At 71.3% G+C, this 57,169-nt stretch carries 51 protein-coding genes (2 of these 51 cut by a window edge); 16 read left to right on the forward strand and 35 right to left on the reverse strand.

The window, feature by feature from the left end; translation table 11 throughout:
* The 11 genes from dapD to I3F54_RS05565 all read right to left on the reverse strand — a co-directional run.
* Positions 1-284 carry the beginning of a 2,3,4,5-tetrahydropyridine-2,6-dicarboxylate N-succinyltransferase gene (dapD, locus tag I3F54_RS05515; protein WP_240117465.1) on the reverse strand. It extends 706 nt beyond the left edge of the window, so 284 of the gene's 990 nt are visible here — the first part of the coding sequence; its start codon is at positions 282-284; its stop codon lies beyond the left edge, outside the window.
* Between the two features lie 97 nt (positions 285-381).
* Complete coding sequence (locus I3F54_RS05520) at positions 382-945, reverse strand: TetR/AcrR family transcriptional regulator (RefSeq protein WP_240117466.1); 564 nt, start codon at positions 943-945, stop codon at positions 382-384.
* Positions 945-1,265: a multidrug efflux SMR transporter gene (locus I3F54_RS05525; protein ID WP_240117467.1), complete on the reverse strand. Its 321-nt coding sequence runs from the start codon at positions 1,263-1,265 to the stop codon at positions 945-947. Before I3F54_RS05525 ends, I3F54_RS05520 begins: the two co-directional genes overlap by 1 nt.
* A gap of 372 nt (positions 1,266-1,637) precedes the next feature.
* Positions 1,638-1,970 (reverse strand): metal-sulfur cluster assembly factor, encoded by a 333-nt coding sequence (locus I3F54_RS05530; RefSeq protein WP_069781552.1) that lies wholly within the window; start codon positions 1,968-1,970, stop codon positions 1,638-1,640.
* Positions 1,967-2,431, reverse strand: coding sequence for a Fe-S cluster assembly sulfur transfer protein SufU (sufU, locus tag I3F54_RS05535; protein WP_240117468.1), 465 nt, complete (start codon positions 2,429-2,431; stop codon positions 1,967-1,969). The genes I3F54_RS05530 and sufU overlap by 4 nt, the downstream gene beginning before the upstream one ends.
* A 16-nt stretch (positions 2,432-2,447) precedes the next feature.
* Positions 2,448-3,704, reverse strand: a complete 1,257-nt coding sequence (locus tag I3F54_RS05540; RefSeq protein ID WP_240117469.1) for a cysteine desulfurase — start codon at positions 3,702-3,704, stop codon at positions 2,448-2,450.
* Complete coding sequence (sufC, locus tag I3F54_RS05545; RefSeq protein ID WP_240117470.1) at positions 3,701-4,465, reverse strand: Fe-S cluster assembly ATPase SufC; 765 nt, start codon at positions 4,463-4,465, stop codon at positions 3,701-3,703. Before sufC ends, I3F54_RS05540 begins: the two co-directional genes overlap by 4 nt.
* 7 nt (positions 4,466-4,472) lie before the next feature.
* Positions 4,473-4,790 (reverse strand): non-heme iron oxygenase ferredoxin subunit, encoded by a 318-nt coding sequence (locus I3F54_RS05550; RefSeq protein WP_240117471.1) that lies wholly within the window; start codon positions 4,788-4,790, stop codon positions 4,473-4,475.
* Entirely contained in the window at positions 4,787-6,007 is a 1,221-nt protein-coding gene (sufD, locus tag I3F54_RS05555) for a Fe-S cluster assembly protein SufD (protein ID WP_240117472.1), read from the reverse strand. Before sufD ends, I3F54_RS05550 begins: the two co-directional genes overlap by 4 nt.
* A 57-nt stretch (positions 6,008-6,064) precedes the next feature.
* A complete protein-coding gene (sufB, locus tag I3F54_RS05560; RefSeq protein WP_240117473.1) occupies positions 6,065-7,486 on the reverse strand; it encodes a Fe-S cluster assembly protein SufB in 1,422 nt (473 codons plus the stop codon).
* Complete coding sequence (locus I3F54_RS05565; protein ID WP_240117474.1) at positions 7,483-8,244, reverse strand: metalloregulator ArsR/SmtB family transcription factor; 762 nt, start codon at positions 8,242-8,244, stop codon at positions 7,483-7,485. The genes sufB and I3F54_RS05565 overlap by 4 nt, the downstream gene beginning before the upstream one ends.
* 336 nt (positions 8,245-8,580) lie before the next feature.
* Here I3F54_RS05565 and I3F54_RS05570 point away from each other — a divergent pair, with 336 nt between their 5' ends.
* The 3 genes from I3F54_RS05570 to I3F54_RS05580 all read left to right on the forward strand — a co-directional run bounded on the left by I3F54_RS05570 (position 8,581) and on the right by I3F54_RS05580 (position 11,423).
* A complete protein-coding gene (locus I3F54_RS05570) occupies positions 8,581-9,504 on the forward strand; it encodes an ABC transporter ATP-binding protein (RefSeq protein WP_240117475.1) in 924 nt (307 codons plus the stop codon).
* Positions 9,505-9,646: 142 nt separating this feature from the next.
* Positions 9,647-10,363, forward strand: a complete 717-nt coding sequence (locus I3F54_RS05575) for an ABC transporter permease (protein ID WP_240117621.1) — start codon at positions 9,647-9,649, stop codon at positions 10,361-10,363.
* A 46-nt stretch (positions 10,364-10,409) separates the two neighbouring features.
* Positions 10,410-11,423, forward strand: coding sequence for a heme A synthase (locus I3F54_RS05580; protein WP_240117476.1), 1,014 nt, complete (start codon positions 10,410-10,412; stop codon positions 11,421-11,423).
* A gap of 31 nt (positions 11,424-11,454) precedes the next feature.
* On the opposite strand, the gene I3F54_RS05585 is transcribed toward I3F54_RS05580, so the two are convergent.
* The 3 genes from I3F54_RS05585 to I3F54_RS05595 all read right to left on the reverse strand — a co-directional run bounded on the left by I3F54_RS05585 (position 11,455) and on the right by I3F54_RS05595 (position 14,102).
* Positions 11,455-12,561 (reverse strand): amidohydrolase family protein, encoded by a 1,107-nt coding sequence (locus I3F54_RS05585; RefSeq protein ID WP_240117477.1) that lies wholly within the window; start codon positions 12,559-12,561, stop codon positions 11,455-11,457.
* Positions 12,562-12,641: 80 nt separating this feature from the next.
* Positions 12,642-12,962, reverse strand: a complete 321-nt coding sequence (locus I3F54_RS05590) for a hypothetical protein (RefSeq protein ID WP_240117478.1) — start codon at positions 12,960-12,962, stop codon at positions 12,642-12,644.
* A gap of 153 nt (positions 12,963-13,115) precedes the next feature.
* Positions 13,116-14,102, reverse strand: coding sequence for a heme o synthase (locus tag I3F54_RS05595; protein ID WP_240117479.1), 987 nt, complete (start codon positions 14,100-14,102; stop codon positions 13,116-13,118).
* A 376-nt stretch (positions 14,103-14,478) separates the two neighbouring features.
* Between I3F54_RS05595 and tkt the strand changes: the two genes are divergently transcribed.
* Genes tkt through pgl form a run of 5 tightly spaced genes read left to right on the forward strand, consistent with a single transcriptional unit; the run spans position 14,479 to position 21,152 of the window.
* A complete protein-coding gene (tkt, locus tag I3F54_RS05600) occupies positions 14,479-16,581 on the forward strand; it encodes a transketolase (RefSeq protein WP_240117480.1) in 2,103 nt (700 codons plus the stop codon).
* 33 nt (positions 16,582-16,614) lie between these two features.
* The gene (gene tal, locus I3F54_RS05605) at positions 16,615-17,733 is read left to right on the forward strand and encodes a transaldolase (RefSeq protein WP_240117481.1); all 1,119 of its coding nucleotides are present in this window, start codon (positions 16,615-16,617) and stop codon (positions 17,731-17,733) included.
* Position 17,734: 1 nt separating this feature from the next.
* Positions 17,735-19,258 (forward strand): glucose-6-phosphate dehydrogenase, encoded by a 1,524-nt coding sequence (gene zwf / locus I3F54_RS05610; protein WP_240117482.1) that lies wholly within the window; start codon positions 17,735-17,737, stop codon positions 19,256-19,258.
* Positions 19,255-20,373, forward strand: a complete 1,119-nt coding sequence (gene opcA / locus I3F54_RS05615) for a glucose-6-phosphate dehydrogenase assembly protein OpcA (protein WP_240117483.1) — start codon at positions 19,255-19,257, stop codon at positions 20,371-20,373. Before zwf ends, opcA begins: the two co-directional genes overlap by 4 nt.
* Positions 20,370-21,152, forward strand: coding sequence for a 6-phosphogluconolactonase (gene pgl, locus I3F54_RS05620; protein ID WP_240117484.1), 783 nt, complete (start codon positions 20,370-20,372; stop codon positions 21,150-21,152). Before opcA ends, pgl begins: the two co-directional genes overlap by 4 nt.
* Positions 21,153-21,207: 55 nt before the next feature.
* Here the strand turns inward: pgl and I3F54_RS05625 are convergent, their stop codons facing one another.
* The 5 genes from I3F54_RS05625 to I3F54_RS05645 all read right to left on the reverse strand — a co-directional run bounded on the left by I3F54_RS05625 (position 21,208) and on the right by I3F54_RS05645 (position 27,857).
* Positions 21,208-22,047, reverse strand: a complete 840-nt coding sequence (locus I3F54_RS05625; RefSeq protein ID WP_240117485.1) for a carbohydrate ABC transporter permease — start codon at positions 22,045-22,047, stop codon at positions 21,208-21,210.
* A complete protein-coding gene (locus I3F54_RS05630) occupies positions 22,044-23,405 on the reverse strand; it encodes an ABC transporter permease subunit (RefSeq protein WP_240117486.1) in 1,362 nt (453 codons plus the stop codon). The genes I3F54_RS05625 and I3F54_RS05630 overlap by 4 nt, the downstream gene beginning before the upstream one ends.
* A gap of 6 nt (positions 23,406-23,411) precedes the next feature.
* On the reverse strand, positions 23,412-24,737 hold the full coding sequence (locus I3F54_RS05635; RefSeq protein WP_240117487.1) for an ABC transporter substrate-binding protein: 1,326 nt from the start codon (positions 24,735-24,737) through the stop codon (positions 23,412-23,414).
* A 57-nt stretch (positions 24,738-24,794) separates the two neighbouring features.
* On the reverse strand, positions 24,795-26,417 hold the full coding sequence (locus I3F54_RS05640; RefSeq protein WP_240117488.1) for a glycoside hydrolase family 13 protein: 1,623 nt from the start codon (positions 26,415-26,417) through the stop codon (positions 24,795-24,797).
* A gap of 171 nt (positions 26,418-26,588) precedes the next feature.
* A complete protein-coding gene (locus tag I3F54_RS05645; RefSeq protein WP_240117489.1) occupies positions 26,589-27,857 on the reverse strand; it encodes an ABC transporter substrate-binding protein in 1,269 nt (422 codons plus the stop codon).
* 122 nt (positions 27,858-27,979) lie between these two features.
* Between I3F54_RS05645 and I3F54_RS05650 the strand changes: the two genes are divergently transcribed.
* From I3F54_RS05650 to I3F54_RS05660, 3 genes are all read left to right on the forward strand, one after another.
* Positions 27,980-28,495 carry a PadR family transcriptional regulator gene (locus I3F54_RS05650; protein WP_240117490.1) on the forward strand — a complete coding sequence of 172 codons (516 nt, stop codon included), beginning with the start codon at positions 27,980-27,982 and terminating at the stop codon, positions 28,493-28,495.
* Complete coding sequence (locus I3F54_RS05655) at positions 28,492-29,259, forward strand: ABC transporter ATP-binding protein (protein WP_240117491.1); 768 nt, start codon at positions 28,492-28,494, stop codon at positions 29,257-29,259. Before I3F54_RS05650 ends, I3F54_RS05655 begins: the two co-directional genes overlap by 4 nt.
* Before the next feature lie 144 nt (positions 29,260-29,403).
* Positions 29,404-31,686 carry an FtsX-like permease family protein gene (locus tag I3F54_RS05660; RefSeq protein WP_240117492.1) on the forward strand — a complete coding sequence of 761 codons (2,283 nt, stop codon included), beginning with the start codon at positions 29,404-29,406 and terminating at the stop codon, positions 31,684-31,686.
* 93 nt (positions 31,687-31,779) lie between these two features.
* On the opposite strand, the gene pgi is transcribed toward I3F54_RS05660, so the two are convergent.
* The 10 genes from pgi to uvrC all read right to left on the reverse strand — a co-directional run bounded on the left by pgi (position 31,780) and on the right by uvrC (position 43,927).
* Positions 31,780-33,435 carry a glucose-6-phosphate isomerase gene (gene pgi, locus I3F54_RS05665; protein WP_240117493.1) on the reverse strand — a complete coding sequence of 552 codons (1,656 nt, stop codon included), beginning with the start codon at positions 33,433-33,435 and terminating at the stop codon, positions 31,780-31,782.
* Positions 33,436-33,723: 288 nt separating this feature from the next.
* Positions 33,724-34,059: an RNA polymerase-binding protein RbpA gene (locus I3F54_RS05670; protein WP_078066843.1), complete on the reverse strand. Its 336-nt coding sequence runs from the start codon at positions 34,057-34,059 to the stop codon at positions 33,724-33,726.
* Between the two features lie 228 nt (positions 34,060-34,287).
* On the reverse strand, positions 34,288-34,524 hold the full coding sequence (gene secG / locus I3F54_RS05675; RefSeq protein ID WP_205382274.1) for a preprotein translocase subunit SecG: 237 nt from the start codon (positions 34,522-34,524) through the stop codon (positions 34,288-34,290).
* A gap of 108 nt (positions 34,525-34,632) precedes the next feature.
* Positions 34,633-35,409, reverse strand: coding sequence for a triose-phosphate isomerase (tpiA, locus tag I3F54_RS05680; protein WP_240117494.1), 777 nt, complete (start codon positions 35,407-35,409; stop codon positions 34,633-34,635).
* 6 nt (positions 35,410-35,415) lie between these two features.
* A complete protein-coding gene (pgk, locus tag I3F54_RS05685; protein WP_240117495.1) occupies positions 35,416-36,627 on the reverse strand; it encodes a phosphoglycerate kinase in 1,212 nt (403 codons plus the stop codon).
* 155 nt (positions 36,628-36,782) lie between these two features.
* Positions 36,783-37,790, reverse strand: a complete 1,008-nt coding sequence (gene gap / locus I3F54_RS05690) for a type I glyceraldehyde-3-phosphate dehydrogenase (RefSeq protein ID WP_240117496.1) — start codon at positions 37,788-37,790, stop codon at positions 36,783-36,785.
* 914 nt (positions 37,791-38,704) lie between these two features.
* A complete protein-coding gene (gene whiA, locus I3F54_RS05695) occupies positions 38,705-39,694 on the reverse strand; it encodes a DNA-binding protein WhiA (protein WP_240117497.1) in 990 nt (329 codons plus the stop codon).
* Positions 39,685-40,752 (reverse strand): uridine diphosphate-N-acetylglucosamine-binding protein YvcK, encoded by a 1,068-nt coding sequence (gene yvcK, locus I3F54_RS05700; protein ID WP_240117498.1) that lies wholly within the window; start codon positions 40,750-40,752, stop codon positions 39,685-39,687. The genes whiA and yvcK overlap by 10 nt, the downstream gene beginning before the upstream one ends.
* Entirely contained in the window at positions 40,749-41,771 is a 1,023-nt protein-coding gene (rapZ, locus tag I3F54_RS05705) for an RNase adapter RapZ (RefSeq protein ID WP_240117499.1), read from the reverse strand. Before rapZ ends, yvcK begins: the two co-directional genes overlap by 4 nt.
* A complete protein-coding gene (gene uvrC, locus I3F54_RS05710; protein ID WP_240117500.1) occupies positions 41,768-43,927 on the reverse strand; it encodes an excinuclease ABC subunit UvrC in 2,160 nt (719 codons plus the stop codon). The genes rapZ and uvrC overlap by 4 nt, the downstream gene beginning before the upstream one ends.
* A 296-nt stretch (positions 43,928-44,223) precedes the next feature.
* Between uvrC and I3F54_RS05715 the strand changes: the two genes are divergently transcribed.
* The gene (locus I3F54_RS05715; protein WP_240117501.1) at positions 44,224-45,171 is read left to right on the forward strand and encodes a hypothetical protein; all 948 of its coding nucleotides are present in this window, start codon (positions 44,224-44,226) and stop codon (positions 45,169-45,171) included.
* 24 nt (positions 45,172-45,195) lie between these two features.
* Here the strand turns inward: I3F54_RS05715 and I3F54_RS05720 are convergent, their stop codons facing one another.
* Positions 45,196-45,615, reverse strand: coding sequence for a Rieske (2Fe-2S) protein (locus tag I3F54_RS05720; protein WP_240117502.1), 420 nt, complete (start codon positions 45,613-45,615; stop codon positions 45,196-45,198).
* Positions 45,616-46,070: 455 nt separating this feature from the next.
* On the opposite strand from I3F54_RS05720, the gene I3F54_RS05725 reads away from it, so the two are divergent.
* On the forward strand, positions 46,071-47,003 hold the full coding sequence (locus I3F54_RS05725; protein WP_240117503.1) for a carbohydrate kinase: 933 nt from the start codon (positions 46,071-46,073) through the stop codon (positions 47,001-47,003).
* A 215-nt stretch (positions 47,004-47,218) separates the two neighbouring features.
* Here the strand turns inward: I3F54_RS05725 and uvrA are convergent, their stop codons facing one another.
* Complete coding sequence (gene uvrA / locus I3F54_RS05730; RefSeq protein ID WP_240117504.1) at positions 47,219-50,383, reverse strand: excinuclease ABC subunit UvrA; 3,165 nt, start codon at positions 50,381-50,383, stop codon at positions 47,219-47,221.
* A gap of 222 nt (positions 50,384-50,605) precedes the next feature.
* Here uvrA and I3F54_RS05735 point away from each other — a divergent pair, with 222 nt between their 5' ends.
* Together I3F54_RS05735 and I3F54_RS05740 are read left to right on the forward strand one after the other, a co-directional pair.
* Positions 50,606-51,292, forward strand: coding sequence for a maleylpyruvate isomerase family mycothiol-dependent enzyme (locus I3F54_RS05735; RefSeq protein WP_240117505.1), 687 nt, complete (start codon positions 50,606-50,608; stop codon positions 51,290-51,292).
* A 45-nt stretch (positions 51,293-51,337) separates the two neighbouring features.
* The gene (locus I3F54_RS05740; RefSeq protein WP_240117506.1) at positions 51,338-51,994 is read left to right on the forward strand and encodes an MBL fold metallo-hydrolase; all 657 of its coding nucleotides are present in this window, start codon (positions 51,338-51,340) and stop codon (positions 51,992-51,994) included.
* Positions 51,995-52,338: 344 nt separating this feature from the next.
* Here I3F54_RS05740 and aroQ read toward each other — a convergent pair whose 3' ends face one another.
* On the reverse strand, positions 52,339-52,812 hold the full coding sequence (gene aroQ, locus I3F54_RS05745; protein WP_240117507.1) for a type II 3-dehydroquinate dehydratase: 474 nt from the start codon (positions 52,810-52,812) through the stop codon (positions 52,339-52,341).
* Between the two features lie 103 nt (positions 52,813-52,915).
* Between aroQ and I3F54_RS05750 the strand changes: the two genes are divergently transcribed.
* Positions 52,916-53,962 carry a S66 peptidase family protein gene (locus I3F54_RS05750; protein ID WP_240117508.1) on the forward strand — a complete coding sequence of 349 codons (1,047 nt, stop codon included), beginning with the start codon at positions 52,916-52,918 and terminating at the stop codon, positions 53,960-53,962.
* Between the two features lie 18 nt (positions 53,963-53,980).
* Here the strand turns inward: I3F54_RS05750 and I3F54_RS05755 are convergent, their stop codons facing one another.
* The 3 genes from I3F54_RS05755 to I3F54_RS05765 form a co-directional block, all read right to left on the reverse strand.
* Positions 53,981-54,295 carry a hypothetical protein gene (locus I3F54_RS05755; protein ID WP_240117509.1) on the reverse strand — a complete coding sequence of 105 codons (315 nt, stop codon included), beginning with the start codon at positions 54,293-54,295 and terminating at the stop codon, positions 53,981-53,983.
* A 127-nt stretch (positions 54,296-54,422) separates the two neighbouring features.
* Positions 54,423-55,424: a TerC family protein gene (locus tag I3F54_RS05760; RefSeq protein WP_240117510.1), complete on the reverse strand. Its 1,002-nt coding sequence runs from the start codon at positions 55,422-55,424 to the stop codon at positions 54,423-54,425.
* A 224-nt stretch (positions 55,425-55,648) separates the two neighbouring features.
* On the reverse strand, positions 55,649-57,169 hold the 3' portion of the coding sequence (locus I3F54_RS05765) for a TerD family protein (RefSeq protein WP_240117511.1). 522 nt of this gene lie beyond the right edge of the window; only the last 1,521 of its 2,043 coding nucleotides appear in the window; its start codon lies beyond the right edge, outside the window — the gene reads right to left on this strand; its stop codon occupies positions 55,649-55,651.

Below are 57,169 nucleotides of genomic sequence, written 5' to 3' on the forward strand. Positions count from 1 at the left end.
ACGTCGTGGGGGTCGAGCGGCTTGTCGTCCAGCGAGGAGATGACCGTACGGACCGCGACGACCTCCACACCGCGCACCTCGTCGGTGCGGATCGCCCCGGCGGCGCCTTCGCCGAGGAGTTCCACGGCGCGCTCCGGGGTGAGCCGCTCGGTGCCGGCCGGGCCGGGCTGCTCGGCCCGCTCGGGGGCGGGGAACCAGGTGTCGAGGACGGTGCCGTCGGCGGCGATCGTGGCGAGGCCGGCGGCCACGGCGCCGGTGGTGCGGGGAGCAGTCGTGTCGGTCATGGGGGAAACCTAACCGGCCGGGCCCCGCGGGGGCCAAATCCGCGGGGGGCCGTCTCAGGGATCGGCCGCGGGGACCCCCGGCACCACGCCGCCTGCCTCAGACGCCCCGGCGTGCCGGCGGTTCCGCTGGGACGACCCGTCCCAGTGCCTCGCGGGCGTACTCCTCGTCGTAGGCCTCGCCCGTCAGCAGCACCTGCAGGCAGATCCCGTCCATGAGCGCCGTCAGTGCCCGTGCGGTGACCGGGTCGGTGCGGCGGGCCAGCCGGTCCGCGAGCCCCTGTGCCCACTCGGCGGCGACCGGGCGCAGGGCGGGCCGGCGCAGGGCGGCGAGGTAGAGCTCGTACTCCAGCTCGACCTCGGAGCGTTCGCCTGCCAGCCAGGCGCCGAGCAGTGCCGCGAGTTCGCCGGCCAGGTCGGCCTGCGGGTCGAGGAGACCGCCGCGGGCCGCGAGGAGCGCGTCGAAGCCCTGGTTGGCCTGGCGCAGCGCGGCCACCATCAGCTCGTCGAGGCTCGCGAAGTGGTACGTGGTGGAACCCAGCGGTACGTCGGCTTCGGCGGCGACGCTGCGGTGGCTCAGCCCGGCCAGTCCCCTGTCCCGCACGACGCGCAGCGCCGCGTCGATGATCCGCTGTCGCCGGCCGGGGTCGTGACGCCGGGCCATCAGTGGGCACCCCCCACGTTGAGCACCACCACTCCCCCGATGATCAGCAGGATACCGACGGTCTTCGCCGCGCCCAGTCCCTCCCCGAACAGCACGAGGCCGATGAGGGCGATGGCGGCGGTTCCGGCCCCGGACCAGATCGCGTAGGCGGTGCCGATCGACATCGACTTCAGCGTCCGGGCGAGCAGGACGAAGGAGAGGAGGTAACCCACAGCGGTCAGGACCGACGGCCACATCCTGCTGAAGCCGTCGCTGTACTTCATGGCAGTGGTCGCGGCCACCTCGGCGGCGATGGCGCCGGCGAGCGTCAGATATCCCATGTGTACGACCGTACACAACGAAGGTGCGCGGGGCACGGGGCGCGACGTGTGAAGTCGGCGCACGGAGAGCACGAGGCGCACGGAGAGCACGAGGCGTACGCAGAGGCGTGAAGGGCGGGGCGCGCCCGTGGTCGGCGGGAGCGCGACGCGTGCGGGGAAGCGGGTCGACGTCGAACCTTCCCGGGCGGCCGCGGCGCCCGGCGGATCGCTGTACTCCTCCTCCGGCCGGCGGCGAGTTCCCGGACCGGACCCGCGACCACGACCCGCAGGTCGCGCGGATCACGCCGTGGCGACGGCGCCGAGCCTGCTGCGGGGAACGGCGAAGGGCGACACCCCGTCGGGGTGTCGCCCTTCGCCGGACGCCGGTGGCCGTCAGACGTTGAAGCCGAGCGCGCGCAGCTGCTCGCGGCCGTCGTCAGTGATCTTGTCGGGGCCCCACGGCGGCATCCAGACCCAGTTGATGCGCAGCTCGTTGACGAGGCCGTCGGTGGCGGACTTGGCCTGGTCCTCGATGACGTCGGTGAGCGGGCAGGCCGCCGACGTCAGGGTCATGTCCACGGTTGCCACGTTGGAATCGTCGACGTGGATGCCGTAGATCAGTCCGAGGTTGACGACGTCGATGCCGAGTTCGGGGTCGACGACGTCCATCAGCGCCTCGCGGAGCTCCTCCTCCGAGGCCGGCTTCATCTCAGCGGTGTCGGTCATGCCGTCTTCCTCTCGGCGTCGGCTTCCAGAGCCTGGGCCGTCGCGTCCTTCCACGCCATCCAGCTGAGGAGGGCGCACTTGACCCGGGCCGGGTACTTGGAGACACCGGCGAACGCGACCGCGTCCTCCAGGACCTCCTCCATCGCGTCGTCGGGCTCGATCCGGCCCTTGGACTGCATCAGCTCCAGGAAGGTCTCCTGGATCCGCTGCGCCTCGGTGAGGTCCTTGCCGACCAGCAGGTCGTTCAGGACGGAGGCACTGGCCTGGCTGATGGAGCAGCCCTGGCCCTCGTACGAGACGTCCGCGATCCGGGTGCCGTCGTACTTCACACGCAGGGTGATCTCGTCGCCGCACGTCGGGTTCACATGGTGCACCTCGGCGTCGCCGTCCCGCAGACCACGCCCGTGCGGGTTCTTGTAGTGGTCCAGGATGACGTCCTGGTACATCGAGTCCAGCTTCACCTTGTCAGCACGCCCCTCAGCCGAAGAAGTTCCGTACGTGCTCCAGGCCGTCCACCAGAGCGTCGATCTCGGCCGGCGAGGAGTACAGGTAGAACGACGCCCGCGTGGTCGCAGGAATTCCGTACCGCAGGCACACGGGCCGTGCGCAGTGGTGGCCGACGCGGACCGCGACGCCCTGCTCGTCGAGGACCTGTCCCACGTCGTGCGGGTGGATGTCTCCGAGGGTGAAGGAGATCGCCGCGCCCCGGTCCTCGGCCGTGGCCGGGCCGATGATCCTCAGGTCGGGGACCTGGGACAGGCGCTGGACGGCGTAGTCCGTCAGCGCGTGCTCGTGGGCGAGGATCCGGTCCATGCCGATCGTGCGCAGGTAGTCGATGGCCGCGCCGAGCCCGACCGCCTGGGCGATCGGCGGGGTGCCGGCCTCGAACTTGTGCGGAGCGGGCGCGTAGGTGGACGAGTGCATCGACACCGTCTCGATCATCTCGCCGCCGCCGAGGAAGGGAGGAAGGTCCTCCAGCAGTTCCTGGCGGCCCCAGAGCACGCCGATGCCGGTCGGAGCGCACATCTTGTGGCCGGTGAAGGCCACGAAGTCGGCCTGGAGGGCCTGCACGTCCAGCGGCATGTGCGGCGCGGCCTGCGAGGCGTCGATGCAGACCAGCGCGCCGACCTCCTGGGCACGGCGGACTATCGCCTCGACCGGGTTGACGGTACCGAGGATGTTGGAGACCAGCACGAAGGAGACGATCTTCGTCTTCTCGGTGATGATCCGGTCGATGTTCGACAGGTCCAGGCGGCCGTCGTCGGTGAGGCCGAACCACTTCAGCTTCGCGCCCGTGCGCTGCGCGAGCAGCTGCCACGGCACGATGTTGGAGTGGTGCTCCATCTCCGTGATGACGATCTCGGTGTCGCGGTCCACGCGGTAGGGCTCGTCGGCCCAACCGAGCATGTTCGCCACGAGGTTGAGGGACTCGGACGCGTTCTTGGTGAAGATCACCTCGTCGCGGCTGGGCGCGTTGACGAACTCGGCGACCTTGTCGCGCGCGCCCTCGTACAGCGCCGTGGCCTCCTCGGCGAGCACATGCACACCGCGGTGGACGTTGGCGTTGTAGCGCTCGTAGTACTCGCTCACGGCGTCCAGCACCTGGCGAGGCTTCTGCGAGGTCGCCGCGTTGTCCAGGTACACGAGCTTCTTGCCGTCGTGGACGACTCGGTCCAGGACGGGGAAGTCCTTGCGGATCGCCTCGGTGTCGAGGAGGCCAGGCAGCTGTGTCACTCGGATGCGCCACCCTTCGTGTACGCCTCGTAGCCCTCGTTCTCCAGCTTGTCCGCGAGTTCGGCGCCACCGGACTCGACGATCCGGCCGCCGGCGAACACATGGACGTGGTCGGGCTTGATGTAGCGCAGAATGCGCGTGTAGTGCGTGATCAGCAGGGTGCCGACCTCGCCCGTCTCCCGGACGCGGTTCACCCCCTCCGACACGATGCGGAGCGCGTCGACGTCGAGGCCGGAGTCGGTCTCGTCGAGGATCGCGATCTTCGGCTTGAGGAGTTCCAGCTGGAGGATCTCGTGCCGCTTCTTCTCACCGCCGGAGAAGCCCTCGTTGACGTTGCGCTCGGCGAAGGAGGGGTCCATGTTGAGGCGCTCCATGGCCTCCTTGACCTCCTTCACCCAGGTGCGCAGCTTGGGGGCCTCGCCGCGGACGGCGGAGGCGGAGGTGCGCAGGAAGTTGGAGACCGAGACGCCGGGGACCTCGACCGGGTACTGCATCGCCAGGAAGACGCCGGCGCGGGCGCGCTCGTCGACGGACATCTCCAGGACGTCCTCGCCGTCGAGGGTGACGGTGCCACCGGTGACCGTGTACTTCGGGTGGCCGGCGAGCGAGTAGGCGAGGGTCGACTTGCCCGAGCCGTTGGGGCCCATGATGGCGTGCGTCTCGCCCTGCTTCACGGTGAGGTCGACGCCCTTGAGGATCTCCTTCGTGGCGTTGTCGGCCTCGACGGTGACGTGCAGGTCTCGGATTTCAAGCGTTGCCATGGGTGCCTCAGGACTCCTGGGTGAGGGAGACGAGCACGTCGTCCCCTTCGATCTTTACGGGGTATACGGGGACGGGACGCGTCGCCGGAAGACTGTCGGGCTTGCCGGAGCGGAGGTCGAAGCGCGAGCCGTGCAGCCAGCACTCGATGTGGCAGTCGTCGACCTCGCCCTCGGAGAGGGAGACGTTCGCGTGCGAGCAGATGTCGTGGATCGCGAACACCTCGCCCTCGGTCCGCACGACGGACACGGGCGTGCCGTCGAGTTCCACCCGCTTCGGGGTGTCCTCCTCCAGCTCGCTCAGCCCGCAGGCACGTACGAAGGTCATGCGACCGACGCCTCCAGCTCCTCCTCGATCTTGGCCAGCAGTCGCTCCTCGATGTCCGCGACGCCGATCTGCTGGACCAGCTCGGCGAAGAAGCCGCGGACGACGAGGCGGCGGGCCTCGTGCTCCGCGATGCCGCGAGCCATGAGGTAGAACAGCTGCTCGTCGTCGAAGCGGCCGGTGGCGGAGGCGTGACCGGCGCCGACGATCTCGCCGGTCTCGATCTCCAGGTTCGGCACCGAGTCGACGCGGGCGCCGTCGGTGAGAACCAGGTTGCGGTTCATCTCGTAGGTGTCGGTGCCCTCGGCAGCGGCCTCGATGAGCACGTCGCCGATCCACACCGCGTGCGCGTCGTCGCCCTGGAGCGCGCCCTTGTAGACGACGTTCGACTTGCAGTGCGGCACGTTGTGGGTGACCAGCAGGCGGTGCTCCTGGTGCTGTCCGGCGTCGGTGAAGTACAGGCCCAGCATCTCGGCCTCGCCGCCGGGGCCGGCGTAGGTGACACGCGGGTGCAGGCGGACCACGTCGCCGCCGAAGGTGACGACGACCGACTTGAGGGAGGCGTCGCGGCCGATGAGGGCGTTGTGCTGGGCCACGTGCACGGCCTTGTCGTCCCAGTCCTGCACGGAGACGACGGTCAGCCGGGCGCCGTCGCCGAGGACGTAGTCGACGTTGGCGGCGAGGACCGCGTCACCGGTGTGGTCGATGACGACGACGGCCTCGGCGAAGGCGCCGAGCTCGATCACCTGGTGGCCGAAGGCGGTGCCGCCCTCGCCGTGCACCGCGATGCGGATCGGCTCGGTCAGCACGGTCTCCTTCGGCACGGTCACGACCGAGGCCTTCTCGAAGGCGGAGTACGCCTGCGCGGCCACCCGGTCCACCGGCGTGCCCGCGCGGCCCAGCCGCGCGTCGTCGCGGCCGACGGCCTCGACGGTGACGACGTCGGGGGCCTGCACGTCCACCTTGACGCCCTCGCCGGAGGCGACGGCGGTGCCGTCGTGGAGCCCGCGCAGCCGCTCCAGCGGGGTGAACCGCCACTCCTCCTCACGGCCGTGCGGGACGGGGAAGTCCGCGACGTCGAAGGAGGGCGGGGCGCTCATGCGGGTGGCGACGGTGGACTCCCCGGCCACCGCGATGGCGCCGGAGGTCGTCGACCCCACGGGTGGGGGTCCCCCCGCCCGGGCGGATTCGAGGGTGGAGGAGTTCTGGGCCTCAGCCATGGCTGTCGTGGTGCTCGCTTTCCGTTGCGTGTAGGGCCTGACGGGGAGGGCGGGGGGTCAGCCCACCGCGCCTTCCATCTGCAGCTCGATCAGCCGGTTGAGCTCCAGCGCGTACTCCATGGGCAGTTCCTTGGCGATCGGCTCGACGAAGCCGCGCACGATCATCGCCATCGCCTCGTCCTCGCTCAGACCGCGGCTCATCAGGTAGAAGAGCTGGTCCTCGGAGACCTTGGAGACGGTGGCCTCGTGGCCCATGGACACGTCGTCCTCGCGGACGTCGACGTAGGGGTAGGTGTCCGACCGGGAGATGGTGTCGACGAGCAGCGCGTCGCACAGCACGTTCGACTTCGACCCGGGGGCGCCCTCGCCGATCTCGATCAGGCCGCGGTAGGAGGTGCGGCCGCCCCCGCGCGCCACCGACTTGGAGACGATGTTGGAGGAGGTGTTCGGCGCCATGTGGACCATCTTGGCCCCGGCGTCCTGGTGCTGGCCCTCGCCGGCGAAGGCGATGGACAGGGTCTCGCCCTTGGCGTGCTCGCCCATCAGGTAGACGGCCGGGTACTTCATCGTCACCTTGGAGCCGATGTTGCCGTCGATCCACTCCATGGTCGCGCCCTCGTAGGCGACGGCGCGCTTGGTGACCAGGTTGTAGACGTTGTTGGACCAGTTCTGGATGGTCGTGTAGCGGCAGCGGGCGTTCTTCTTGACGATGATCTCGACGACCGCGGAGTGCAGCGAGTCCGACTTGTAGATCGGGGCGGTGCAGCCCTCGACGTAGTGCACGTAGGCGCCCTCGTCGACGATGATCAGCGTCCGCTCGAACTGGCCCATGTTCTCGGTGTTGATGCGGAAGTAGGCCTGGAGCGGGATCTCGACGTGCACGCCCTTCGGCACGTAGATGAAGGAGCCGCCGGACCACACGGCGGTGTTCAGCGCGGCGAACTTGTTGTCACCGGCGGGGATGACCGTGCCGAAGTACTCCTTGAAGAGCTCCGGGTGCTCCTTGAGCGCGGTGTCGGTGTCGAGGAAGATGACGCCCTGCTCCTCCAGGTCCTCGCGGATCTGGTGGTAGACGACCTCGGACTCGTACTGCGCGGCGACGCCGGCGACCAGGCGCTGCTTCTCCGCCTCCGGGATACCGAGCTTGTCGTAGGTGTTCTTGATGTCCTCGGGCAGGTCCTCCCAGGACTCCGCCTGCTTCTCCGTGGAGCGCACGAAGTACTTGATGTTGTCGAAGTCGATGCCGGACAGGTCGGAGCCCCAGTTCGGCATGGGCTTCTTCTCGAAGAGCCTCAGGCCCTTCAGGCGGAGCTTGGTCATCCACTCCGGCTCGGCCTTCTTCGCCGAGATGTCGCGGACGACGTCGTCACCCAGACCGCGCCGTGCAGAGGCACCGGCCACGTCGGAGTCGGCCCAGCCGTATTCGTACTTGCCCAGGCCCTCGAGTTCGGGGTGGGCAGTCTCCGTGGGGAGAGTCATGCGGGGTTCCTCCCGGCCGTGCTTGCTGGTGCGTTGTCGGTGGTCTGGGAAATCTCGGGGATGAACGTCGTGCAGACGCCGTCGCCGTGCGCGATCGTCGCCAGCCGCTGTACGTGGGTGCCGAGCAGCTCGGCGAAGAACTCCGTCTCCGCCTCGCACAGCTGCGGGAACTGCTCGGCGACGTGGGCGACCGGGCAGTGGTGCTGGCACAGCTGTTCGCCCTTGCGCGGGAGGGGTGCGCTGCGTGCTGTGGCAGCGTACCCGTCCGCGCTCAGGGCCTTGGCCAGTGCTTCCGCGCGGCCGTGCGGCCCGGCGGCCTCGACCGCCCGGCGGTAGGCGCCGGCCTGCGCGGCGATCCGGGCACGGGCGAAGGCGGCGACCGCGTCGGCGCCGCCCTGCCGCTCGGCGATCCAGCGCAGGGCGTCCGCGGCGAGCGTGTCGTACGACTGGTCGAAGGCGTCGCGTCCGCAGTCGGTGAGTGCGAAGACCTTGGCCGGCCGGCCCCGGGTCCGCGCGCCGTACACCCGCTGCTCGCGGGCCTCCACGACGTCGTCTGCGGCCAGGGAGTCCAGATGGCGGCGCACCGCCGCCTGGGTCAGGCCGAGCCGGCCGGCGAGCGCGGCGACGGTGGACGGGCCGTGGTCCAGGATCGAGCGCGCGACCCGGTTGCGCGTCGAACGGTCGGAGCGCAACGCGGCCGCAAGCTCCTCGTGCGGGGCCCCCTTGGGGGTCTCCCGAGCCTCGCCGACGTTTTTCACAACGCCATTGTTGCGTAATTCCTCAGAGCGTGACAAGCGGCGCCCGTCCCGCCGGGCGGTGCCCTGCATCACTTAGGCATGCCTAATCCGGCACCTCTCCTGACCTGCGGAAACAATCTCCGGTTCATGGGATTCCGGGCGCGGGACATGATCGCGGGAACGGCGTGGCCCACCGACCGGCACCCCTCCCGACCGGCCCTCTTGCCGCCCCGGGACGCTCGGGGCGGCACCCGCCGGCCGGGGCGCCGCGCGGCCCGTGGGCGCCCCGGTTCCCCGAAAGGGACGATGTTCCACCCACCCGTCCGGGGGCACCCGGCGCGTCCCTAGACTCGGACCATGCGAACTGAGCCCGTCGTCCAGGTCCAGGCCCTGGTGAAGCGGTACGGCACGAAGACCGCGGTGGACGGCCTCGACCTGGTGGCCCGGGTGGGGGTGACCGCCGTCCTCGGACCCAACGGCGCCGGCAAGACGACCACCGTCGAGACCTGCGAGGGGTACCGGAGGCCGGACGCGGGCACGGTGCGCGTCCTGGGCCTCGACCCGGCCCGGGACGCGGCGGCGCTGCACCCGCGGATCGGGGTGATGCTCCAGTCCGGCGGGGTCTACTCGGGTGCGCGGGCCGACGAGATGCTCAGGCACACGGCCCGGCTGCACGCCCATCCGCTGGACGTCGACGGGCTCATCGAGCGGCTCGGCCTCGGATCCTGTGGGCGCACCCCCTACCGCCGCCTCTCCGGCGGCCAGCAGCAGCGCCTGGCCCTGGCGATGGCCGTGGTCGGGCGCCCTGAGCTGGTGTTCCTGGACGAGCCGACGGCCGGGCTGGACCCGCAGGCCCGCCGGGCGACCTGGGACCTGGTGCGTGACCTGCGCGCCGACGGCGTCTCCGTGATCCTCACCACCCACTACATGGACGAGGCCGAGCAGCTCGCCGACGACGTCGCGATCATCGACACCGGCAGGGTCGTCGCCCAGGGTTCCCCGGAGGAGCTGTGCCGCGGCGGGGCGGAGAACACCCTGCGCTTCACCGGCCGTCCCGGCCTCGACGTCGGCTCGCTGCTCAAGGCCCTGCCCACGGAGTGCTCGGCCGCCGAGCTGACACCGGGCTCGTACCGGGTGACCGGCCAGGTCGACCCGCAGCTGCTAGCCACGGTCACCTCCTGGTGCGCCCAGCACGGCGTGATGCCGGACAGGATCTCCGTCGAGCGGCACACCCTCGAAGACGTCTTCCTGGAGCTCACCGGCAAGGAGTTGCGCTCATGATCCCGCCCAGCACACAGGCCGGCCGGAGGGCCGGGGGCCGGCCCCCGAAACGACACGGCCCGGAGTTCACCGGCAAGGAGCTGTGCTCGTGACCACCACCGGCACCTACCGTCCGAGGCCCGGCGCCGCCCCCCTGCCCCGCATGATCGGCGCGCAGGCGACGCTGGAGACCCGGATGCTGCTCCGCAACGGCGAACAGCTGCTGCTCACGGTGGTGATCCCGACGCTGCTGCTGGTGCTGTTCAGCTCCGTCGACATCGTGGACACCGGCGCGGGCCGGGCCGTGGACTTCCTCACACCCGGCATCCTCGCCCTCGCCGTGATGTCGACCGCGTTCACCGGGCAGGCCATCGCGACCGGATTCGAGCGCCGGTACGGGGTGCTGAAGCGCCTGGCCTCCTCCCCACTCCCGCGCTGGGGGCTGATGACCGCGAAGACGGCGTCCGTCCTGGTCACCGAGGTGCTTCAGGTGCTGCTGCTGACGGCGATCGCCTTCGCGCTGGGCTGGTCGCCGCACGGCAACCCGTTCGCCGTGCTGCTCCTGCTGGTCCTCGGCACGGCCGCCTTCTCCGGCCTCGGCCTGCTGATGGCCGGCACCCTGAAGGCCGAGGCGACGCTCGCCGCCGCCAACCTGGTCTTCCTGCTGCTGCTCGTCGGCGGCGGGGTGGTCGTACCGCTGGAGCGGTTCCCCCCGGCGGCTCAGGACGTGCTCGGGCTGCTGCCCATCTCCGCACTGTCCGGCGGGCTGCGCGACGTCCTCCAGCACGGGGCCGGCATGCCGTGGGGCGACCTGGGGATCCTCGCCGTCTGGGCGGTCGCGGGGCTCGCGGCGGCCGGGAAGTTCTTCCGCTGGGAGTAGGGACGTGACCGACCCTCGTGAAAGCGTGCACAAGCAGGCGCCTACGATGGTGGGCGTGCCAAAGCTGACCCGCGCCGACGCCCTCGCGGCCGTGCGCAACCCGCTCTCCTTCATCGCCGCACGCTGGACGCCCGCTCCCCGGACGGTCCGGCGGGCTGCCCTGTCCTCCGTCGTGATGTCGGTGGTCATCGTGGTGACCGGCGGTGCCGTCCGGCTGACCGGCTCCGGTCTGGGCTGCCCGACCTGGCCCAAGTGCACCGGCGACTCGCTCACCGCGACCAGTGCGATGGGCCTGCACGGCGCCATCGAGTTCGGCAACCGGATGCTGACGTACGTACTGTGCGCTGCGGTCGGCTGGGCGATCGTGGCGGCGCGTGCGCAGAAGCCGTGGCGGCGTGGCCTGACCCGGCTGGGCTGGGCGCAGTTCTGGGTCGTGATGAGCAACGCCGTCCTCGGCGGCATCGTCGTGCTGGTCGGCCTGAACCCGTACACGGTCGCCGCCCACTTCGTCGCGACGACCGCGCTGATCACGGTCGCCGTGGTGATGTGGCAGCGCGCCGGGGAGGGCGACGCCGCCCCCCGGCCGCTGGTCGGCCGGTCCGTCGTGCAGCTGGTGTGGTTCCTGGTGGCGGCCGGCTCGCTGCTGATCCTGGCCGGCACCGTGGTCACCGGTGCCGGCCCCCACGCGGGCGACTCCAGCGAGGTGGCGCGGATCCCCGTCGACTGGGAGGCGGTAGCCAAGCTGCACGCGGTCCTGGCCTGGATCGTGGTGACGCTGACGTTCGCCCTGTGGTTCGTCCTCAAGGCGGTCGACGCGCCGAAGGGGCCGCTGGACCGGACCCGTGAGCTGTTCGTCGTGCTGCTGGGCCAGGGCGTCATCGGCTACGTGCAGTACTTCACGCATCTGCCCGAGGCCCTGGTCGCCCTGCACATGCTCGGCTCGGCCCTGATGTGGATCTGGGTGCTGCGGCTGCTGCTGTCGCTGCGGGAGCGCCCGGAGACCGCGAAGGCCGACCTGCCGGGTCCGGCGGCGGAGACGGCTCCCCTGACGAGCGCATGAGGCCGGGACCGCCCGGCGGCCCCGCGGCGGCTCAGCCCAGGCGGTAGACGCGGCGGGCGTTCCCCGCCGCGATCATCCCCGCCACCCGCTGCGCGTCCGCCAGCGACCACGCTCCCTCGGCCGCCCAGGTCCCCAGCACCCGGCCGAGGGCCTCGCGGAACAGCCGCGCCCCGACCACGTGCAGCTCGGGCAGGCCCTGCGCACCACTGGAGAAGAGGATCTTCCCGAAGGGGGCCAGCTCCAGGATCTCGGCGAGGACGGTCGCAGCCCGCGCGCCGGTGCGGACCAGGGCGGCACCGGAGTCGACGTAGACGTGCGGGAAGACACCGGCGAGATGGGCGGCGTGCCGGTGGTAGGGGTAGCCGTGCAGCAGGACCAGGTCGGTGCCCAGTCCGGCGGTGGCCCGCACGAAGCCGGTCAGCAGCACGGGATCCGTGCGGTCGATGCGCAGGCCCGGCTCCCCCAGTCCGGCGTGCAGCTGGATCGGCAGTCCCGAGGCGACCGCGCTCCACAGCAGGTGCCGCAGCAGCGCCGGGTCGCTCACCTCCCCGCCGACCCGCCGCGCGGCCAGCCAGCGCTCCGCCGCGCCCCGCACCTCCCCCGGCCCCGGCGGCTCGGGGGCCAGTGCCAGGCCGTGGCGCAAGCCGGCCACGGACGTGAAGGCGACGGCGTGGGCGGCGGCGGCGCGCACCGCCTCGGCCAGGTTGGCGAGGAAGGACTCCACGGTGCCGGAGGTGTCCGCGACCTGCTCGGCCAGGAGCTCCAGCCGTACGATCTCACGGGCGTCGGCGTCGGCCGCGGCGGCCAGCTCGGCGGGTCCGGTCAGGTCGCCTGGCAGCCCGGGGTCGACCAGATAGGTGGTGATGCCGCTGCCGCGCAGCAGCCTGCGGCCCACCTCCAGGACCCCCATTTCCCGGCGCCGGGCGAGATAGCGGGCGGGTGGGCAGTGCGGCTCCAGGCCGAGCAGCGGGGGACACCAGCGGCGTACCGCGAAGCCCGTCTGCGTGTCGAAGAGGGTCGTACCGGCGGCGGGCGGCCCCTCGGTGCGGGCGAGCTGGGCCTCGAAGGTACCGAGGCCCAGGTCCGTTCTCAGTACGCCGTGGCAGTACTGGTCCACGAGGGACGGCGTCTCGATCATCCTGGCTCCCCGCAGGCGGACGTGGGCTGTGCGCTCTCACAGGTCCTAACGGGTGAACCGGGGGTCAGGTGATGGGCGGCTCAGCCGCCGATCTGCATGCCCGCCATCCGCTTCCACTCGTACGCGCCCGTCCTCACCTTCGCCGCGAACTCACCGTCGAACGCCTCGTGCACGGTGATCCCGGACTTCTGGACGGCCTGCTCCGCGATCGCGTACGACGGGGCCACCAGGTCGCCCCAGCCGCCGTCCTCGCCCACGAGGACGATGCGGGCACCGCGCTCGCCGATGTAGGCCACCTGGCCCTCGGCGCCGCCGTGCGCCCTGGAGAAGGCACCGATCCGCCGGGCGAGCTTCGCCACCGTGCGCTCGGCCTTCGCGTCAACCTGCTGCGTGTCTGCCATGGCCAGGATGCTACCGACGGGTAGATGGAACGGCGACGGGCGGGGTGCGTGGCCTTGACCACGTACCCGCCCCGGGCGGCCCACCCGCAGGGCCCCGCGCCGTCGCCGGTACGGGTCGGCCGGCGGCCGAAGAGCCCTCCCGGCCGATTGCCGCTAGCGCAGGAACGGGTCCACGGCGATCGCCACGAACAGCAGCGACACGTAGGTGATGGACCAGTGGAACAGCCGCATCTCCTTCAGCTTCGCGCCCGTCACCTCGGCCTTCGCCCGGTTCTGCAGCGCGTGCGCCTCCCACAGCCACCAGCCGCCCGCGGTCAGGGCCACCGCCGTGTAGAACCAGCCGGTGTAGCCGAGCGGGGTGAGCATCAGCGACACGGCGACCATGACCCAGCTGTAGAGCACGATCTGCCGGGCGACGGTCTTGTTGGAGGCGACGACCGGCAGCATCGGCACGCCCACGCGTGCGTAGTCCTCCTTCACCTTCATGGACAGCGGCCAGTAGTGCGGCGGCGTCCAGAAGAAGATGACGAGGAAGAGGATGACGGGCGCCCAGGAGAGGGAGTCCTTCACGGCCGTCCAGCCGATCAGGACCGGCATGCAGCCCGCGATGCCGCCCCACACGATGTTCTGCGCGGTGCGGCGCTTGAGGATCATCGTGTAGACGACGACGTAGAACAGCAGGGCGCCGAGCGAGAGCCAGGCGCTGAGCCAGTTCACGGTGAGGCCGAACAGCAGGGTGGAGCCGACCGCGAGGGTGATGCCGAAGGCGAGGCACTCGCGCGGGCTGACCATGCCGGTGACCAGGGGGCGCTGCGAGGTGCGGTCCATCATCGCGTCGATGTCGCGGTCGATGTACATGTTCAGCGCGTTGGCGCCGCCCGCGGAGAGGTAGCCGCCGACGCAGGTGAGCAGCACCAGCGTCAGGTCCGGCACGCCCTGCTGCGCGAGGAACATCACCGGAACGGTGGTGATCAGCAGCAGCTCGATGATCCGCGGCTTGGTCAGCGCCACGAATGCCTTCACACGGGCCCCGAACGGCCGACGACTCGGGCTCTGCCTCGTACCACGCTCTCCCACAGCCCGCGCGGCGTGGGAGGTGCCCACACCCGCTGGACGGGATTCAACGGCCGTCACGCACACCCCTACAGAGACATCCCAGCAAGCCTCGCCGTGGGAAGTGGCGGTAGAGGCTCGCGCGTACCACGCCACTGTAGACGTTGCCCATACCCCGATCTTCGCGGGGGTGGGGTCGTGTTCGGCGGGGGTGTTCCTTCGGGCGTACCGAAGCTCGATTGAGCGGTCAGATGAGCGGCTCCGTATTCATGTGCCAAATGGGAAACGGCCCAGTCGGGAGGCAGAAGGGCGACAGTCCCGGCAGTCTGGAAAGACGCGCAAAAACGCACGTCTTTACGAGGGTAGGCTCGACCGCGGCCGGTGAGTACGAACACACCGGCAGCCGGTGGGCGCGTGCCCGGAACACCGGTATTCGACATGTGGAGAGGAGCCCTGAATCAGGGTGAGCACCAAGCCGACCACCACAGACCTCGAGTGGACCGAATTGGACCAGCGGGCCGTCGACACCGCCCGAGTCCTGGCCGCCGACGCCGTACAGAAGGTCGGCAACGGCCATCCCGGTACGGCGATGAGCCTGGCTCCGGCCGCGTACACCCTCTTCCAGAAGGTGATGCGGCACGACCCCGCCGACCCGGAGTGGGTCGGGCGCGACCGTTTCGTGCTGTCCGCCGGCCACTCGTCTCTGACCCTCTACACCCAGCTGTACCTGGCCGGCTTCGGCCTGGAGCTGGATGACCTGAAGTCCTTCCGCACCTGGGGCTCGAAGACTCCCGGCCACCCGGAGTACGGCCACACCAAGGGCGTGGAGACGACGACCGGTCCGCTGGGCCAGGGTGTCGCCAACGCCGTCGGCATGGCGATGGCCGCCCGCTACGAGCGCGGCCTGTTCGACCCCGAGGCACCGCAGGGCGAGTCGCCCTTCGACCACTTCGTCTACTGCATCGCCGGTGACGGCTGCCTCCAGGAGGGCATCTCCGCCGAGGCGTCCTCGCTCGCCGGCCACCAGAAGCTCGGGAACCTGGTCCTGCTGTGGGACGACAACCACATCTCGATCGAGGGCGACACCGAGACGGCCGTCTCCGAGGACACCGTCAAGCGGTACGAGGCCTACGGCTGGCACGTGCAGCGCGTCGCCCCGAAGCCGGACGGCGACCTGGACCCGCACGCCGTCTACAACGCGATCGAGGCGGCGAAGAAGGTCACCGACCGGCCGTCCTTCATCGCGATGCGCTCCATCATCGCCTGGCCCGCCCCGCACGCGCAGAACACCGAGGCCGCGCACGGCTCGGCGCTCGGCGACGACGAGGTGGCCGCGACCAAGCGTGTCCTCGGCTTCGACCCTGAGCAGTCCTTCGAGGTCGCCGACGAGGTCATCGCCCACACCCGCAGGGCCGGCGAGCGCGGTGCGCAGGCGCGCACCGAGTGGGAGAAGTCCCTCCAGCAGTGGCGGGACGGCAACCCCCAGCGCGCCGCCGAGTTCGACCGCGTCAGCGCCGGCGAGCTGCCCACGGGCTGGGAGGAGAAGCTCCCGGTCTTCGAGGCGGGCAAGGGCCTGGCCACCCGCGCCGCCTCCGGCAAGGTGCTCCAGGCGCTCGGCGCGGTCATCCCCGAGCTGTGGGGCGGCTCGGCCGACCTGGCCGGCTCCAACAACACGACCATCGACAAGAACAGCTCCTTCCTCCCGGAGGGCAACCCGCTGCCGGAGGCCGACCCGTACGGCCGGACGATCCACTTCGGCATCCGCGAGCACGCCATGGGCGCCGAGATGAACGGCATCGCCCTGCACGGCAACACCCGCATCTACGGAGGCACCTTCCTGGTGTTCTCCGACTACATGCGCAACGCCGTCCGGCTGTCCGCTCTGATGCACCTGCCGGTGACCTTCGTGTGGACGCACGACTCCATCGGCCTGGGCGAGGACGGCCCGACCCACCAGCCGGTCGAGCACCTGGCCACGCTGCGCGCCATCCCGGGCCTGAACATGGTCCGCCCGGCCGACGCCAACGAGACGGCGATCGCCTGGCGGGAGATCCTCCAGCGCTGGACGAAGGAGTTCGGCAAGGGCCAGCCGCACGGCCTCGCGCTGACCCGACAGGGCGTGCCGACGTACGCGCCGAACGAGGACACCGCGCGCGGCGGCTACGTCATGTTCGAGGCCGAGGGCTCCGACGGGCAGGCCACCGAGCCTCAGGTCCTCCTCATCGCCACCGGCTCCGAGGTGCACCTCGCCGTCGAGGCGCGCGAGCAGCTCCAGGGCGCGGGCGTCCCCACGCGTGTGGTGTCCATGCCGTGCGTGGAGTGGTTCGAGCAGCAGGACCAGGGGTACCGGGACAGCGTCCTGCCGCCGGCCGTCAAGGCGCGCGTCTCGGTGGAGGCCGGTATCGGTCTGACCTGGCACCAGTACGTGGGGGACGCGGGTCGCATCATTTCCCTGGAGCACTTCGGTGCGTCGGCGGACGGCAAGGTTCTCTTCCGCGAGTTCGGCTTCACTGCCGAGAACGTGGCCGCGCAGGCCAGGGAATCCCTCGAAGCTGTTCAGCGCTGACGCCCATATACGACACGTAGGAGATGTAATTCCATGACAGACGCACTCAAGCGCCTCTCCGACGAAGGCGTCGCGATCTGGCTGGACGACCTGTCGCGCAAGCGGATCACGTCCGGCAACCTCGCCGAGCTGATCGACCAGCAGCACGTCGTGGGCGTCACCACCAACCCGACGATCTTCCAGAAGGCGATCTCCGCGGGCGACGGCTACGAGCAGCAGGTCGCCGACCTCGCCGCGCGCAAGGTCACCGTGGAAGAGGCCATCCGCATGATCACCACGGCGGACGTCCGAGACGCCGCCGACATCCTGCGCCCGGTCTTCGACGCCACGGACGGCCAGGACGGCCGGGTCTCCATCGAGGTGGACCCGCGTCTGGCGCACCGCACCCGGGCCACGATCGCCGAGGCCAAGCAGCTGGCCTGGCTGGTCGACCGCCCCAACACCCTCATCAAGATCCCTGCCACCAAGGCCGGCCTGCCGGCGATCACCGAGGTGATCGGCAACGGCATCAGCGTCAACGTGACCCTGATCTTCTCGCTGGAGCGCTACCGCGAGGTCATGGACGCGTACATGGCGGGCCTGGAGAAGGCCAAGGAGAAGGGTCTCGACCTGTCGAAGATCCGTTCCGTGGCCTCCTTCTTCGTCTCCCGTGTGGACACCGAGGTCGACAGGCGGCTGGACGCGCTCGACACGCCCGAGGCGAAGGCGCTGCGCGGCAGGGCCGCGGTCGCCAACGCCCGGCTGGCCTACGAGGCGTACGAGGGGGTCTTCTCCTCCGGCCGCTGGCAGGCGCTGGAGAAGGCGGGCGCCCGCAAGCAGCGTCCGCTGTGGGCCTCCACGGGCGTGAAGGACCCGGCGTACAAGGACACCCTGTACGTCGACGAACTGGTGGCGCCGAACACGGTGAACACCATGCCGGAGGCCACCCTGGTGGCCACCGAGAACCACGGCTCGATCAGCGGCGACACCGTGCGCGGCACCTACGCGCAGGCCCGCGCCGACCTCGACGGCCTTGAGAAGCTGGGCATCTCGTACGACGACGTGGTGCAGCTCCTGGAGGACGAGGGCGTCGAGAAGTTCGAGTCGTCCTGGAACGACCTGCTCACCTCGACCGAGGCGGAGCTGAAGCGCCTCGCCCCCTCGGAGGGCTGAATTGTCAAGCAGCAACCCGCTGCGTGACCCCGCAGACCGACGGCTCCCGCGCATCGCGGGGCCGTCGGGTCTGGTCATCTTCGGCGTCACGGGCGATCTGTCACGCAAGAAGCTGATGCCGGCCGTGTACGACCTCGCCAACCGGGGTCTGCTGCCGCCGGGCTTCTCCCTGGTCGGCTTCGCCCGGCGCGACTGGGAGCACGAGGACTTCGCGCAGGTCGTGCACGACGCCGTCAAGGAACACTCCCGCACCCCCTTCCGCGAGGAGGTCTGGCAGCAGCTCATCCAGGGCATGCGCTTCGTCCAGGGCACCTTCGACGACGACGAGGCCTTCGAGCGGCTGCGCGGAACCATCGACGAGCTGGACAAGGCACAGGGCACGGGCGGCAACTTCGCCTTCTACCTGTCCGTGCCGCCGCGCTCCTTCCCGGTCGTGATCCAGCAGCTGAAGAAGCACGGTCTCGCGGACCAGACGGGCGGCTCCTGGCGCCGGGCGGTGATCGAGAAGCCGTTCGGCCACGACCTGAAGTCGGCCGAGGAACTCAACGGGATCGTCCACGAGGTGTTCGCCCCCGACCAGGTGTTCCGCATCGACCACTACCTCGGCAAGGAGACCGTCCAGAACATCCTGGCACTGCGGTTCGCCAACCAGATGTTCGAGCCGATCTGGAACCGGTCGTACGTGGACCATGTGCAGATCACCATGGCCGAGGACATCGGCATCGGCGGCCGGGCCGGCTACTACGACGGCATCGGCGCCGCCCGTGACGTCATCCAGAACCACCTGCTCCAGCTCATGGCGCTGACCGCGATGGAGGAGCCCTCCTCCTTCGACGCCGACGCGCTCGCGGCGGAGAAGACCAAGGTGCTCAGCGCGGTCAAGCTGCCCCGGGACCCGGGCCGGGACACGGTGCGCGCCCAGTACGCGGCCGGCTGGCAGGGCGGCGCGAAGGCGGTCGGCTACCTGGAGGAGGACGGCATCGACCCGGACTCCAGGACGGACACCTACGCCGCGATCAAGCTCGGCATCGACAACCGCCGCTGGGCGGGCGTCCCGTTCTACCTGCGCACCGGCAAGCGGCTCGGCCGCCGGGTCACCGAGATCGCGGTGGTCTTCCAGCGGGCGCCGCACTCCCCCTTCGACACCACGGCGACGGAGGAGCTGGGCCAGAACGCGATCGTCATCCGCGTCCAGCCCGACGAGGGCGTCACGGTCCGGTTCGGCTCCAAGGTGCCCGGCACCTCGATGGAGATCAGGGACGTGTCGATGGACTTCGCCTACGGCGAGTCGTTCACCGAGTCCAGCCCGGAGGCGTACGAGCGCCTCATCCTGGACGTGCTCCTCGGAGACGCCAACCTCTTCCCGCGCACCGAGGAGGTCGAGCTGTCCTGGAAGATCCTCGACCCGATCGAGCAGTACTGGGACACCAACGGCCGGCCCGCGCAGTACCCGGCCGGCACGTGGGGGCCGGTCGAGGCCGACGAGATGCTGGAGCGAGACGGACGGAGCTGGCGCCGGCCATGAAGATAGACCTGACCGACACCACGGCCAGCAAGATCAACAAGGCGCTGGTGCAGGGACGCCGCGCCATCGGCACCCCGGCCGTCGGCATGGTGCTCACGCTGGTCATCGTGACCGACGAGGAGAACGCGTACGACGCGCTCAAGGCGGCCAGCGACGCCTCGCACGAGCACCCCTCGCGCACGCTCGTCGTCATCAAGCGCGTCTCGCGCACGCCCCGCGACCGCACGCAGTCCCGCCTGGACGCGGAGGTCCGGGTGGGCGCGGACGCGGGCACCGGCGAGACGGTGGTGCTGCGGCTGTACGGCGAGGTGGTCGACCACGCCCAGTCGGTGGTGCTGCCGCTGCTGCTGCCGGACGCCCCGGTGGTGGTGTGGTGGCCGGTCGGCGCCCCGCTCGACCCCGCGGACGACCCGCTCGGCGCCCTGGCCCAGCGGCGGGTGACCGACTCCTACGCGGCGGAGCAACCGGTGCGCGACCTCGCGGCCCGCGCGAGCGCGTACACGCCCGGCGACACCGACCTGGCCTGGACGCGCATCACACCGTGGCGCTCGATGCTGGCCGCGGCCCTCGACCAGGTCACGTGCGAGGTGCGGGGCGTCGAGGTGGAGGGCGAGGAGTTCAACCCGAGCTGCGAGCTGCTGGCCATGTGGCTGGCGGACCGCCTGGACGTCCCGGTGAGGCGTTCGCTGTCCGACGGTCCCGGTCTGACCGCGGTCCGCCTGGACACCACATGCGGTCCGATCGGCCTGGACCGTCCCGACGGCACGCTGGCGACGCTGTCCATCCAGGGCCAGCCGAACCGTGCGGTGGCGCTCAAGCGCCGCGAGACGGCCGAGCTGATCGCGGAGGAGCTGCGCCGCCTGGACCCGGACGACACGTACGCCTCGGCGCTGCGGTACGGGGTGGAGCGGCTGCAGGGAGCGCCCGCCGAACCGCGGTCCGAGGGACCGCGGCACGGGCGGGCGGCACCCGACGCGGGCGGGCCGGCGGACGATCCCACCACCGCGGACACCACCGCGGACACCCCCGAGGAGCCGGCGGACGGGGCGCCCGCGAAGGAGGCCGCGCAGAAGCCGGCCCGGAAGACCCCGGCGAGGAAGGCGGCGGCGAAGTGAGCACTCCGCAGCTGGTCGTGCACCACGACAAGGACCTGATGGCCCAGGCCGCGGCGGCCCGTCTGATCACGAAGATCGTGGACGCGCAGTCCTCCCGGGGCCACGCCTCGGTGGTGCTGACCGGTGGCCGCAACGGCAACGGCGTGCTCGCCGCGCTGGCCGCCGCGCCCGCCCGGGACGCCGTCGACTGGAGCCGGCTGGACCTGTGGTGGGGTGACGAGCGGTTCCTTCCCGAGGGTGACCCGGACCGCAATGTCACACAGGCGCGCGAGGCGCTGCTGGACCGGGTGCCGCTGGACCCGAAGCGCGTGCACGCCATGCCCGCCTCCGACGGCCCCCACGGTGCGGACGCGGATGCGGCGGCGGCCGGCTATGCCGGGGAACTGGCCCGCGCCGCGGGCCCCGAGAACCACGGCGCGGTCCCGGTGTTCGACGTCCTGATGCTGGGCGTGGGCCCCGACACCCATGTGGCGTCGCTGTTCCCGGAGCTGCCCGCGGTGCGGGAGACGGAGCGCACCGTCGTCGGCGTCCACGGTGCGCCGAAGCCCCCGCCGACCCGGGTGACACTGACCCTGCCGGCGATCCGGGCGGCCCGCGAGGTGTGGCTGCTGGCCGCCGGCGAGGACAAGGCCGGGGCCGCGGCGATCGCCCTGACGGGCGCCGGCGAGGTCCAGGCCCCGGCCGCCGGGGCCCGCGGCCGGGCCCGGACGCTGTGGCTGATGGACACGGCGGCGGCCTCCCGGCTGCCGAGGTCGCTGTACCCGCCGGCGTCTCCGTGACCGCGCTCCGGGCCCCGCCCCGTGGTGGGGCGGGGCCCGGAAGGCGGTGGCACCCTTACTTCACCGAGCCCGCCATCACGCCCTGGACGAAGTGCCGCTGGAAGGCGAAGAACACCACCACGGGGACGACCAGGGACACGAACGCGCCGGGCGCGAGCACGTCCACGTTGCTGCCGAACTGCCGTATCTGCGACTGGAGCTGCACCGTCAGCGGCTGCGAGGAGCTGTCCGCGAACAGCAGCGCCACGAGCATGTCGTTCCACACCCACAGGAACTGGAAGATCGCCAGGGAGGCGATCGCGGGCCGCCCCACCGGCAGCACCAGGCGCGTGAAGATCCGCCACTCGCTGCCGCCGTCCATCCGCGCCGCCTCCAGCATCTCCTTGGGCATCTCCGCGAAGTAGTTCCGCAGCAGGAACACCGCGAACGGCAGACCGTAGGCGACGTGGAAGAGGACCACTCCCGGGATCGTGCCGAACAGCCCGATCTGCCCGAAGAGTTTGGCGACCGGCAGGAGCCCGATCTGCACGGGCACCACCAGCAGCGCGACCACGACCAGGAAGAGCGCCTCCCGCCCGGGGAAGTCCAGCCATGCGAAGGCGTACCCGGCGAGCGCGGCCAGTACGACCACCAGCACGGTCGCCGGTACCGAGATCAGCACGGTGTTCCAGAAGGCCTGGGTGATGCCGGCGTTGCGCAGCAGGGCGGAGTAGTTGTCGAAGGACAGCTGACCGGGGCTGGAGAACACCGTCCACCAGCCGCCCTTGGCCGTGTCCTGCGCCGACCTCAGTGACGACACGAACAGCCCCGCCAGTGGTGTCATCCACACCAGGCCGATCACCACGAGACAGGCCTGCACCAGCCCGTTGCCCAGGCCGCGCCGGACCGTGTTCATCGCTGACTCCTTCGGAAACGGCGGACGTTGAAGACCATGGCGGGGATCACCAGCAGCAACAGCAGCACACCCAGCGCGCTGCCGAGGCCCTGGTTGTTGCCGCCACCGAACGACACCAGCCACATCTGTGTCGCGAGCACGGTCGCGTCCTGCTGCACCGGCCCGGGGGCGATGATGTAGACGAGGTCGAACACCTTCATCACGTTGATCACGAGGGTGACGAACACGACCGTCAGCACCGGCGCGAGCAGCGGAACGGTGATCCGGCGGAAGATCTGCCATTCGTTCGCGCCGTCCATCCGGGCCGCCTCCAGCGCGTCCCGCGGCAGGGCCGCGAGGCCCGCGCCGATCAGCACCATCGCGAAGCCGGTCCAGATCCACAGGTAGGCGCCGATAATCGCCGGTGTGACGAGGGTGGGGCCGAGCCAGGAGACGCCCTGGTAGGGCTGGGCGAAGTTCGACGCCGGCAGCCGCACGGTGTACGACCCGTCACCGAGGCCGGTGAAGCGGAACGAGCCGTCGGAGGCGGTGGTCGCCGAGGCGACCGCCCGGCCGTCGCGCACCGCCTCGACGTGCATCTCGGGCAGCCCGCTCTCCCCCGCGTCGACCGTGCCCTGCTTCCCTCCCCCACCGGGTGTGAAGTCGAGGTACACCACGCCGCGCACCTCGTCGGGGGCGGCGGCCCGTCCCGCCGCGGCGCGGGCCGGCTCTGCGCCGGGGGGCAGGTCTCCGGGGAGCACGCCGACCAGCCCCAGCGTCACCACCTGGCCGGGCCGGACGGCCGCGGTGGTCCGGTACGAGCCGTCGGCGGCCTCGGTCAGGCCCTGCCCGTCGCGGGCCCGGGCCGTGGGGTACGTGGACGTGCCCGTGAAGGCGTCGTGGACGGAGACCACGGCGGCGTTGAGGACGCCCTTGTCCGGGTCCTGGTCGTAGGCGAGCCGGAAGATGATGCCCGCGGCGAGGAAGGACACCGCCATCGGCATGAACAGCAGCAGTTTGAAGGCGGTGGCCCAGCGGACCTTCTCCACCAGCACGGCCAGGACCAGTCCGAGGCCGGTCAGCAGGGCCGGGGCCACCACCACCCAGATCGTGGTGTTGCGGATGGCCTTGAGGGTGGCCGGGTCGCGGAACATCTCGGCGTAGTTCTCGCCGCCCACGAAACGGGTTCCGGAGGCGTCGAAGAAGCTGCGGCCGACCGAGAAGAGGACCGGGTAGACGACGAGGGCGCCGAGCAGCAGCAGCGCGGGGAAGACGAAGAGCAGGGCGGCGATCCGCCCGCGCCGCCGGGCCCGCCGGACCCGCAGGGGTCCGGCGGCGGCGGGCGGACTCGCCTCTTTGTCGACGGCGGTGGCGGTCACGACCGGTCAGCCCTGGTAGGCCTTGGCCGCCGCGGCCTCCAGCTGCGCCGCGGTCGCCTTCGGGTCGGACGGGTCACGCAGGAAGTCCTGGAGGAGCTTCCACTCGCCTGCGCCCTTGGTGCCGCCGAAGGCCGCCGGGGCCTGGTCGGACATGTCGAAGCGGACCGTGTCCGCGGCGTCGACGAGGGACTTGGCGGTGGCGCGGGTGATGTCATCGCCGTACTTGGCGAGGTCCAGCTTGCGGTTCGGGGACAGGAACCCGCCCGCACCGGCCCACACCGCCGCGGCCTCGGGCGTGGCCAGGTACTCCACGAGCTTCATGCCGGCGCCGGCGTTCTTGCCGTCCTTGAGCACGACGGCCGCGTCGCCGCCGCTGACGACGGGTGCCGTGCCGCCGCCGACCGCGGGGAAGGGGAAGAAGTCGGCGTCCTTGCCGATCGTCCGGCCGAACTGGTCCTTGGCGACACCGGCGACGAAGTCGCCCTCGTAGACCATGCCGGCCTCCGGCTTGGGCCCGAACACCTTCTCCACGGAGCCGGGGAAGTCGGTGTTGAGGGCCTCGTTCTGCCCGCCCGCGATCAGCTGCTTGTCCTTGAACAGCTTGCCGAGGGTGTCCAGGGCCGCGACCACGCTGGCGTCGGTCCACTTGAGCCGGTGGGCGGCGAGGGCGTCGTACTTCTCGGGTCCGGCCTGGGAGAGGTAGATGTTCTCGAACCAGTCGGTGAGCGTCCAGCCGTCCTGTCCGGCGACGGAGAACGCGGCGAGTCCGGAGTCGGAGAGGGTGTGGCCCGCCTTGAGCATGTCGTCGTAGGTCTTCGGCGTGTCGACACCGGCCTGCGCGAGCGCGTCGGGGCTGTACCAGACGGTCGACTTGTGGGCGGCCTTGAAGTAGAGGCCGTACAGGGTGCCGTCGACGCTGCCGTACTTCTTCCACACGGGTGCGAAGTCGGCGTCGACGGTCGATTGCGCGGTTGCGGACAGCGGGGTGAGCCAGCCCTTCTGCGCGAACTGCTGGAGCACGCCGACCTGCGGGACCATGACGACGTCGGGCGCGTTGCCGCCCTCGATCTTGCTGCCGACGACGGTGGAGACGTTGTCGCCGGTCGAGACGAACTGTGCCTTGGCGCCGGTCTTCGCGCTGAAGGCGTCGAGGACCTTCTGGAAGTTCTTCTGCTCGCTGCCGGACCAGACGCCGGCCACGGTGACGGTCTGTCCGGCGAGCGGCTTGTCGCCGCCGCCCGCCGAGACGGGCCCGCCGCCGCAGGCGGTGGCGCCGAGGGCGAGGGTGAGGGCGGTGCAGCCGGTGAGCAGGGTGGTACGTCGTCGCATCATCGTTGATGTCCCTTCGGGTCAGGGTGAGTTGACGAGCCAACAGGGGGGTGGGGGCGATCAGTCGTCGCTGATCCACCAGGCGGCCGTGTTGCCGGGGAGGACCCCGGCCGTGCAGGGGCCGCTGGCGAGCAGGGGGGTTCCGGAGACGGGTGCCGGCGTGGGCGCCGTACCGAAGTTGACGGCGCACACCAGACCGTCGCCGCGGGCGAAGCCGAGGACGCCGGGCGGGGTGTCGAGCCAGCGCAGCGTGCCTTCGCCCAGCTGGGGCAGTTGCCTGCGCAGATGGAGGCCGTCGCGGTACAGGTGCCAGAAGGAGTGGGTGTCGGCGAGGGCGCGGTCGGTGGCGTACTCGGCGAAGTAGTCGGGCTGCGGCAGCCACGGCTTGGCGCCCTCCGCTCCGGAGGTGAAGCCGAACGGGGAGGCCTGGCCCGACCAGGGCAGGGGCACCCGGCAGCCGTCGCGGATCCGGGCGCGGCTGCCGGTGCGGCGGAAGATCGGGTCGGTGAGCACGTCGTCGGGCAGGTCGACGACCTCGGGCAGGCCCAGCTCCTCGCCCTGGTAGATGTACGCCGCTCCGGGCAGCGCGAGCATCAGCAGGGCGGCGGCGCGGGCGCGGGCGGCGCCGAGGCCGCTGCCCTGCGGGGTGGGTTCGCCGTAGCGGGTGACGGTGCGCACCTGGTCGTGGTTGTTGAGGACCCAGGTGACCGTCGATCCGGTGCCCGCGATGTCCTGCATGGCCTCGGAGACGACCTTGCGGAAGGCGTCGGCGTCCCAGGGGGCGCTGAGCAGGTCGAAGAAGAAGGCCTGGTGCAGTTCGTCGGGGCGGACGTACCGGGCGTGCTCGCGGGCGGTCGGCACGGAGACCTCACCGACCAGGAGGCGCTCACGGCCGTCGCGGGCGGTGTACTCCTCGCAGACGGAGCGCCAGTGCCGCCACACGCCGTGCACCTCGGGCTGGTTCCAGGCGAGCGGGTTGACCGAGTCGCGGGTGCGGGCGTCGGCCTCCGGGTCGTCGGAGTCGGGCAGTTCGGGGTGCTTGTAGAGGCCGGCGGCGACGTCGACGCGGAAGCCGTCCACGCCCCGGTCCAGCCAGAACCGCAGGACGCGGTCGAACTCGGCGGGGGTCTCGGGGGCGCGCCAGTTCCAGTCGGGCTGCTCCGGCGTGAACATGTGCAGGTACCACTGGCCGGGCCGTCCGTCCGGCTCGGTGACACGGGTCCAGGCGGGGCCTCCGAACATGGCGTGCCAGTTGTTCGGGGGCTCGTCGCCGTCCGGTCCGCGGCCGTCGGCGAAGTGGAAGCGGGCGCGGGCCGCACCACCGGGCTCGCCGCGCAGCGCCTGCTGGAACCACGGGTGCTCAAGGGAGCAGTGGTTGGGGACGATGTCCAGCAGCACCTTGATGCCCAGGCGGCGGGCCGACGCCATCAGCAGGTCGAATTCGGCGAGGTCGCCGAAGAGCGGGTCGACGCCGCAGTAGTCGGCCACGTCGTAGCCGTGGTCGTGCTGCGGCGACGGGTAGAAGGGGCTCAGCCAGATCCCGTCCACGCCCAGCTTCTTCAGGTACGGCAGCCCGGCCCGGACTCCGGCGAGGTCGCCGACGCCGTCACCGGTGCTGTCGAGGAAGCTGCGGACGTACACCTGGTAGATCACCGCGTCACGCCACCAGCGATGCCTGTTCACAATGCCTTGCCCTGTCTCTGCGGCGGAGCTTGTTATGCATGCATGTTAAGTAGCGGTGTCGCGAGAGTGTCAATGAACTGTCCAGAAACTACCGGCCAGTTAGGCCGTCAAATAAGGACATAGCAGGACAGAAGAAGCAGAGATGAGATGTGCGCGTTACTTAACAAGTAACTAGCGCTGGGAGATGCCGGCCAGCTCCCGGGCCAGCCGACGGACCGCGCTCCCGGGCGTCTCCCGCCCGATCAGCGCGTCGTGCACGACCGCCTGCACCACCAGACTGACCTGGTCGTAGTGCGGGCTCTTGGGGCGCGGGGCGGCCTTCAGCACGCTCTCCCGCAGGGTCGGCAGATAGGGGAACCGCCGGACCAGCTCGGGGTCCTCGTACAGAGCGGAGCGCACGGGCGGCAGCGCACCGCGGGTGAGGACCTGCCGCTGGACCGGCTCGCTGGTCAGATAGGCGATCAGGCGGGCGGCGGACTCCGGATGCCGGGCATGTCTGCTGACGGCGAGGTTGGAGCCGCCGAGCACGCTGGTGCCCGGCCCGTCGGAGCCGGGCAGCGGGGCGACGCCGATCCTGCCGGCGACCGGGGAGCCCGGCGCCGAGGCGACGGCGTAGGCGTAGGGCCAGTTGCGCAGGAAGAGCAGCCGGCCCTCCTGGAAGGCCTGCTTGGACTCCTCCTCCTTGTAGGTCAGCGCCTCCCGCGGTATCCAGCCGTCGCGCACCCCGCGCACCAGGAACCCGATGCCCTCGCGGGCGGCAGAGGAGTCGACGGTCACCCGGGCGCCCTCGTCGCCGAGGATGGTGCCGCCCGCCGAGTAGACGGCCTCGGCCGCGTTGACGGTCAGCCCCTCGTACGGCAGGAACTGCCCCGCGTAGCCGCCGAGGCCGTACTTCGGTGCGATGGTCCGCGCGTCGCGCTCCAGCTCGGCCCAGGTGCGCGGCGGCGGCACGCCCTCCGCGGCGAGGACGTCCTTGCGGTAGAGCAGCAGGCCCGCGTTGGTGACGTACGGGACCGCGTAGAGGCGTCCGTCGTAGGTGGCCGTACCGACGACCGGCGGCAGGAACGCCCCCAACGGGAAGCGGTCGCGCGGCAGCGGACGGATCCAGCCGGCCGCGGCGAACTCCGAGGTCCAGTCGACGTCGATGTTGAGCACGTCGAAGCGGCCCCGGCCGCGCCGCAGGTCGGTGACCATCTGCGCACGGGTCTCGTCGGCGGAGTCCGGGAGCTCGACGAGGGTGACCTTCTCGGCCGGGTGGGTGCGGTTCCAGCCGTCCAGCAGCGGGCCGAGGTAGCCGGTGAGATCGCCGGCGGTGGCGAGGGTCAGCGGTCCACGACCGCCGCCCGGGTCCTCGCCGGCACGGGCGCCGGAGGCGACATAACCGGTCAGAACGACGACGAGAACGAGGAGGCCCCTACCGGCGGCGTGTATCCACCGCATAGGTTCCTCCTTGCACACCGGCTCCGGGCCTCTTCGCCCGCAGTCAGAGGCCATGTATACCGGTTAGGTATGCGGGATACTAGGCCTTCGAGCACATTCGAGCAGACAGGAGGAGAGCACACGTGCGCCTGCCCCTCCTGGCGCTCCTGGCCCGTGGTCCGGCCCACGGCTACGAGCTCAAGCAGGACCTTGAGCAACTGCTGGGCTCGGCGTACCCTCAGCCGAACGTCGGCCAGATCTACGTCACCCTCGGACGCCTGGAGAAGTCGGGACTGATCGAGGGCGAGGACGTGGAACAGTCCAGCCGACCCAACAAAAAGGTCTACCACCTCACCGACGCCGGGCGCGAGGCGCTGCACGCCTGGTTCGAGGAGACCGAGGACGAGCCTCGGGTGCGGGACGAGTTCTTCATGAAGCTGGCACTCGCCCCGCAGAGCGGGCTCGCCGACCAGATCGCCTTGATCAACAGACAGCGGCGCCAGTACCTGAACACCATGCGCGGTCTGTCGAAGCTGGCCACGGCCGAGAACCGGGACAACCGCATCGCCCACCTGCTGATCGAGGGTGCGATGCTGCATCTGCAGGCCGACCTCGACTGGCTGGAGCGGTGCCAGGAAGAGCTGGAGGAGCTGGAATGAGCGACGCTTCCGCTCCCGCGCCCGAGAACACCCCCGTTCTGCGCGCCGAGGGCCTGGTCAAGACGCACTACGGCGAAGGCGCCCCGGCGCACGCCGTGCGCGGGGTCGACCTGTGCGTGCGGCAGGGCGAGTTCGTCGCCGTCACCGGCCCGTCCGGGGCGGGGAAGTCCACGCTGCTGCACCTGCTGGGCGGGCTGCAGCGGCCGGACAGCGGCAGCCTCTGGCTGGACGGGGTCCGCACCGACGGCTGGCGGGAGGCCCGCTGGGCCGTCGAGCGCCGCCGGCGGATCGGGATCGTCTTCCAGTTCTTCAACCTCGTGTCGAACCTGTCGGTCGCCGACAACGTGGAGCTGCCCGCCCTGCTCGCCGGTCTGCCGCCGAAGCAGGCGCGCGCCGAGCGGGAGGCGCTGCTGGCCGAGCTGGGGCTGGCGGGCAAGGAGCGGAGCCTGCCGGGCGAGCTCTCCGGCGGCGAGCAGCAGCGGGTGGCCCTGGCCCGCGCGCTGGTCAACCACCCTCCGCTGCTGCTCGCCGACGAACCCGCCGGGAGCCTGGACAGCAAGGGCACCCGCGAGGTGATGCGGCTGCTGTCCCGGTTCCACCAGCGCGGCCAGACGATCGTCCTGGTCACCCATGACGCCCGGCTGGCGAGCGCCGCGGACCGGGTGATCAGCTTCTTCGACGGCCGGATGGCCGACGACGCGGAGCTGACGGCCGCGCCGCCCCGCAGGAAAGGGATCTCCGGGGTGCTGGAGCTCAAGGACTGACATGCGAGCGACCGACGTGCGGGCGACCGGCCCGCGAAGGCTCCCCACCGACCCGCCCGGCGTGTACGGGCGCCGCACCGGCGCGGCGGGCCCGCGGGCGGGCGGCGTGCGCCCCTGCGACGCCCCCCGGAAGGTCTGAGCGGCATGCGAGCCACGTTGCGCTGGGCGCACTCGGATCTGCGCACGCACCGTGGCGAGGCGCTGTTCCTCGTCCTCGCCACCGCCGGGATCGTCGCGTCCCTGCTGCTGGCCACGGCCCTGTTCGGGTACGCCACCAACCCCTGGCAGCGCGTCTTCACGCAGGCGCGCGGCGCGCACGTGTGGATCCACACCGGCGCCTCGGCGCGGGTCGACCGGCTGACGGAGCTGACCGGCGTCGAGTCCGTGGCCGGCCCCTACGCCACCGAGTCCGCCACCCTCGCCTCCCGCGGTGCCCGCGCCTTCGTCGAGTTGCGGTCGACGCCGGAGGAGCCGCCCGTCGGCCGCCCGCTCCTGACCGCCGGACGCTGGCTGGACCCCGGCGCTCCGGACGGTGTCGTCCTGGAGACGCGGCTCGCCGGCGCCCTGCTGGCCGGCCCCGGCGACACCCTCACCCTGCAGGGCACCGGACGCACGGTGACCGTCCTCGGTGTGGCCGACAGCGCCGAGCCGCGGTACCGCCCCGGCGAGCAGCCCGGCCTGGTCTGGGCCCGGCCGTCGGTCGTGCGCGACCCCGGCGGGCAGGTCATCGGACTGCGGCTGACCGACCCCGGCGACACCGACTACGCCGTCCAGCGCGCGGTCACCGTGCTCGGCGCCGGTGCCATCGGCAAGGTCTCCACCTGGCAGCAGGCGCGGGCCGAGGCACAGGGCGACAACCGGCTGCTGGGCCAGGTGCTGGGACTGTTCGGGCTCGGCGCGCTGGTCGCGGCCGGCTTCGCCGTGCACGGGGCGATCACCACCCGTATCCGCGGCCATCTGCGGGACATCTCGGTACTGAAGGCGATCGGCTTCACCCCGGGGCAGGTCGTGCGCGTCTTCCTGCTCCAGCACACCGCCTACGCGCTGCTCGGCGCCGTGGCCGCCGCCACGCTCACGCAGGCACTGGGCAGCCGGATACCGGGCCGGCTCGGGGACGCGGTCGGGGTGTGGCAGGGGCTGCCCGGGCAGACGCTCGCCCTGTTCGCGATACCGGTGGGGGCGGTGCTGTTCATCGGCGCGACCACCGGCCTGGCGGCCTGGCGGGCGGGGCGCGTGCCGCCGGTTCCGGTGCAGCGGCCCCTCGCCGCGCCGGGAGGACGGCTGTCGGCGGTCGGGCGCCGCGCGCTGGGTCTGCGGCTGCCGCCCGCGCTGGTGCTGGGCTGGCACAAGGCCTTCCCGCGCGGCCCGCGGTCGGTGGCGACGGTGGCGCGGCTGGCGCTGCCGCTGCTGCTGATCGTGATGGCGATGAACGCGTGGACCACCATCGACCGCTTCCACGGCAGCCCCGAACGGATCGGGCTGCCGGCCGCGCTCACCGTCCACGCGGACGCCGGCCTCACCGACCGGGACACACGCGCCCTGCTGGAACGCGACCCCCAGGTCGCCGCGGCCTACCCGGGCGTCGAGGTGGCCGCGCTGGTCCCGGGCCAGACGGCGACGATCGCCCTGCGCGGTCTCGGCACCCGGCAGGATCCCTACCCGTACACACTCGCCGAGGGCCGGCGCGCACACGGCAGGGACGAGGCGGTGGCCGGGCAGGGCCTGCTCGACCTGCTGGACGTGCGAGTCGGGGACTGGGTGCGTATGACGGTGGGCGATCAGCCGCAGATCCTGCACATCGTGGGCCGCAGCATCGAACCGGAGAACGCCGGCCGAGTCATCTCCACCTCGCTGGACACCCTCCGCGAGAACGACCCCCGCCTGACCGCGGGCCTCTACCAGATCCGTCTGCGGCCGGGTGCCGACCCGCAGGAGGTGGCGGGCCGACTGGCCGCCGCCGGGCACGGGCATCTGGACGTGCACGCCGTGACCAACCCGGCCGACGGGCTCTCCCCGCTGCGCGGTGTCGTCGTCGGCCTGATCGCCGTGCTGGCGCTGATCGGGCTGATCGAACTGCTGACCGTGATCGGGGGCGCCGTGCGCGAGGGCGAGCGGGACGTCCTGGCGCTGAAGGCGATCGGTCTGTCGCCGCGCCAGATCACCGCGATCACGGTCACGGCCACCGCCGGCACCGCTCTGGCGGCGGTCCTCACCGCCACGGTCCTCGGCATGCCCGCCGCGCACTGGCTGATCGACGCGCAGGGACGGTCGAGCGGAATCGGCGCCGGAATCGCCGCGGGGCCGTCGCCACTGCTGCTGATGGTGTTCGGGGCCGCGGCGGTCCTGGGTGCCGCCGCGCTCGCCGCCCTGCCGGCGGCCCGTGCGGCACGGCGGCGGCTGGCGGACACGCTCAGCGCGGTGGCCTGACATCGTACGCCCGGGCGACCGCTTCCCCCGATCGCCGGAAGGCCCGCGGAAAGCAGACGGCAGCGCGTCGTCCGCCTCCCGCGGTGTCCGCCGTCACCGACGGCCGCGCAGCTCCCGGTACCTGGCGACCAGCGCCCGGCTGGAGGCGTCCAGACCAGGCACCTCGGCCCCCTCGGTGAGGGCGGGCTCGACGCGCTTGGCGAGGACCTTGCCGAGCTCGACACCCCACTGGTCGAACGAGTCGATGTTCCACACCGCGCCCTGGACGAAGACCTTGTGCTCGTACAGTGCGATGAGCTGACCGAGCACGGAGGGGGTGAGTTCACGGGCGAGGACGGTCGTCGTGGGGTGGTCGCCCTTGAACGTCCGGTGCGCCACCAGCTCCTCCGCAACGCCCTCCGCGCGCACCTCCTGCGGTGTCTTGCCGAAGGCGAGGGCCTGGGTCTGGGCGAAGAAGTTGGCCATCAGCAGGTCGTGCTGCGCCTTCAGTTCGTCTCCGAGTTCACCGACGGGCTCGGCGAAGCCGATGAAGTCCGCCGGGATCAGCTTGGTGCCCTGGTGGATCAACTGGTAGTAGGCGTGCTGCCCGTTGGTGCCGGGCGTGCCCCACACCACCGGGCCGGTCTGCCAGTCGACCTCGCGGCCGTCCCTGCCGACGTACTTGCCGTTGGACTCCATGTCGAGCTGCTGGAGGTACGCGGTGAACTTGGACAGGTAGTGGCTGTAGGGCAGCACCGCGTGCGACTGGGCACCGAGGAAGTTGCCGTACCAGATACCCAGCAGGCCGAGCAGCAGGGGCACGTTCGACTCGGCGGGCGCGGTGCGGAAGTGCTCGTCGACGAGCCGGAAGCCGTCCAGCATCTCCCGGAAGCGGTCCGGACCGATCGCGATCATGAGGGACAGGCCGATCGCCGAGTCGTAGGAGTACCGCCCGCCGACCCAGTCCCAGAACTCGAACATGTTGGCCGTGTCGATGCCGAAGTCGGCGACCTCGGCGGCGTTGGTCGACAGGGCCACGAAGTGCCGGGCGACGGCCTCCTGACCGGACTTCAGTTCGGTCAGGAGCCAGTTGCGGGCCGAGGTGGCGTTGGTGATCGTCTCGATCGTGGTGAAGGTCTTCGAGGCGATGACGAACAGGGTCTCCGCCGCGTCCAGGTCGCGGGTTGCCTCGTGCAGGTCGGCACCGTCGACGTTGGAGACGAAGCGGACCGTCAGGTCGCGGTCGGTGTAGCTGCGCAGCACCTCGTGAGCCATGGCGGGACCGAGGTCGGAGCCGCCGATGCCGATGTTGACGACGTTCCTGATGCGCTTGCCGGTGTGGCCGGTCCAGGCGCCGGAGCGGACCCGCTCGGCGAAGTCGGCCATCTTGTCGAGGACGGCGTGCACCTCGGGGACGACGTTCTCGCCGTCGACCTCGACCACCGCCCCGCGCGGTGCGCGCAGCGCGGTGTGCAGCACGGCGCGGTTCTCGGTGATGTTGATCTTCCCGCCGCGGAACATCGCGTCCCGCAGGCCGAAGACATCGGTGGCGGCCGCCAGTTCGCGCAGCAGCCGCAGCGTCTCGTCGGTGACGAGGTGCTTGGAGTAGTCGATGTACAGGTCACCGACCTGGAGTGCGTAGCCCGTGCCGCGGCCGGGATCGGCGGCGAACAGGTCGCGCAGTCGCACCTCGCCGAGTTCTTCGCGGTGCCTGGCCAGCGCGGTCCACTCGGGCAACTGGTTGAGCCTGGTACGGCCGTCTGCGTTCATGGGCGACTTCAGCCTTCTCTTCCGCCTGCTCTGGCGCGTCCCAACCTAGTTGATCGGCGGGTGCGCGTTCGGCGAATGCGGGTGTCGGCGAGGCGGGCCGCGAGACGGCTCGCCGGACACGGCCGGTACCCGGCCGGCCGCATCTCCCGGACAGCTGTGACCGTTGTGCCTGCTGTGGCCGGTGTGACCACCCTGGTGACCGCCCTTCCGCCGTTCACCCACGAGGGGCACGAGAGGGCCCCCGGCCGCCGTGGGACCGGCAGGCCGTGACGTGGCGGGCGCCGATCCTCAGATCTCGCCGCGCAGCTTGGCGAGTGCCTCGGCGAGGATCGCCTCACCGTCGGCGTCGCTGCGCCGCTCGCGCACGTACGCCAGGTGCGTCTTGTACGGCTCGGTGCGCGGCGGGTCCGGCGGGTTGTCCCGGTCCTGTCCTGCGGGGAAGCCGCAGCGCGGGCAGTCCCAGGTATCGGGCACCTGCGCGTCGCTGGCGAAGCTCGGCTGCGTCTCGTGTCCGTTGGAGCACCAGAAGGAGACGCGCAGCCGCGGCGCGGACTCGCCGCGCTCGGCCTCGCCCATCGGCCCCGCCCCGACCCGGCTTCCCCGGATCGCGTTGCCACTTGCCACGGTCGTAACTCCCTGCGTGATGGTGCCGCGAAGCGAGTCGGCGTTCCGCTTCGCTGCGAGCGCCTCAGTCTACGTAAGGCCCAACGCGCGTCCAGTGATAGGAGTTACAAGCCCCCCCGCTGCCAGACGCAAGCCCCATGATAGGCCGCGCTCGCAAGCGCGTACCGAACATGGGGCTTCTGCTGCGAAATGTGCGGAAAGTGCCGGATGCGAGCGGTGTGCGGACCGTCAGCTGTTCGACTTCATGAGGAGGCCGAGGACGATGACGCACGCGAACCACAGCAGACCGACCACCACGGTGATCCGGTCGAGGTTGCGCTCCGCGACCGACGAGCCGCCGACGGACGACTGCATGCCACCACCGAACATGTCGGAGAGGCCGCCGCCCTTGCCCTTGTGCATCAGCACCAGCAGCATCATCAGCAGGCTGAAGACGATCAGGGCGATCGAGAACCCCAAAACCACAGCTGGACCAACTTCCTCGGATTCGGATGGACGACGGGGTCCAGCAGCGCACCACTGGACCCCGCAAGGGTACGACGAATCGTCGTCACCGCATACTCACAGCTCGGCTCACTGATCGCGGAAGCGCACGATCTTGACGAACTCGTCCGCGTCCAGGGAGGCGCCGCCGACCAGCGCGCCGTCGATGTCGGCCTGCGCCATGATCTCGGCGACGTTGCCGGCCTTGACGGAGCCGCCGTACTGGATGCGGACCTCGTCGGCCAGCTCCTGCGTGTACAGCTCGGCGATCTTGCCGCGGATGGCGGCGCAGACCTCCTGGGCGTCCCCTGCGCCGCAGACCTTGCCGGTGCCGATGGCCCACACCGGCTCATAGGCGATCACGATCGTCTCGGCCTGCTCTGCCGGGAGGTCCTTCAGCCCGCCCTCGACCTGGGCGAGGGTGTGGGCGACGTGGTTGCCCGCCTCGCGGACCTCCAGCTCCTCGCCGACGCACAGGATCGGGGTCAGACCGTGCTTGTAGGCGGCCTTGACCTTGGCGTTGACCAGCTCGTCGGTCTCACCGTGGTACTGGCGGCGCTCGGAGTGGCCGATGGCCACGAAGGTGCACTTCAGCTTGGCGAGCATGGGGCCGGAGATCTCGCCCGTGTAGGCACCGCCGTCGTGCGCCGAGATGTCCTGGGCGCCGTACTTGATCTTGAGCTTGTCGCCCTCGACCAGGGTCTGCACCGAGCGCAGGTCGGTGAAGGGGGGCAGGACGGCGACCTCGACGGCCTCGTAGTCCTTGTCGGCCAGGGCGAAGGCGAGCTTCTGGGTGTGGGCGATGGCCTCCAGATGGTTGAGGTTCATCTTCCAGTTGCCCGCCATCAGCGGCGTGCGCGTGCTCATGTGTGGTCAGTCCTCCAGTGCGGCGAGGCCGGGGAGCGTCTTGCCCTCGAGGTATTCGAGGGAGGCGCCGCCACCGGTCGAGATGTGGCCGAAAGCGTTCTCGTCGAAACCGAGCGTGCGCACGGCCGCGGCCGAGTCGCCGCCGCCGACGACGGTGAAGCCGTCCGCTTCGACGAGGGCCTGCGCGACGGCGCGGGTGCCGTCGGCGTAGTCGGGGTGCTCGAAGACGCCCATCGGGCCGTTCCAGAACACGGTGGCGGCGTCGGCGAGCTTCGACGCGTACAGTTCGCGGGTCTTCGGGCCGATGTCCAGACCCTCCTGGTCGGCCGGGATGGCGTCCGCGTCGACGGTGGTGTACGTCGCCGGGGCCTTGGTCTTCAGGTCCGGGAACTCCGTGGCGACGAGGACGTCGACCGGCAGCACCAGCTCGACGCCGTCCTTCTCGGCGCGCGCCAGGTACTCCTCGACGACCGGGACCTGGTCCTCCTGGAGCAGCGAGATGCCGACCTCGTACCCCTTGGCCTTGAGGAAGGTGTAGGCCATGCCGCCGCCGATGAGGAGGCGGTCGGCCTTGCCGAGGAGCTGGTCGATGACGGCCAGCTTGTCGGAGACCTTGGCGCCGCCGAGCGCGACGACGTAGGGCCGCTTGACGTCCTCGGTGAGCTTCTTCAGGACGCCGACCTCGGTGGCGATCAGGTAGCCGGCGTAGTGCGGCAGCCGGGCGGGCAGGTCGTACACCGAGGCGTGCCTGCGGTGCACGGCGCCGAACCCGTCGCCGACGTACACGTCGGCGAGTGCGGCGAGCTGCTCGGCGAAGGCGGCGCGCTCGGCGTCGTCCTTCGCGGTCTCGCCCGCGTTGAAGCGGAGGTTCTCCAGTACGGCGACCCGGCCCGCGCCCAGTCCGGCGACGACGGCACGGGCGGAGTCGCCGACGGTGTCCGTCGCGAAGGCCACGTCGCCGCCGAGCAGTTCGCCCAGCCGAGAGGCGGCGGGAGCCAGGGAGCAGGCCGGGTCCGGGGCGCCCTTGGGGCGGCCGAGGTGCGAGGCGACGACCACCTTGGCGCCGGCGTCCACGAGCGCCTTGACGGTGGGGAGCACGGCGCGGATGCGGCCGTCGTCGGTGATGGTGCCGCCGTCCAGCGGCACGTTGAGGTCGGCGCGGACGAAGACCCGCTTGCCGTCCACTCCTTCGGCGAGAAGTTCGTCGATCGTCTTCATGGAAGAGGACTCCTGGTGAGGGCTTGTGCTGCTCTGGATCGTAGAGACGGCCGGCCACCGCCGGGACGGCCGGCCCGCACGTGAGTCAGGGCCCGGACAGCGCGACGTTGCGCTGCCCGAGCCCTGCTCTCACATCGAGGTGCCTGATCTGCTGATCAGAGCTGGTTGCCGACGAAGACCGTCAGGTCGACGAGGCGGTTGGAGTAGCCCCACTCGTTGTCGTACCAGCCGATGACCTTCACGTTCTTGCCCTCCTGGACCATGGTCAGGGAGGAGTCGAAGGTGCAGGACGCCGGAGCGTTGACGATGTCGGAGGAGACGATCGGGTCCTCGGTGTACTCGAGGATGCCCTTGAGCTCGCCCTCGGCGGCCTTCTGGAAGGCGGCGTTGACCTCTTCCTTGGTGACCTCGCGGCCGAGCTCGATGACGAGGTCGGTGACCGAGCCGGTCGGGACCGGGACGCGCATGGCCATGCCGTCCAGCTTGCCCTTGAGCTGGGGCAGGACCAGCGCGGTGGCCTTGGCGGCACCCGTGGTGGTCGGGATGATGTTCTCCGCGGCGGCCCGGGCGCGGCGCAGGTCCTTGTGCGGGAAGTCCAGGATGCGCTGGTCGTTCGTGTACGCGTGCACCGTCGTCATCAGGCCCTTGACGATGCCGAAGTTCTCGTCGAGGACCTTCGCCATCGGCGCCACGCAGTTGGTGGTGCAGGAGGCGTTGGAGATGACGTGGTGGCTCGCCGGGTCGTACTTGTCCTGGTTGACACCCATGACGACGGTGATGTCCTCGTCCTTGGCCGGGGCCGAGATGAGGACCTTCTTGGCGCCACCGGCGAGGTGCTTGGCAGCGTCCTCGCGCTTGGTGAAGATGCCGGTCGACTCGATGACGATGTCGACGCCCAGCTCGCCCCAGGGGATGTCGGCGGGGTTGCGCTCGGAGAGCACCTTGATGGTCTTGCCGTCGACGGTGATGGTGTCGGCGGTGTGGGAGACCTCCTGCTTGAGGCGGCCCAGGATGGTGTCGTACTTCAGCAGGTGCGCGGTGGTGGCGGTGTCACCCAGGTCGTTGACAGCCACGATCTCGATGTCGGCCCCCTGCTCCAGCAGGGCGCGGAAGTAGTTGCGACCGATGCGGCCAAACCCGTTGATGCCTACGCGGATCGTCACGAACCGATCTCCTCGTTGGTACGCCGGCTCTAGTCGCCGGCGAGCTGTATTTGGGATGTCCCCGACCACCCCCGACCCTACCTCTCCCGGGCCTCGTCGGTGACATCGAGTCCGCCCATACACGGCACTGTGGTTTGTACCCGCCAGTAGGGTACGGACCGCCCAGGCCGTGCGGCCCATTCACTCCTTTCAGATAGGTCCGTTCAGTCCTTGCCGGCACACCCGGCCGTCGTTCGAGCGCGCCTCGTGCTCGCCTGAGCGGGCGGTCGCCGCCGGCCCCGGCGGCCGGTGCTCCGGCCCGGAGCCGGGCGTCACGGTGGCGTCGGCGGCGAGTTCGCGGACCACCGTGCGCGTCGCGCCGCCCCTCGCCGTGGACGTCACGTGGTGCTCGTGTCACGGGCGGGGTGGATCAGGTCGCCGGGTCGTCGGACCGCGTGATCCGCTCTCGGACGAAGCCGGCCGGGCAGGTGGAGGACGGCGGGCTCGGAGCCGTCCCCCGGCTTTCTCGCGTACCCGGTGAGTGTGGCCGTGAGGATCTCGTCCTTCAAGACCGCCACGACGGCCGCGCGGCTGAAGACCGCCCCTCGCACGCCCCCGGCCCGGGGTGCGGCCGGGGCGGGAGGCGGGAGGCGTTCGCCGCGGCCCGCGGCGAGCCCCCCGGGGCCACTCCGCGTGGCCGGCGGGGCACGGGCACCGGCAGGCCTTCACACGACCTGGGCACACGGCCCGCCGGGGGAACGCTCCGCACACGGCCGCCGGAGGACGGACACCCCGGACACGGCCACCGGACGAAGAGGTCCGGACATCGGCCCGCCGGACGAACGGGTTCCGGCGGCACCCGCGCCCGGACACGCGGATGCCGGTGCCGACACCCCCGCGAGCCCGCCGGCACCGGCGACTTGGCGGAATCCCGGTCAGCCCGCGAGGTTGTCGGCGAGTTCCTCGGCGAGGTTGGCCTCCGTGCCGGGGATGCCGATGTCCGCAGCGCGCTTGTCGGCCATCGCCAGCAGGCGGCGGATGCGGCCCGCGACGGCGTCCTTGGTCAGCGGCGGGTCCGCGAGCGCTCCCAGCTCCTCCAGGGAGGCCTGCTTGTGCTCCATGCGCAGCCGGCCGGCGGCGGCGAGGTGCTCGGGGACCTCGTCGCCCAGGATCTCCAGCGCGCGCTGGACGCGGGCACCGGCGGCGACGGCCGCGCGGGCGGAACGCCGCAGGTTGGCGTCGTCGAAGTTGGCGAGCCGGTTCGCCGTGGCCCGCACCTCGCGGCGCATCCGGCGCTCCTCCCAGGCCAGCACCGACTCGTGCGCGCCCAGGCGGGTGAGCAGGGCACCGATCGCGTCGCCGTCGCGGACGACGACCCTGTCGACGCCGCGTACCTCTCGGGCCTTGGCGGCGATGGACAGCCGGCGGGCGGCGCCGACCAGGGCGAGCGCGGCCTCGGGGCCCGGGCAGGTGACTTCCAGGGAGGAGGAGCGGCCGGGTTCGGTGAGCGAGCCGTGCGCCAGGAAGGCGCCGCGCCAGGCCGCCTCGGCGTCGCAGGTCGCGCCGGAGACGACCTGCGGGGGCAGACCCCGGATGGGGCGCCCGCGGCCGTCCACCAGACCGGTCTGGCGGGCCAGCTGGTCACCGCCCGCGACGACGCGCACGACGTAGCGCGAGCCGCGGCGCAGCCCGCCAGGAGCCATCACGATCAGTTCCGAGCTGTGGCCGAAGATCTCCAGGATGTCCCGTTTGAGGCGGCGTGCCGCCATCGCGGTGTCCAGCTCCGCCTCGATCACGATGCGCCCGCTGACCAGGTGAAGGCCGCCGGCGAACCGCAGGACGGCGGAGACCTCCGCCTTCCTGCAGCAGGTGCGGGTGACGGGGAGCCGGGAGACCTCGTCCTTCACCGCTGGCGTCATCGCCATGGGCCGATCCTTCCATGCATCCGAAAAATACGGTCGTACGCGGCGGCCAACAGCTCCGGGTCGTGCCTCGGGGTTCCGTCGGGCCGGGCCACCGGCGCCAGCTCGACCGCGGCGCCGAAGCGCTTGGCGGCGTCGATCAGCGAGTCACGGTCGGGCACGGCGGCCTCGTCGGCCAGCACCACGTCCAGGGCGAGTTTAGGGGCGTGTCGCCCCAAAACCTCCAAATGACGCTGCGGTGAGAAGCCTTCGGTTTCACCGGGCTGCGGGACGAGGTTGAGCGAGAGCACCCGGCGCGCCTTGGTCTCCTGCACGGCGTCGAACAGCTCCGGCACGAGCAGGTGCGGGATGACCGAGGAGAACCAGGAACCGGGGCCGAGCACCACCCAGTCCGCGTCGCGGACCGCCTCGACCGCCTCGGGGACGGCGGGCGGGTCGTGGGGCACCAGGTGCACGGACTGCACCTCGCCGGGGGTGAGCGCCACCGTCGCCTGGCCGCAGACGGTGTCCACGTCGTCCGGCCGCTTCGGGTCATGGCCCTTGACCAGGGCCTGCAGCTCCAGGGGCACGGCGGCCATCGGGAGCACGCGCCCGTGCGCCCCGAGCAGCTTGCCGACCAGGTCGAGGGCCTGAACGTGGTCGCCGAGCTGCTCCCACAGAGCGACGATCAGCAGGTTGCCGACGGCGTGGCCGTGCATCTCGCCCTGGGACTGGAAGCGGTGCTGGATGACCCGGGACCAGGTCTGGCCCCAGTCGTCGTCCCCGCACAGCGCGGCCAGCGCCTTGCGCAGGTCGCCGGGGGGCAGCACGCCCAGCTCGTCGCGCAGCCGGCCGCTGGAGCCGCCGTCGTCGGCGACGGTGACCACGGCGGTGAGGTCGCCTGTGATCCGGCGCAGCGCGGCGAGCGAGGCGGACAGGCCCATGCCGCCGCCGAGTGCGACGACCTTGGGCTGGGTGCCCCGGCGGCGCGGTCTGCCGCCGCGGGCCCCGACGGACCGGCTCGAACGCCCTTCGCCCACCACCCTGCGCAGCCGGCTCAGCCGCGGAGTACGTCCCGTCATTCGCGTCCCATGTCCCGGTGCACGACCACCGTCTCCACACCCTCCGCGGCGAGCCGCGCGGCGAGCTTCTCCGACATGGCGACCGAGCGGTGCTTGCCGCCGGTGCAGCCGACCGCGATGGTCACGTAGCGCTTGCCCTCTCGGCGGTAGCCCGCGGCGACCAGCTGGAGGAGTTCGGCGTACCGGTCCAGGAACTCCTTCGCTCCGGGCTGGTTGATGACGTACGTCGCGACCTCCTCGTTGAGCCCGGTGAAGGGACGCAGTTCCGGGACCCAGTGGGGGTTGGGCAGGAACCGCATGTCCACGACCAGGTCGGCGTCGACGGGGAGGCCGTACTTGAAGCCGAACGACATCACGGTGGCCCGCAGCTCGGGCTCCTCGTCGCCGGCGAACTGGGCGTCCATCTTGGCGCGCAGCTCGTGAACGTTGAGGCTGGAGGTGTCGATCACCAGGTCGGCGTCGCCGCGCAGCTCGCGCAGCAGCTCCCGCTCGGCGGCGATGCCGTCGACGATGCGGCCGTCGCCCTGGAGGGGGTGTGGGCGGCGCACCGACTCGAAGCGGCGCACCAGGGCCTCGTCGGACGACTCCAGGAACACGATCCGCCGGGTGACGCCCTTGCGGTCGAGGTCGGCGAGGGACTCGCGGAGGTTGTCGAAGAAGCGGCGGCCCCGGACGTCGACGACGACCGCGATCCTGGCGACGTTGCCCTGGGAGCGCGCGCCGAGTTCCACCATGGTGGGGATGAGGGCGGGCGGCAGGTTGTCGACGACGAACCAGCCGAGGTCCTCCAGACACTTGGCCGCTGTGGAACGGCCGGCTCCGGACATACCGGAGATGATCACCAGCTCGGGGATGGCCGTCTCGGGGACCCCGGCCGTTTCGCTGCCCGTACTCACCTGTGCTCCGTTGTCGTGGCGTGCGGTCCGCTCACCGTCGGGGGGACGCTCGGCCCGCCCGTCGGTGTGGCCGGCCGCCCGTTCCCGGTCGGCCGCGGTTCCTGTCTCGTGCTGCTCGGTCATCTCTCCTGCCCCCGTCGATCCTCCGAGGCGCCCGCCGGGACGGGCTCCCCCGGGGAGCCCGGTGCCGCGGCGTCCCCGGCTGTCGCGTCTGCCGTGTCCTGCGCGTCCCTCGCGTCGTCCGCGAGTTCCGCGTCATCCATGATCTCTCCGGTGGCCGTGTTCACGGCGGGTGCGGCCGGAGTCGCCCGGGCGAGCGCGACCGCGACAGTCTCGGCCGTTTTGCGGCCTACACCCGGAACCTCACAGATCTGATCAATTGTCGCCGATCGCAGCTTCTTCAACGAACCGAAGTGCTTGATCAGCGCCTGCCTGCGGGTCTCGCCGAGGCCCGGCACGTCGTCCAGGGGGCTGGAGCGGAAGCGTTTGGCGCGTTTGGCGCGCTGGTAGGTGATCGCGAAGCGGTGCGCCTCGTCACGTACCCGTTGCAGCAGGTAGAGGCCCTCGCTGGTGCGGGGCAGGACCACCGGGTCGTCGTCGTCCGGCAGCCACACCTCCTCCAGGCGCTTGGCGAGGCCGCAGACGGCGATGTCGTCGATGCCCAGTTCGTCCAGGGCCCGGCGGGCGGCGGCGACCTGCGGCTGCCCGCCGTCGACGACGACCAGCTGGGGCGGGTAGGCGAACTTCCTCGGACGGCCGTCGTCGTCCTGGAGGTCGCCCCGCGCGGTGTCCTGGCCGTCGGGGGACACGCTCCGGCCGTCGGGGGACGCGCCCGGGCCGGCCCCGGGGTTCTCCTCGTCCACCCACTCGCCGGTCTTCTCCTTCTCGGCGAGGTACCGCCGGAAGCGGCGGGTGATCACCTCGTGCATGGAGCGGACGTCGTCCTGGCCGGCGAAGCCCTTGATCTGGAAGCGGCGGTACTCGCTCTTGCGGGCCAGCCCGTCCTCGAAGACGACCATGGAGGCCACCACGTCGTCGCCCTGGAGGTGGGAGATGTCGTAGCACTCGATGCGCAGCGGGGCGCTGTCCAGGTCGAGGGCGTCGGCGATCTCCTCCAGCGCGCGTGAGCGTGTGGTCAGGTCCGAGGCACGCTTGGTCTTGTGCAGCACGAGCGACTGCTGGGCGTTGCGCCGCACCGTCTCCATGAGGGCCTTCTTGTCGCCGCGCTGCGGGACGCGCAGCGAGACGTGCGCGCCCCGGCGGCCGGTCAGCCACTCCTGGACCGGCTCCACCGGGTCCGGCAGGGCCGGGACGAGGACCTCCTTGGGAACGGCGTCCCCGCTCTCCTCGCCGTACAGCTGCTGGAGGGCGTGCTCGACGAGGACGCCGGTGGTGACCTCCTCGACCTTGTCGGTGACCCAGCCGCGCTGGCCGCGCACCCGTCCGCCGCGCACGTGGAAGATCTGGACGGCCGCCTCCAGTTCGTCCTCGGCGACGGCGACGAGGTCGGCGTCGGTCGCGTCCGCGAGCACGACCGCGTTCTTCTCCATGGCCTTCTTCAGCGCCTCGATGTCGTCGCGCAGGCGGGCCGCCCGCTCGTACTCCATCTCCTCGGCCGCCTCTGCCATCTGCTTCTCCAGGCGGCGCAGGTAGGTGCCGGTGCGGCCGGCCATGAAGTCGCAGAACTCCTCCGCGAGCTCCCGGTGGTCCCCGGGGGAGATCCGGTCGACGCAGGGCGCGGAGCACTTTCCGATGTAGCCGAGCAGGCAGGGGCGGCCGGTGCGGGTGGCGTTCTTGAAGACGCCGGCCGAGCACGTGCGCACCGGGAAGACCCGCAGCAGCAGGTCGACGGTGTCGCGAATGGCCCACGCGTGTGCGTACGGGCCGAAGTACCTGACGCCCTTCTTCTTGTGACCGCGCATCACCTGCACACGCGGGAACTCCTCGTTCATCGTCACCGCGAGGTACGGGTAGCTCTTGTCGTCGCGGTACTTGACGTTGAATCGCGGGTCGTACTCCTTGATCCACGAGTACTCCAGCTGCAGCGCCTCGACCTCCGTGGACACCACCGTCCACTCCACGGACGCGGCCGTGGTCACCATGGTGCGCGTGCGCGGGTGGAGGTTGGCCAGGTCCTGGAAGTAGTTCGCCAGGCGCTGGCGCAGGCTCTTCGCCTTTCCGACGTAGATCACCCGGCGGTGCTCGTCACGGAACCGGTACACCCCGGGAGAGTCCGGGATCTCGCCCGGCCTGGGACGGTAGCTGGAGGGGTCGGCCATGTCTCACACCCTACTGGCGCGAAGTGACAGCGCGGCCGGCCTGTGGACAACGCCCGTGCCACCGTCGCCGGGGCGGCCGGCGGGGTCGGCCCGAGGCGCTCCGTCTCGGCCAGCGTCAGGGGTCTGCCGGGGACCAGGTGTTGTCGGGACCGAGTCAACACGCTTCAATGCGGGGGAACTCGGGGCCCTGAACGGCGTACGGACGTGAAGCACCGTCCTGCGCCGGCACCGACGCCCCGACGACCCACACGCACGGTCTGACCAGCCGTAGCGATCATTCACAGAAAGGCGCCTGCATGCCGCACGCCACACAGCACGCGGACGTCGCCACCGCCGAACTGGACACGGCCCTGCAAGGCGGCCCCTTCCATGTCGCGCTGCGCGCCGCGATCGCCGCCCGGGGACTGCCGCTGCAGCGCGTCCAGCACCATCTGACGCGCTACGGGGTGAGAGTCGGCGTCACCAGCCTGAGCTACTGGCAGCAGGGCGCACGGCGCCCGCAGCGTCCCGAGTCCCTGCGCGCCGTGCGGGCCCTGGAGGAGATCCTCCAGCTGCCCGACGAATCGCTGATCCGGCTGCTGGCGGGAACCGGCGAGGGCACGGCACCGGGCCGGCCCGCGGCCCGCTCCTACCGCTCCTTCGTGGAGGCGTCCGGCACCCTGGAGCGCCTGCTCGGCGAACTGGACGCCGCACCCGACGGGGGACTGCACACGCTCGGCCACCACGAGGAGGTGCGGATCGGGCCGCGGCGCGAGCTGCTGAGCCGCGAGTCGCACCACATCATGCGGGCCCACGACGACGGTGTCGACCGCTTCCTGGCCGTCCACCACGGAGACCCGGGATGCGCGCCGGAGCGCATGGCCGTGCGCGCCCTGGAGAACTGCCGCATCGGGCGTGTACGGCTGCACCACACCACCGGCATCCTCGTGGCCGAACTGCTCTTCGACACGCGCCTCCGGGCAGGCGACACGTTCCTGTTCCGGTACACCGTCGAGGACGGCACCGCGGACGTCTGCCACGAGTTCGTCCGCGCCTTCGGCGCCCCGGGCGGGCAGTACGCCCTGCAGGTCCGGTTCGACGAGAACGCGCTCCCCCTGCGCTGCCACCGCTTCACCCAGCACTCCCCCGCGGCCCCTCGCAGCAGCCGCCAGGAGCTGCACCTGAGCGGGCGGCACCGCTCCGTGCACCTGGTGGAACCCCGGGTGCGGTCCGGTGTCGTGGGGATCGGGTGGGACTGGGAGTGAGCCGCTGAACCGGCGGGGCCGGCCTCAGGCGCCCGGCCCCGCGACCACCTTGCCGTTCGTCACCCGCACGCTCAACTGCTGCAACGGCACCGAGGCCGGGGCGTGCAGCACCTCGCCGGTCGTCGCGTCGAACTCGCTGCCGTGGCACGGGCAGATCAGCCGGGTGCCCTCCAGCTTGTTGATCGGGCACCGCGCGTGCGTGCAGATCGTGCTGTAGGCCTTCAACGCACCGGACGTGTCCCGGCTGACGACCACGTTGTGGTCCCGGTACAGCTTGGCACCACCCTGGGTGATCTCGCTCTCGGCGCCGAGTTCCACGGGGCCGTCCGGCACCGCGGACGTGGTGGTGCCGAGTGAGCAGGACGCCAGGCCGAGTCCGGCGACGGGCGTGACCGCGGCTCCCTTGAGAAGGGTGCGGCGACTCGGGGCGGGACGGCCGGTCATGCGGATCTCCAGGATCGTACGAGGGTGCGTGCCGCACGATACCGGTGCCGGACGGTGCGGTGCGGCGCGGGTACGTGCCGTCGGGGCGGGGCGGGGCAGGCGGGGGACGCGGGGTCCCGGGCGGGCGGGACACGGCGCCCGGGCGGGTGGAGGCGCACGTCCGGCGCGGAGGAGGCCACTGCGGGGGCGCGCGAGCGGCGGCGGAACAGACGGGAGGAGCATCGGGGCGGGCGAGAAGACCACTCGGTGCGGGCGGGCGGGCGGACGGACGAGCGGGCGGACGAGCGGGCGGGCGGGCGCTGCCTGCTGGCCGCTGGCCGCTGGCCGCTGGCCGCTGGCCGCTGGCCGCGTGATCGTTCGGGCACGCGTTTACGTGCCGCGCGGGGTGGGATACCTTCCGGGCCGGGGCCCCGGGCGGCGGGTGCACGGCGGCCGCCGCGGAAGGGAACCGACTCGTGATCGTCGTCACCGGTGAGGCCTTGATCGACCTGGTCCCGCAGGGCACGGGAGCGCTGGCCGCGCTCACGCCGACGCTCGGCGGCGGCCCGTACAACACCGCCGTGGCGCTGGGGCGCCTGGGCTCCCCCACGGCGTTCTGCTCCCGGGTGTCCTGCGATGCCTACGGCGAGGCACTGCTCGGCGGTCTGCGGCGGGCCCACGTGGACGTGTCGGCGGTGCAGCGCGGGCCGGAACCGACCACCCTCGCCCTCGCCACGCTCGGCGCCGACGGCTCGGCCGCCTATTCCTTCTACGTGGAGGGCACCGCCGACCGGCTCTTCACGACACCCGCGGCACTGCCCGCCGGCACCCGGGCGGTGTCCTTCGGCACGTGCTCGCTGGTCCTGGAACCCGGTGCGAGCGCGTACGAGGAGCTGCTGCTGCGGGCCTCGGCGCAGGGCCTGTTCACCGCCCTCGACCCGAACATCCGGCCCGGGCTCATCCCGGACCCGGACGCCTACCGGGCGCGCTTCGCCGACTGGCTGCCGTCGGTGACTCTGCTCAAGCTCTCCGCTGAGGACGCCCACTGGCTGGGCGGAACTCCGCAGGAGTGGCTGGCCGCCGGGCCCGAGGCGGTCGTGATCACCGCGGGCGGCGACGGTCTCACCGCCTACACCCGAGGCGGCGCGGCGCACTCCGTGCCGGGCGAGAAGGTCGATGTCGTGGACACCATCGGTGCCGGGGACACGGTGAACGCGGCCCTGATGCACGGTCTGGCGGCGCAGGACGCCCTGACGCCCGCAGCCCTGGCCGAGCTGGGTCCGCAGGGCTGGTCGCGGCTGCTGCGGTTCGCGGCCCGCGCGGCGGCCGTCACCTGCTCCCGGGCGGGGGCCGAGCCCCCGTACGCCCATGAGCTGGAGCAGCCCTCCAGCGGCGGACGTACCGGCTGACCCTCTTGCCCGGCCACGGGTCCCACCGGGCGGCCCGGCGTCGCTCCGGAAACGGCGACCGGAGTGCCTGCCTGCGGCGAGAGGCCGCGAGGGCGGGCCGGGGAGGTGGGGAAGTCGGGAGGCGGGATGGGAGTCGGCGGCGGGACGCCGTGAACGCCTCGCGCCCCACGGAGCGTGGAGCTGCCGTGGGGCGCGAAGGGGGTAAGCGGTGGCGGTCAGGCCTTGGCCGACCCGGTCGCCTTCTTCGCTGCCGCCCTGGTGGTCGTCTTCGCGGCTGCCGTCTTGGCCGTGCTCCCGGCAGCGGACTTGGGGGCCGCCTTCTTGGCGGTGGCCGTCCTCTTCGCGGTGGCCGTCTTCTTGGCGGTGGCCGCCTTCTTCGCAGTCGCGGCCTTCTTCGGGGACGCTGCCTTCTTCGCGGCTGCGGTGGCGGCCGAGCCGTCGACCGTCTTGGTGGCCGTCTTCCTGGTGGTCGCCCTGGCGGCGACGGTCTTCGCCGTCGCCTTCCGGCGGGCCGCCGGAAGGGGAGCGTCGCTGATCCGGTCGGCGCCCAGCATCTCCCGCAGGAACTTGCCGGTGTGGCTGGTCGGGACTCCTGCGACCTGTTCCGGTGTGCCCTCGGCGACGATGAGGCCACCGCCGGCACCGCCCTCGGGCCCCATGTCGACGAGCCAGTCGGCGGTCTTGATCACGTCGAGGTTGTGCTCGATGACGATGACCGTGTTGCCCTTGTCGACCAGGCCGGCGAGCACCTTCAGCAGCTTGCTGATGTCCTCGAAGTGCAGACCGGTGGTCGGCTCGTCGAGGACGTAGACCGTACGACCGGTGGACCGGCGCTGGAGTTCGCTGGCGAGCTTGACGCGCTGGGCCTCACCACCGGAGAGGGTGGTGGCGGACTGCCCGAGGCGGACGTAGCCGAGGCCGACGTCGTTCAGCGTCCTGAGGTGACGCGAGATGGCCGGGACCGCCTCGAAGAAGTCCATGGCCTCCTCGATCGGCATGTTCAGGACGTCGGCGATGGACTTCCCCTTGTAGTGGACCTCCAGGGTCTCCCGGTTGTAGCGGGCGCCGTGGCAGACCTCGCACGGGACGTACACGTCCGGGAGGAAGTTCATCTCGATCTTGATCGTGCCGTCACCGGCACAGTTCTCGCAGCGTCCGCCCTTGACGTTGAAGGAGAAGCGGCCGGGCTGGTATCCGCGGACCTTGGCCTCGGTGGTCTCGGCGAACAGCTTGCGGACGTGGTCGAAGACGCCGGTGTAGGTCGCCGGATTCGATCGCGGGGTGCGTCCGATGGGCGACTGGTCGACGTGCACGACCTTGTCGACGAGGTCGTCGCCGTCCACGCGCGTGTGGCGGCCGGGAACATTGCGCGCGCCGTTCAGCTCACGCGCCAGGTGCGTGTACAGGATGTCGTTGACCAGCGTCGACTTGCCCGAACCGGAGACACCGGTGACCGCGGTGAAGACACCCAGCGGGAAGGACACGTCGATGTCGCGCAGGTTGTTCTCGCGCGCGCCGTGCACGGTGAGCTGCCGTGAGGGGTCGTGCGGGCGCCGGACGTCGGGCACCGGGATGGACCTGCTGCCGGACAGGTACTGCCCGGTCTGCGACTCGGTGTTGGCGAGCAGTTCCTTCAGGGATCCGCTGTGCACGACCTTGCCGCCGTGCTCACCGGCGCCGGGACCGATGTCGACGATCCAGTCGGCCGTCTTGATGGTGTCCTCGTCGTGCTCGACGACGATGAGCGTGTTGCCCATGTTGCGCAGCCGCACGAGGGTCTCGATGAGGCGGTGGTTGTCGCGCTGGTGCAGGCCGATCGACGGCTCGTCCAGCACGTACAGGACACCGACCAGGCCGGAGCCGATCTGGGTGGCCAGGCGGATGCGCTGCGCCTCGCCGCCGGAGAGCGTGCCCGCCGCCCGGTTCAGTGAGAGGTAGTCCAGTCCGACGTCGACGAGGAAACGCAGACGCTCGTTGACCTCCTTCAGCACCCGCTCGGCGATCTTCTTGTCGCGGGCGTCGAGCCGGAGCTCGCCCAGGAAGTCCGCGCAGTCACTGATGGACATCGCGGAGACCTCGGCGATCGACCTCTCCATGATGGTGACGGAGAGGACGATCGGCTTCAGGCGCGTGCCCTCGCAGGTGGGGCAGGGCACCTCGCGCATGTAGCCCTCGAAGCGCTCACGGCTGGCGTCGCTCTCGGCCTCGCCGTGCCGGCGCTTGACGAAGGAGACGGCTCCCTCGAAGGGCGTGGTGTAGCGCCGCTCACGGCCGTACCGGTTGCGGTAGCGGACCTCGATCTGCGTCTTGTGGCCGTGCAGCAGGGCCTTCCTGGCGCGCTGCGGCAGGCCGGCGAAGGGGATGTCCGTGCGGAAGCCGAGCGCGTCCGCGAGGGCGCCGATCAGGCGGCCGAAGTAGTCCTTGGTGTGCCCGTGCGACCAGGGGTGGATGGCGCCCTCGTCGAGGGACTTCTCCTCGTCCGGGACGATCAGCTCCGGGTCGACCTCCATGCGGGTGCCGATACCGGTGCAGTCGGGGCAGGCGCCGAAGGGCGAGTTGAAGGAGAAGGAGCGCGGTTCCAGTTCCTCGAAGGACAGGTCGTCGTACGGGCAGTACAGGTGCTCCGAGTACATGCGCTCGCGCTCGGGGTCGTCCTCCGGGAGGTCGACGAAGTCGAGCACGACCATGCCGCCGGACAGGCCGAGTGCGGTCTCCACGGAGTCGGTGAGGCGGCGCTTGGCGGAGTCCTTGACGGTGAGGCGGTCGACGACCACCTCGATGGTGTGCTTCTCCTGCTTCTTCAGCGTCGGCGGGTGGGACAGCTGGATGGTCTCGCCGTCGACGCGCGCGCGGGAGTAGCCCTTGGTCTGCAGGTCGGCGAAGAGGTCGACGAACTCCCCCTTGCGCTCGCGCACCAGCGGCGACAGCACCTGGAAGCGGCTTCCCTCCGGGAGCTCCAGCACCTTGTCGACGATGGCCTGCGGCGACTGGCGGGAGATGGGCCTGCCGCACTCCGGGCAGTGCGGCTTGCCGATGCGGGCGAAGAGCAGACGCAGGTAGTCGTAGACCTCGGTGATGGTGCCGACCGTGGAGCGCGGGTTGCGTGAGGTCGACTTCTGGTCGATGGAGACCGCGGGCGACAGGCCCTCGATGAAGTCGACGTCCGGCTTGTCCATCTGGCCGAGGAACTGGCGGGCGTACGAGGAGAGGGACTCCACGTAGCGCCGCTGGCCCTCGGCGAAGATCGTGTCGAAGGCCAGAGAGGACTTGCCCGACCCGGACAGGCCCGTGAAGACGATGAGCGAGTCCCGGGGCAGGTCGAGCGACACGTTCTTCAGGTTGTGCTCACGCGCGCCACGGACGATGAGACGGTCGGCCACGCCGGTCCGCACCTTTCTTGAGAGAAGTGACAGGGGCGGGACCCCCGTCCTTCTCAGACTAGGGCGAGCCACTGACAACGCCGGTCGGATTCACCGGATGCAAACAATCCCCGGCCCTCCAGCATGCCCGACGCCACGTCCGACCATATAGCACGCGCATTCGATTTATGGGACGGCTTCACCACCTTCACCCGAAGGAGCGGCACGGCTAGGGTCAGCACCATGATTGATCACGCACGTGACCTGGAGTCCGTACGGGAAGCGACCGATCGGCTGCTGACCGCGGTCGCCGAACTGGACAACGGATCCGCGGCCGAACCGTCACGCCTGCCCGGCTGGAGTCGCGGCCACGTCCTCGCCCACCTCGCCCGCAACGCCGACGCTCTCGTCAACGTCCTCGAGGGCCGTCCCATGTACGTCTCCGCCGAGGCGCGCGACGCCGACATCGGGAAGGGCGCCACGCGACCCGTCGACGCGCAGCTGGCCGACCTGCGGGAGAGCGCTGCCCGCTTCCAGTCGGCCGGGGACGCGCCGGCCGACTGGTCGCGCAGGGTGGAGCTGCGCAACGGCGTGACCGACGCCGCGGCCCGGGTGCCGTTCCGCCGCTGGGCGGAGGTCGAGCTGCACCACGTGGACCTCGGGATCGGCTACGAGCTGGAGGATGTGCCGGCTGAGTTCGCCGAGCGGGAGATCGAGTTCCTCGCCGCCCGGTTCACCGGCCGCACCGGCGTGCCGCCCACGCGGGTCACGGACGGCACGCGCGCGTGGAGCACCGGCCGGGAGGCGGCGGAGCCGGAGGTCACCGTGACGGGGGCCCCGGCGGACCTGCTCGGGTGGCTGGCGGGACGCCGCGACGGCTCCGGGCTGACCGTGCACGGCGGCACGCTGCCGGCACTGCCCCCGCTGTAGGGCGAGGACGGGTCACGGGGCAGGCGCGGCGATAGGCTGGCGTGCATGACGTACAGCGGACAGGTGACGGTCGGCGGCCCGGCGGACGTGCACGAGCTCAAGGACCTGATGATCACCAAGATCGCAGTCGGCCCCATGGACAACAACGCCTATCTGCTGCGCTGCCGGGCCACGGACGAGCAACTCCTGATCGACGCGGCGAACGACGCGTCGACGCTGCTCGGAATGATCGGTGACGACGGCATCGCGTCCGTCGTCACCACCCACCGTCACGGCGACCACTGGCAGGCGCTCGCCGAGGTCGTGGCCGCCACCGGCGCCCGCACCCACGCGGGCCGGTACGACGCCGACGGCATCCCGGTGCCCACCGACGTGCTGGTGGACGACGGCGACACCGTCCGGGTGGGGCGCGTGGAGCTGACCGCGCGCCATCTGGTCGGCCACACGCCGGGCTCGATCGCGCTGGTCTACGACGACCCGCACGGCCACCCCCACGTCTTCACGGGCGACTGCCTCTTCCCGGGCGGCGTCGGCAACACGCACCAGGACCCGGAGGCGTTCGCCAGCCTGATCCACGACGTGGAGACCAGGATCTTCGACATGCTGCCGGACGAGACGTGGGTCTACCCCGGGCACGGCGACGACACGACGCTGGGCGCGGAGAGGCCGCATCTGCCGGAGTGGCACGCGCGCGGGTGGTGAACGTCCGCTCCGGGCGCCGCCGTCGGGCGGGGCTCGGGGCTCGGCGCCGGGGCGACCGGACGGGGCGCGGGGCCGGGTGCGCGGCGGGTGGAGCCGGCGTGACGCACCCCGTGTGAAAGCCGTGCACGTGCCGGCGTCCCGCGCACGCTCCCGCAGGCGCGCGGTCGGGAGTCGACTGGAGGCCGCCCCCGCGCGGGACAACGGCGCCCGTGCGGTGGGGCCGCCGGTCCGTCCCCCCGCCCCCGGCCGGCGGCCCGGGCGACTTCCGGCCGCCCGCCCTCGTGAGCGTGCCCGGCGTGCTCCGCGCGGGCGCGCCCCGGAGTGCTCGCCTCTTCCGGCGGTCCTCACGTGTCGGCCCGCGCCGCCCCCACGAGCGCGGAGACCCGTTCCACGCCGAACGCGTAGCCCTGCACCCCGCACCCCGCGATCACGCCGTCCGCGCGCAGCGAGACGTAGGAGTGGTGCCGGAACGACTCCCGCCGGTGGACGTTGGAGATGTGCACCTCGATGACGGGCAGTCCGTCGCAGGCGTTGAGGGCGTCCAGAATCGCGACCGACGTGTGCGAGTACGCGGCCGGGTTGATGACGATCCCGCAGTGTCCGAGCCGTGCCTCGTGGATCCAGTCGACCAGTTCTCCCTCGTGGTTGGACTGGCGGAAGTCCACCGTTCCCCCGTGCGCCGCGGCCGTCCTCGTGCACAGGGCCTCGATGTCGGCGAGGGTGTCGGGGCCGTAGATCTCCGGCTGGCGCTGCCCGAGCAGGTTCAGGTTGGGGCCGTTGAGGATCATGATCGGGGCGTTGGCCAGGGTGCGGGGCACGGTTCCTCCGGTCCGTTCGCGGTGGGGCGGCCCGGTGGAGCCGCTGCTCGGACCCGGTTTATCACGGTGCGCTGGTGGTGCGGCCGGCCCTACGCTCGCCGGCATGACCGCGATCTCCTACCCGCCCAAGCCGTCACCCGGCGACCACATGGCCGTCATCTCGCCCTCCACCGCGCTGCCGGGGATTCTCCCGCTCCCCCACGAGCTGGGACTGCGCCGGCTGCGGACGGACTTCGGCCTGGAACCGGTGGAGTACCCGGCGACGCGGAAGATGGGCTCCACCCCGCAGGAGCGGGCCGACGACATCCACGCCGCCTTCTCCGACCCGGACGTGAAGGTGATCATGGCGTCGATCGGGGGCGAGGACCAGATCACCGTCCTGCCGCTGCTGGACCGGGAGTTGATCCGGGCCCATCCCAAGCCGTTCTTCGGGATGAGCGACAACACCAACCTGCTGGCGTTCCTGTACACCACGGGGATCGTCGGATTCCACGGTGCCGGCGTGATGGCGCAGCTGGGCCGTCCCGGCGCGATGCACCCGCAGACTCAGGCGTCGCTGCGGGCGGCGCTGTTCACGCCGGGTGAGTTCGAGCTGCGCCCGGCCGAGCGGTGGCGCGACGTCGACCGCGACTGGGCCGACCCCGCCACGTTCGAGGCGGAGCCGGAGACCCGGCCCGGCACCGGCTGGGACTGGGTGAACCCCGACCGGGTGGTGGAGGGCCGCAGTTGGGGCGGCTGTCTGGAGATCGTCGCCTGGTTGCTGGCGGCCGACCGCGAGGTCTCCCACGACCTGTCGGTGTACGACGGCGGTGTGCTGCTCCTGGAGACCTCGGAGGAGTTGCCGAGCGGCACCGAGGTGTTCCACGCCCTGCGGAACATGGGCGAACGTGGACTGCTGCAGAGGTTCCCCGTGCTGCTGATGGGCCGTCCGAAGACCTGGTCCTTCGAACGGCCCCACCGTCCCGAGGAGGGGGCCCGCTACGCCGCCGAGCAGCGGGAGGCCGTTCTGCGGGCGATGCGGACCTACGCCCCCGACGCGATGGTCGTCTTCGACGTGGACTTCGGTCACACCGACCCACAGCTCGTCCTCCCCTACGGCGGCACGATCCGCGTCGACGGACCCGCCCGGCGGATCACGGTCACCTACTGACACACCGGCCCGGTGTCGTCATGTGAAATCGGCCCTCTCCTGTACGTCGCAGTCGGTGAACGCCGGCGGACGGGTGCACAGGGCAGCCATCTGCTCGGCGAGCTTGCCCGTCTCGGGGTCGTCGCTGTTGCGCACGGCGTCCTCGTGGGAGTCGAACTCGACCACCACGAGGTAGCGGTCGGGCTGGTTCCGGTCCTTCAGGACGAGACGCCGGGTGGGGCCGTACGCGCGGTCGGCGAGACGCTCGTCCGCTTCCTCGGCGAGCCGGCGTATCTCGTCGATGCGGTCGGTCTCGAAGTCGATGATCTGCGCGAACCTCAGAGGTGCGTCCATGTTTCCTCCGCCCGGGCGGTGCTCCCGTGGACCGGGAACGTCCAGCACCCAAAGAACCACCGCAAGGGGCGGTCGGCAATTCGATCGGTGCCTCTCCCGGGGATGGTTGTCCCTACGCCCGACGCGGTCAGATCCCGACCCTGTCCTTCGGAGCGCCTTCGGTCCCCGCCTGCGCCTCCTCGGCTGTCGCCCGCCTCCGCGAGGCCCGCAGGCTGGTGATCGTCGTGACGATCAGGACGGTGCAGATCACGCCGAGCGAGACCGGGATGCTGATCTCGGGGACGTGGGCCCCGGACTCGTGCAGGGCGTGCAGCACCAGTTTGACGCCGATGAAGCCGAGGATGATCGACAGACCGTAGGACAGGTGGACCAGCTTCTTCAGCAGGCCGCCGATGAGGAAGTACAGCTGCCGGAGGCCCATCAGCGCGAAGGCGTTGGCCGTGAAGACGATGTACGGGTCCTGGGTCAGGCCGAAGATCGCGGGGATGGAGTCCAGGGCGAACAGCACGTCGGTGGTGCCGATGGCCAGCATCACGACCAGCATGGGGGTCATGACCCGCTTGCCGTTCTGCCGGATCCACAGCTTGGTGCCGTGGTAGCGGTCGGCGACACCGAAGCGGCGCTCGGCAGCCTTGAGCAGCCTGTTCTCCTCGTACTCCTCGTCCTCTGCCTCGGCACGGGCCTCCTGGACGAGCTTCCAGGCGGTCCAGACGAGGAAGGCGCCGAAGAGGTAGAAGACCCACGAGAAGCTCGCGATGAGCGCTGCGCCCGCGACGATGAAGACGGCCCGCAGGACGAGGGCGATGAGCACGCCGACGAGGAGGACGCGCTGCTGGTAGCGCGACGGCACGGCGAACTTCGCCATGATCAGGACGAAGACGAAGAGGTTGTCGACGCTGAGCGACTTCTCGGTGATGAATCCGGCGAGGAACTCTCCGGCCGGCCGAGCACCGCCGAGGACGAGCAGGCCGAGTCCGAAGAGGCCGGCGAGGGCGATCCAGACGCCCGTCCAGATCCCGGCTTCCTTGATCGACACGTCGTGGGGCTTGCGGCCGATGAAGAAGTCGACCGCGATCAGGGCGGCCAGGCCCACGATGGTCAGGACCCACAGGGTCGCGGAGATTTCCACTGCGCCTCCGGCAGTCGTAACGGCAGGTGATCAGCGTCGTCGCGCGGCCGGAGGTCTCTTCCACCCGTGAAGGGCCGACGCCCCGGGATCGGGTCCGATCCGTATTGACGGGTGCGCCGCAGTGACAGGGAGTACTCCCCTCCGTGGGAAAAGAGTACCCCGATCACCAAGAAAAGGTAAAGCGCCGCGTAAGGCGGGGATTGGAAACGCAGGTCAGACGCGCTTTACCGAAAGTTGGTGCGAGCTGTCGCGACCTGGGCCAGCACCTGCCGGAGGATCTGGCTCCCCGGCGGCACCAAGGCCGGCTCGTACGTCCATGTGTGCCCGATCCAGGGGTCGGCGAGATGGTCGTCGGGCACGGGCGTCAGCCGCAGGAGGCAACGCCACAGGGGGTCCAGCAACGGACCGTAACCGGCGGAGTCGTCCCGGTCGGCGACCATCATCAGGTGCACGCCGACGGCCGGCCCCTCGTCCGCGAGGTAGCGGAGCCGGGTCACCGCACGATCGTCGAAGCCGTGTGGGAAGTCGTTGATCAGGAGCAGTTGCCGGGAGGTGTCGAAGCCGGGAGGCAGGGAGTCGGCCGCGCCGCCGCGGACCGCCATGTGCAGCAGGTCGACCCGTTCGGTGAGCCCGGCCAGCACCTCCGCTGCCCCCGCGGCACCCGTGGCCGGCGGTCCGTCGAGGACGCCGGACCGGGTCAGGGGTTCCAGCGGCCGCGCGGCCGAGCCGGCCGGGTCGACGACGTGCACCGTGAACGCGCCCGCCGGGTACACGGCGAGCAGCCGGGCGGTCAGGGCCACAGCGGTCTCCATGGCCGGTCGCCGCAGCGCATGGGAGTCGGTGAAGGGTCCGTCGAGTGATCCGGGCCGCCCGCTGTCGATCCACAGTCCCCGCTCCAGCGGCAGCCGGAGCAGCATGGGGATGCGCAGGGGGTCGCTCTCGGGCAGGTGCAGGTCCCCGACGCGCAGCGCCATGGGGATCTCCATGGGAACCCGGTAGCCGTGCCAGACGGGGTTGTCCCAGCGGGCGTACGCCGGTGGCAGCGCGGGCTCGACGACGTCGGCCTCGGCCCGGAGCTGGGCGAGGTCGCGGTCGAGCACCTCTCGTGCCCGTCCGACGAGGTCGGCGTGCCGGGCCCGAGCCGCCTCCCGCGCGGCGTCGCCCTGCCCGCCGATCCGGCTGCGTGGGTCCGCCAGGGCCCGGTCGAGCTCCTTCTCCCTGCGTGCGTCCGCGAAGCCGACCGCGCTGCGGTACGCCGCGGTGGTGCGGGCCAGGTCCTCGAACATGCCCCACACCTGGTTGTAGAGCCGCTCCTCCATCGACCAGCCGGTCGCGTCGCCCGCGACCGGCTCCCGGGGCTGCCCGGGAGGCGCTGGCGGGGGCGCCGTGTGCGCGGCGTTCTGCCGTCGGGGGTGGCTGTAGTCGATCGGCCCGGCGGCGGAGGAGGCCGCGGCGGCACCGGGCAGGGAGGTGTCGGCGGCGAGGCGGGGCGGCGTGCCGGACGGAGCCGGAGCCGTCTGCGCCGGACGGGTGGCGTCGCCGGCGCGTTCGGACGCCGCGGTGCCGTGCGGTTCGGTCGTGCCCGGGGTGGTGGGGTGGGTTGGCTCTCCGGCGCCGTGGGCGAACGGGCCACCACCGCTTGCGGCGGGCCCGTCCGGCCGGTGGGCGTGCTCGGCGTCCGCGGCTCCGGGCGCGGGGGCCGGGATCGCGTGGGCCAGGCCCTGGGCCACGGCTTCGTCGATCTC

The organism is Streptomyces sp. MUM 2J (assembly GCF_022414535.1).
GTDB lineage: Bacteria > Actinomycetota > Actinomycetes > Streptomycetales > Streptomycetaceae > Streptomyces.

Bases quoted from the DNA above. Each gene is read 5' to 3' on its own strand.
- I3F54_RS05520 (WP_240117466.1), bottom strand. From the start codon at position 945: ATGGCCCGGCGTCACGACCCCGGCCGGCGACAGCGGATCATCGACGCG.
- I3F54_RS05525 (WP_240117467.1), bottom strand. From the start codon at position 1,265: ATGGGATATCTGACGCTCGCCGGCGCCATCGCCGCCGAGGTGGCCGCG.
- I3F54_RS05530 (WP_069781552.1), bottom strand. From the start codon at position 1,970: ATGACCGACACCGCTGAGATGAAGCCGGCCTCGGAGGAGGAGCTCCGC.
- sufC (WP_240117470.1), bottom strand. From the start codon at position 4,465: ATGGCAACGCTTGAAATCCGAGACCTGCACGTCACCGTCGAGGCCGAC.
- I3F54_RS05550 (WP_240117471.1), bottom strand. From the start codon at position 4,790: ATGACCTTCGTACGTGCCTGCGGGCTGAGCGAGCTGGAGGAGGACACC.
- sufD (WP_240117472.1), bottom strand. From the start codon at position 6,007: ATGGCTGAGGCCCAGAACTCCTCCACCCTCGAATCCGCCCGGGCGGGG.
- sufB (WP_240117473.1), bottom strand. From the start codon at position 7,486: ATGACTCTCCCCACGGAGACTGCCCACCCCGAACTCGAGGGCCTGGGC.
- I3F54_RS05570 (WP_240117475.1), top strand. From the start codon at position 8,581: ATGCGAACTGAGCCCGTCGTCCAGGTCCAGGCCCTGGTGAAGCGGTAC.
- I3F54_RS05575 (WP_240117621.1), top strand. From the start codon at position 9,647: ATGATCGGCGCGCAGGCGACGCTGGAGACCCGGATGCTGCTCCGCAAC.
- I3F54_RS05580 (WP_240117476.1), top strand. From the start codon at position 10,410: ATGGTGGGCGTGCCAAAGCTGACCCGCGCCGACGCCCTCGCGGCCGTG.
- I3F54_RS05585 (WP_240117477.1), bottom strand. From the start codon at position 12,561: ATGATCGAGACGCCGTCCCTCGTGGACCAGTACTGCCACGGCGTACTG.
- I3F54_RS05590 (WP_240117478.1), bottom strand. From the start codon at position 12,962: ATGGCAGACACGCAGCAGGTTGACGCGAAGGCCGAGCGCACGGTGGCG.
- tal (WP_240117481.1), top strand. From the start codon at position 16,615: ATGACAGACGCACTCAAGCGCCTCTCCGACGAAGGCGTCGCGATCTGG.
- opcA (WP_240117483.1), top strand. From the start codon at position 19,255: ATGAAGATAGACCTGACCGACACCACGGCCAGCAAGATCAACAAGGCG.
- I3F54_RS05625 (WP_240117485.1), bottom strand. From the start codon at position 22,047: ATGAACACGGTCCGGCGCGGCCTGGGCAACGGGCTGGTGCAGGCCTGT.
- I3F54_RS05635 (WP_240117487.1), bottom strand. From the start codon at position 24,737: ATGATGCGACGACGTACCACCCTGCTCACCGGCTGCACCGCCCTCACC.
- I3F54_RS05645 (WP_240117489.1), bottom strand. From the start codon at position 27,857: ATGCGGTGGATACACGCCGCCGGTAGGGGCCTCCTCGTTCTCGTCGTC.
- I3F54_RS05655 (WP_240117491.1), top strand. From the start codon at position 28,492: ATGAGCGACGCTTCCGCTCCCGCGCCCGAGAACACCCCCGTTCTGCGC.
- I3F54_RS05660 (WP_240117492.1), top strand. From the start codon at position 29,404: ATGCGAGCCACGTTGCGCTGGGCGCACTCGGATCTGCGCACGCACCGT.
- pgi (WP_240117493.1), bottom strand. From the start codon at position 33,435: ATGAACGCAGACGGCCGTACCAGGCTCAACCAGTTGCCCGAGTGGACC.
- tpiA (WP_240117494.1), bottom strand. From the start codon at position 35,409: ATGAGCACGCGCACGCCGCTGATGGCGGGCAACTGGAAGATGAACCTC.
- pgk (WP_240117495.1), bottom strand. From the start codon at position 36,627: ATGAAGACGATCGACGAACTTCTCGCCGAAGGAGTGGACGGCAAGCGG.
- whiA (WP_240117497.1), bottom strand. From the start codon at position 39,694: ATGGCGATGACGCCAGCGGTGAAGGACGAGGTCTCCCGGCTCCCCGTC.
- yvcK (WP_240117498.1), bottom strand. From the start codon at position 40,752: ATGACGGGACGTACTCCGCGGCTGAGCCGGCTGCGCAGGGTGGTGGGC.
- rapZ (WP_240117499.1), bottom strand. From the start codon at position 41,771: ATGACCGAGCAGCACGAGACAGGAACCGCGGCCGACCGGGAACGGGCG.
- uvrC (WP_240117500.1), bottom strand. From the start codon at position 43,927: ATGGCCGACCCCTCCAGCTACCGTCCCAGGCCGGGCGAGATCCCGGAC.
- I3F54_RS05715 (WP_240117501.1), top strand. From the start codon at position 44,224: ATGCCGCACGCCACACAGCACGCGGACGTCGCCACCGCCGAACTGGAC.
- I3F54_RS05720 (WP_240117502.1), bottom strand. From the start codon at position 45,615: ATGACCGGCCGTCCCGCCCCGAGTCGCCGCACCCTTCTCAAGGGAGCC.
- I3F54_RS05735 (WP_240117505.1), top strand. From the start codon at position 50,606: ATGATTGATCACGCACGTGACCTGGAGTCCGTACGGGAAGCGACCGAT.
- I3F54_RS05740 (WP_240117506.1), top strand. From the start codon at position 51,338: ATGACGTACAGCGGACAGGTGACGGTCGGCGGCCCGGCGGACGTGCAC.
- I3F54_RS05750 (WP_240117508.1), top strand. From the start codon at position 52,916: ATGACCGCGATCTCCTACCCGCCCAAGCCGTCACCCGGCGACCACATG.
- I3F54_RS05755 (WP_240117509.1), bottom strand. From the start codon at position 54,295: ATGGACGCACCTCTGAGGTTCGCGCAGATCATCGACTTCGAGACCGAC.